Source organism: Mesorhizobium sp. M0048, assembly GCF_040323405.1.
GTDB lineage: Bacteria > Pseudomonadota > Alphaproteobacteria > Rhizobiales > Rhizobiaceae > Mesorhizobium.
This window is the reverse complement of record NZ_JAMYUV010000004.1, coordinates 170251-225828: the sequence shown is the minus strand read 5'-3', so window position 1 is coordinate 225828 and position 55578 is coordinate 170251. Positions and strand designations below refer to the sequence as shown.

The window sequence follows — 55578 nt, the reverse complement described above, 5'->3', positions numbered from 1 at the left end:
GGCATGTCTCCTGCCATGGCGGCCATGCAGGTCTCGACCGCCTGTTTCCATTTGGGGCCAAGCTTGGTCCACTGGAGCTGCTCGGCGGCGCCCTCGTCGTGGCTGAACCCCATAGCGGAGCCCAGGTCGATCCGCCTTGACGTACACCGGAGAGTTGAACCAGTGAAGAGCCATGAGGGGAAGCTAATAGAGGTCGGGAATGTTTGGCAGAAATTTCCGAGCGGGGGATTGGATAACTGGCTCGCGCGAAGCCCCCCGTGCCCCCCGGGCGCCACGTGCTGTTTCGGAATTGCTGGCGAGTTGGGTCATTGGGCCTTGCTCTTCGCCGCTGGTTTGGCGGGCATCGCACCTTCGATGGCTCCAAGCAGCATCTTTCCTATCGCATTAATCGTGCCCATAGATTTGGCCTTCGAAGGAACGCCTTTTCTGTCTAGGGACTTCATCAGCTTGTCGACATCAGCGTGATCGAAATCGATCACAACGTCGCTGTGCGCAAAACAGTTTCTAATCTTTCTGAGCCTGTGTAGCTGCGCCGCCGCACTCGGCTCGACCAGTCCAAGCGCGTGCGCAAGATGAATGCGCGAACTGAAAGTCGCAAGTCCACCCGTTCCTTTGAACAATGCGTCCTTGTTGGTTTTGTTCAGCCCGCTCATGTTCGCTGCCAGCAAGTCGAGCAACTTTTTGTCCAACATGCCACACAGCACAAGAACCTTCCCTGCCGATCCTGCCTTGAGATGCTCGGCAAAACTCAACGCAAATTTCTCACGCTGCTCCTCAGTCAGTCCATCAAAGAAGTTTTTGGCCGTCTTTGCCATGATAATCCCCCACGCCCTTCGTTGAGACTACCAGAGGGACTGCGCGCCTCCTAGCCATCCCATTTGGCCTTCGATGGAGACCGGCCTCATGGAAGATTTGGCCGCGCCTCCTTGACAGTCACAACGAACGTTGACGTTAGACAATGCTTCGGCCACCACCTTGTCAGGCACAACGCTTGAGCTGGACAAAGCCGTGAAACAGTACGTCATCTACACCCGCGTTTTGACGGACTGGCTTTGCGTTTCGTCCGTGCTTATGAAGCAGCTCGCTCACCAGCTGGTTGCAATTGCCGTTGGCGCAACTTTCTGATGTGAATGACCCGACCACTAGCTATGAAGGCGATTTCCGCGCCTTCGCGCGGACCGGCCGCCTGGAAGAAGGTGACCTTGCTTTCCGGCTCGATCATGATGATTTCGCGCAGATCAGTACCGGCGATCATAGCTTCGCGCACGAAGTGGGTCGCGCTCTCCTCCACGACGTCGCAACGGGTGCAGAGGCCTGCGGGCAGGAACAGGCGGGCGTCGCGCGCCTTGAGTTCCAGGCCCTGCCATATCTGCGCACGGGTCAGCTTGGTCTCGCCTCGGGGATTCACCGGAACGGTAGCGGTCGAGTAAATCGTGATATGTCTCCTGGACAGAACGTCGGTGATGGGCCTCAGCCGGCAATTGCGGCCGCATAGTCGCGATAGGAGCGCAACGGTCGGCCCAGCAGCGCGGTCAGCCGATCGACATCGCCGGCATCGGGGACCATGCCGTCCGTGAGGAAGCGCTCGGCCATCAGGCGCATGTCGAGCGCCATCCAGCTCGGCATGAACTGCCGCAGGTTCTGCTCGAAGCCGGCGGTGTCGTCGCCGGGATACGCGATATGTCGACCGAGGACGTCCGTCCAGATGGCTGCGACGTCCGTGCCAGTCAGCGTGTCGGGGCCGACCAGGTTGATGCGGTCGAACGGCAGCGGCGCCGCGGCCTGCTCGCGGCGGATGAGTTCGATCGCGGCGATCTCGCCGATGTCCCGCGCGTCGATCATGGCGATGCCCTTGGCTCCGATCGGCATCGGATAGATGCCGTAGCCGATCACCACGTCCTTGATCGTGATGTCGTTGTCCATGAAGTAGGCGGGCCGCAGGATGGTGGCGTTGAGCTCCATCTGCTCGATCATCCGCTCGACGCCGAACTTGCCCGCGAAATGCGGCACGTTGACGTAGAGATCGCTGTGGATCACCGACAGGTAGACGATCCGCTCGAGGCCGGCCTCGCGAGCAACGGCCAGCGCTACCAGCGCCTGGGTGTATTCGTCGGCCACCACCGCGTTCAGCAGGAAAAGGGTGGAGACGCCGGAGAACGCCTTGCGCAGGGAATCGACATCGAGCAGGTCGCCCTGCACGACATCTACGCCAGTGGGGAAATTGGCCTTCGAGGGATCGCGAACCAAAGCGCGCACATCGGCGCCACGCTTCACGAGCTGTTCGACTACGTTGCGGCCGACATTGCCGGTCGCGCCGGTAACGAGAATGGTCATGGGATTACTCCTGAGTTGAGCCGGATGGCGTCCCACAAAATTAGTGATCCACGTTTGTGTCGGTAGGCATTATATCTGAACACGCCGTCCCACAGGTGGAACACATGGATCTACTTGCCCTTGCTGATTTCAATCTGGTCGCCCGCCACGGGGGCTTCGGTAAGGCCGCCCGCGCTGCCGGGCGCCCGAAAGCCACCTTGTCCCGACGCGTGGCGGAGCTGGAGGCGAGTCTGGATCTACGGCTGTTTGAGCGTGGCGCGCGCGCGTTAAAGCTGACGGAAGAAGGACGCGCGCTTTTCGAGCGCGCGGGCCGGTTGCTTTCCGAGCTCGAAGAGACGACGGCGGCGATCGCCTCAGGCGGCGAAAGGCCGCGCGGCCGGTTGCGGATCAGCGCCCCATTGCTGTTCGCACAGACCGCCATGGGGAAGATCGCCGCCGGCTTCGCCCTGAAATACCCGGAGGTCAGGCTCGAGGTCACGACCGAAGACCGCGTCGTCGACATGATCGAAGAGGGATTTGACCTGGTGATCCGGGTCAATCCGGATCCGGATGAGAGCCTCGTTGGGCGAGCCTTTCTGCGTGATCGGCTGGTGGTCGTGGCAAGTCCTGACCTCGCCCAGCCGGCCGAAGGCCTGGCAACCCCGGCCGTCATGCGTTCGACAGACCGCAGGGCTTGGGACGTGAAGACGCCCACTGGCCGGTTAACAATCGCGATCGAGCCCGTCCTTGCGTTGTCGTCGCTCATCATGGTCCGGGATGCCGTGCGAGCGGGCGTCGGCGCGGGACGCCTTCCGGTGTCGCTAGTGAGCCATGATCTGGCGGACGGAACGCTGGTACTTTTGGGGGATGTCGAGGGACCCGACATCGCCCTGTGGACACTCTATCCCTCTCGGCGACTGCTGAGCGCGCGCGTCTCCGCATTCCTCGACCATCTGAAACGCGCCTTTCCCATGGGGACACCTGACGAGCTGGCCGCCTATATCGGCAAATGACTCCCAGGAAACTGGCTAACCAAGCTGATGCGTTACTCCATAAATCTCTCAGCGTTACTTCACATCCGAATTACGAAATTACGGTGACAGTGCACTTTTTGCGACGGCATTCAGGGCCTTTCCGCCGCAAATCTCGAATGCGCGTTTTTTAGCCTTCCCTGACCGGCAGCGCCTTTTCCCCGGAATCGACCGCCCTATTTCGCCTCGACAGGTGGGTGGCTGCTTGCTGGACGAGTCCTTGCGGCGAGTACGGCATGTGCTTCGAGGTACCCCACATGAACTTCCACGATCGGCACCTATTGAAGTTGCGGGTGAACGGAGAGGATCACAGCCTTTCCGATCTCGATACCCGCGTCACGCTGCTCGACCTGCTGCGCGAGCGGCTTCATCTGACCGGAACGAAAAAGGGATGCAATTTCGGCGAGTGCGGCGCCTGCACCGTGCATCTCGACGGGCGGCGTGTGAATGCCTGCATGATACTTGCCGTGTCCGCCGAGGGACGCGAGGTTACGACCATCGAAGGGCTGGCAGACGGCGATGCGCTTCATCCCGTGCAGCAGGCGTTCATCGATCATGATGGTTTTCAGTGCGGATTCTGCACGCCCGGCCAGGTGATGTCGGCGGCGGCGCTGATCGAGGAGGGACATACCGGCTCCGATGCCGAGATCCGCGAATGGATGAGCGGTAATCTGTGCCGCTGCTCGGCCTATCCGCAAATCGTCGAGGCGGTGCGCGCAGCCGCCGGGAGGGCGAGCCAATGACCCCATTCGTCTATGCACGCGCCGACAGCCTGGGCGACACGATCGCAGCCGGTGCCGCGCCGGACAGCGCCTTTCTCGCCGGCGGCACCGAATTGCTCAACTGGCTGCGCCTTGGCATTGCCGAGCCGACCCGGATCATCGACATCTCCCGCCTCGACGGGCTGGATCAGGTCGAACCACTGCCCGGCGGCGGCTTGACGATCGGCGCGCTGATGCATCTCAACGATGTCGCGCTGCATGCGTTGGTCGCGCGCGACTATCCGGTGTTGAGCCAGGCGATCCTCAACGCCGCATCGCCGCAGCTGAGAAACCTGGCAACGATAGGCGGCAATCTTCTGCAGAAGACGCGCTGTGCCTATTTTCGTGCCGAAGAGCAGTTGCCATGCAACAAGCGTCAGCTCGGCTCCGGCTGTTCGGCATTGCATGGCATCAACGACAATCACGCGATATTCGGCTGGACCGAGGATTGCGTCGCCACCCAGCCATCCGACCCGGCCGTGGCGCTGGCAGCACTTGATGCGGTCATCGTCACCGCGCACCGCAGCGGCGGCCGGCGCATTCCGGCAGCGGAATTCCACCTGCTTCCCGACACGCGGCCCGAGGCAGACAATGTGTTGCAGCAAGGCGAACTGATCACGGCAATCGAGCTGCCGGCGCCGGCGCCGCGATCTGCTTACCTCAAGGTGCGCGAGCGCGAATCCTACGAATACGCCATCGTCTCTGCCGCCGCTGTGCTGGAGATGGACGGCCAAACCATCCGTCGGGCGGCCCTGGCGCTGGGGTCCGTGGCGCTGCGACCGTGGCGGCTGAGCGCCGCCGAGGAGCAGCTCGCCGGTGCCGAAATCGGCGATCGCGAGGCGTTGAGCACCGCTATCGAGCAATCCTTCGCCCAAGCGCGTCCCTTGTCGCAGAACGCCTACAAGATCGAACTGGCCAAGACCGCCGCTTTGCGGGCGATCGAAAGAGCAGCGAGGATGCCGTCATGATGATCAGCCAGCCTGTTGCCCGCCCTGACGGCGGCGTCAAGGTCACCGGCCGCGCCCGCTATGCGGCCGACTATTTCGCCCCCGACCTGCTCTATGCGGTACTCGTGACCGCGCCCGTTCCGGCCGGCCGCGTGACGTCGATCATGGTCGACGACGCGCTCGCCGAGAAGGGCGTCGTGCGTGTGCTCACGCATGAGGACATGCCCAAATTCGGCCGGTTCGCATCGCCGAGGGCCGAGCCCGATACGCAGATGCAGCAGGCCGAAGGCCCACCGGCAGCGCAGAGCTTCATGCCCATGCAGGGCGACGAGATACGTCACGAGGGTCAGCCGCTTGCCATTGTGTTGGGCGAGACGCTGGAGGCGGCGGAGGCCGGTGCCCGCCACGTCGCATTGCGCTTCGAGTTCGCCGAGCCGGAATTGCCGGCACTGCCGGAGTGGACCGCCATCGACAAGGCTGCGGTCGTGCCGAGGGAGAGCGGCTTCCTGTTCCTGGAGCCGACATTTACCAAGGGCGACGTCGACCGCGGGCTTAGCGACGCAGCCGCCATGGTCGAAGCCGTCTACCTGCAGCCGTCGCGCCACCACAACGCCATGGAGCCCTCGGCGACGCTCGCTGAGTGGAACGACGGAGAGCTGACGCTGCACGACGCCACGCAACACGTCTATGGTGTCCGCCAGGTGCTTGCCGCCCGTTTGAATGTTCCCGCCGGGAAGGTCCGCGTGATTTCCCGCCATACCGGCGGCGGCTTCGGCGGCAAGGGTTGGATCTGGCCGCATCAGGTGCTGGCCGCCGCCGCGGCGCGCATCATGCAGCGCCCGGTCAGGCTGGCGCTGAGCCGCGCCAATGCCTATTCCTGCCTCGGCTACCAGCCGCGCATGGCACAGAAGATCGTGCTGGCAGCGGACAGGTCGGGCAAGCTGACCGCCGTGCAACAGGACGTGGTCAACCTGACCACCGTGAGCGACGATTTCGTCGAGTTCGCCACCGAAGCCTCGAAGGGTCTTTATGCCACGCCGGCCATGCGTCTCAGCCAGCGTGTCGAGCGCGCGAACGTCGCCATGCCGACGGCGCTGCGCGCGCCGGTCGAGGGTCCGGGTACCTGGGCCCTCGAAAGCGCGATGGACGAGCTCGCCCACCGCCTCGGCATCGATCCGCTCGACCTGCGTCTGATCAACCATGCGGACACGGATCCGGCCACCGGCCAGCCCTGGTCATCGAAGAAGCTGCGCGAGGCTTATGAGGAAGGCGCCCGCCTGTTCGGCTGGCGCGAGCGCCCGCGCAAGCCGCAACGCGATGGCGATTGGCTGATCGGCTACGGCATGGCGACCTGTACCATGGGCTGTTTCCGCCACCCGACGCCTGCAGCCGAGGTCAGGCTGCACAGGGACGGCAGAGTGCTCATCCGCACCGGCACCCAGGACATAGGGACCGGAACACTCACCATCTTTCCGCAGATCGCGGCCGATGTGCTGGGCCTGCCGATGGAGAAGATCGAGTTGGAAATGGGCGATACAGAGCTGCCGGAGGCGGGACCGACCTATGGCTCGTCATCGACCATGGGGGTGGGCGCGGCGGTGCTTGCCGCCGCCGAAGATGCGCGTTCGCAGCTTGCCCGTCTTGCCAATCTGCTGCCGGACGAGGTGGAGATGCAGGACGGCAAGATTCGGCGCAAAGGCGCTGCCGGCGGTCAGACGATCGCCGACGTTATGAGGCATACCGACATCGGCGAGATCATCGGCTCCGGCTCGTTCGATCCGGCGCAGCATGGCAAAGGCCTCGCCATGCGCACTTTCGGCGCGATTTTCATGGAGGTCGGCGTCGATCCGGGGCTCGGCCTGCTCAGGCTTCGTCGCGCCGTCGGCAGCTACAGCGCCGGCCGCATCGTCAATCCCCGCACCGCCCGCAGCCAGATGACGGGCGGCATCATCTGGGGCTGGGGCATGGCGGCGATGGAGCAGAGCAGGCACGAACCAGTGCTTGGGCGGTTCCTGTCGAAGAACCTTTCCGGGGTCGCCATTCCGGTCAATGCCGACATTCCCGGCGACATCATAATCCACTTCGTCGACGAGGTGGATGAGCATGCCAGCCCGATCGGCGGCAAGGGCATCGGCGAGCTCGGCGCCACCGGCGTTGCCGCTGCGGTGGCCAATGCCGTCTTCGACGCCACAGGCAAGCGGATCCGGGAGTTGCCGATCACGCCGGAAAAACTGCTGTAGAAGGACCGGCCCGCGCAAGCGTCTGCTCGACGAGGTTGAGGTAATAGCGCATCACCGTCGGCACGATCTCGTCGTTGAAGACGTAGCGGTCGCCATGCAGGCCTTCGCCCGGGCCGACCTCGCCGGCACCGATCCACGCATAACAGCCGCCGGCGTCGCGGATCATGAAAGCGAAATCCTCGCAGCCGAGACTGGGGCTGAACTCGGTCAAGACATTCTCCCGGCCGACGACGGAGGCCGCCGCCTCGACGGCGCGGGTCGTCGCGTCCGCCGTGTTGATCAGCGGCGGATGGCCCTTCCTGTAGTCGAGCCTGGCGTTGAGCGAATACGCGGCGGCAATGCCTTGTGCGATCTCCCCGATCAGCATCTCGCAGTGATCGGAAAGGCCGGGCTCGAAGAAGCGGCAGGTGCCTTGCAGCCAGACCTTGCCCGGCACGATGTTGCCGACATTGCCGCCATGGATCTGCGTGAGGCTGACGACAAGCGCGCTTTGCGGGTCGACCGAGCGGCTGACGATGCGCTGGACGGCTTGCACAAAGGCGCCGGCGGCCAGGATCGGGTCGTCGCCGAGCTGCGGCATCGCGGCATGCGCGCCAAGACCCTCGAAGATCAGTTCGAAATTATCCACGGCCGCCATTTGCGCACCAGCGCGGGCGGCGACCGTTCCCAGCCTGACGCCCGGCCAGTTGTGGACCGCATAGACCGCCTCGACCGGAAAGCGCTTGAACAAGCCGTCCTCGATCATGCGCATGCTGCCGCACTCGTTTTCCTCGGCCGGCTGAAAGATGAAAGTGACGGTGCCGTCGAAGGTGCGCGATTGACTGAGCAGTTTGGCGGCGCCGAGCAGCATGGCGGTGTGGCCGTCATGGCCGCAGGCGTGCATTACTCCTTCTTTCCTTGAGGCATAGGCCAAGCCGGTTTTCTCCAGCACCGGAAGCGCGTCGAGCTCGGCGCGAAGGCCGATGGCGCGTGCGCCGCCACCGCTGCGCAGGACACCGACGACGCCGGTGCCGCCGATCCCTTCATGCACCTCGTCGACGCCGAAGGAGCGCAGCTTCTCTGCAACGAAACGCGCCGTTTCGTATTCATTGAATCCGAGCTCCGGATTGGCATGGATATGGTGCCGCCAGCCTACGACCTCTGGTGTCAGGGCGGCGATGGGGTCATTATGCAGCATGATGCCTCCTTCACGCCGGCAAGGCGGCGCGCTTTGATCCTGCCAGCCATAGAAGGCCCGACGAAAAGCGTCTTGAACCGGATTGACCATGGCAAAGACAATCGAAGCGGCAGAGACCGGGAAATACTGGCGCCATCCGTGCTTCCCCGACCTGGGCCTGTTCAAGGCGCGCTTCACCCAGCACCGCTACGACCTGCACACGCACCCGACCTATGTGATCGCCCTGATCACCGCCGGCTGCGAGCGCATTCGCATCGGCCGTCAAAGCGTTCTCGCTCCGGCGGGCGCCATTGCCGTCGTCAATCCTGAAGAGTGGCATGACGGCGAACGCGGGGCGGATGAAGGCTGGGCCTACCGGACATTTTATCCTTCGGTGCCGATGATGACCGCGCTTACCCGCGAACTCGGCCGCGACGGCGCTCCGGCGTTTTCGCGCGCGACGATCGAAGACAGCAGTCTCGCCGCAGCATTGACGGCAGCGCACCAGGGCTCGACATCCCCGGACACAATGACGGCAGAGACGTCCCTGCTCGTGGCGCTTAGACAACTGATCGTTCGGCATGGCGACTCGAGCGGACCGGCCGAAGAGATCGAAAGCTGCGGATCGCAGCGAAGATTTTCGCTGTACCGCGATCTTGTCGAAAGCGAGCTTGGCTCGCAGCTCGACCTCAAGCGGCTTGCCGGCGCGGCTGGCGTGACCCGGTTCCAGGTCATCCGCGATTTCAACAAGGCAATTGGCCTGACGCCGGCGGCCTATATCCGCGACCGGCGATTGCGCCGGGCGAGCGCGCTGATCGAACAGGGATTTGGCCTCGCCGACGCCGCTATTACGGCGGATTTCGCCGACCAGAGCCATTTTTCCCGTACATTCCGGGCCATGCATGGTATGACGCCGGGCATGTTCAGAAGAGCGGGATAAGGCGCTCCTGAACAGACAACCTTGCGCCTCAAAGCTTGCTGCGCAATGCTGACGCAGTTCGGGGGGAATCATGCGAAAAATCTTGGCACCGACGCTGCTGCTCACGGCTGCACTGTTTGCAAACAGCGCCCAGGCGCTGGATGCCAGCGGGACGCCGGTTGTCGTAACCCCGCTTGCCTCTCGCACCGAGACCGCGTCCGGCCAGCCGATCACGCTGCCCCAGAAGAACGTCCAGGTCCTGGTCTCGGCCTATCAGATCGCGCCGGGCGCGACCTTGCCGGTCCACAAGCATCCGTTTCCGCGCTATGCCTATGTCGAGGCTGGCACGCTTCAGGTCACCAACGTCGAGACCGGCAAGAGCAACACCTATCAAACAGGTGATTTCATCATCGAGATGATCGGGCAATGGCATCAGGCGACCAATGTCGGCGCCGATCCGGTCAAGCTGCTGGTCATCGACCAGGTCGAAGAAGGCACCAAGAACACCGTGTTGCGCCAGTAGCTGCCACGTCTGAAAATGGCGTCCGGGGGCGGATCCAGCACAGCGCGCAACAGACGTCAGAACGCGAACCCCTCCGGCAAATTGTGATTCCAATAGCCTTCCTCGACAAGTTCACTTATGCGCCAGCCCTCGGACGTGCGTACGACGCGGTCTCGATACCAAAGCCCCTGGAAGAAGACCTGCCTTTTGCCTTCGCCGAGGTCGACCACCATCGGGCATGAACAATGCACGCGCGCGCTGGCCTCATCCCCTCGGAGGTCCAGAAGGATTGTCGAAATGGCGTGTTGCGAGATCAATATCTTCGAAAGGGCGCCTTTCATGTAAGCAACATGCTCATCCACACCGCTCCTGATTCCACCTGTTACAGTGTCGTCAAGCACGGCATCGAGTGTGAATATTTTGCGATAGGCGTCCCAGTCGCGATCGTCCACAGCGTAGCAATAGCGAACAAGCAGCTGTTCGATCTCGAGCCGATCCGAAACCTCTTGCAATGAAAGGGTCATGTCCCGTCTCCGCGGTTGGCGGCACTAATGCCGCATGCGCCAAGCCTGCCCCGACATTTCGATCAATATTCACGTTGCCGATGCTCCGAGCAACCTCGCCGCGCGACTGGGCATGCGCAAACCCGAACACTCATTTGGCCTCCGCCTTTACCCGGTCGGCCGCAGCGGCCAGAACGGCGCGATCCCCCTCTTCGTACAAGCGGCGGATGGAGATTGCCTTGACGCGCCAGCCTTCCGGCGTCCGCACCAGCCAGTGGAGATAGCTGCCACCGACCGTCCAGAACCGCCCGTGATCCAGTGGGCTGCGCGGACATGGCTGCGTGCAACCGCGTCATTGCCCGCGCCTTCGACAATGATGTTGGTGATGAGGTGCTGGGTGGCGTCGAAACGCGGCAGCAGTCCTTGCCACTGGGCGATCAGCGCGTCGCGGCCGCTGGTCGCGGCTTCGCCGCCGAAGAGGCTGGTATAGTCGGTCGTGACGGACAGCACTTAGTTGGCGGCATGGTGCGACCCTAGCTGCCGCTTGCTGATAGCTCGGGCAAGTCCGGATCTGGTGCTCGGCATACGGCACGATGAATGGCCCGGTTTGGCCTTTGCGGACATCAACGCGGATACAAGAAAGCCGTCTTAGGTCTCCGACGCCATTTCTTTTGCCAATTCGCCGATCATCGAACGCAACCACCTGTGGGCTGGGTCGTGGCGGTAGCGAATGTGCCAAGCCATCTGCACTGGAAAAGTGCCGAGGTCGACGGGCGGCGGTAGTATCTTCAGGCGCGGATCCCTCTCAAGGCTGCGGCAGATCAGTCTCGGCAGCGTTGCGCAGTAATCCGTGACGGCAAGCATCTCTGGCACGGCCAGGAAGTGCGTGACAGAAAGGGCAATCTCTCGCTTGAGGTTTTGTTGCTCCAATGCCTGGAAGAGGCCCGCCCGCAGCCGGCCCGGCGGGAGCACGTTCACGTGCTTGAGCCTTTCATACTGTTCTCGGGAAATATGGTCTCGAACGTCGGGATGATCCTTGCGCACCGCGCAGGCGAGCCCATCGTCCATAAGATGCTGGACGACAAGATTGCCCGGCGGATCGACGATCCGGCCAATCACCATGGCCGTGGTACCGGAAATGACGCCGGTCTCGGCGAGATCGTTGCCAAATGCTGTCATGCGGAGCTTGATACCAGGCGCCAGCTCACGCGTCCTCGCGACGAGGGCCGGCATCAACACAAGCTCCACGTAACTGTTGGGGGCAAGCGTGAACAGCCGTTCGGCCTTTGCTGGCTGAAATTCCTGCTGGTTCAAATGAGATCGTCCAGTTGCGCCAGCGCTGCTTCGATCGTCGGAGCGATCTCCTCAGCCAATTGCGTCGGCTTTATGCCATACCTTTCCCGGATGAATAGCGGATCCCGGAGGGTGTCGCGCAGGCGGTTCAACGAATTGGACAGCGCCGGCTGGGTGATGCCCAGTCGCGCTGCTGCCCGTGTCACGCTCCGCTCTTCCATCAGGGCGAGGAAAACCGGGAGCAGGTTCAGATCGTATCTCATCGAGATATAATCTGACATGAATATATAAAATAAATGAAATAAATTTCTGAAATACATGGGCAGGTGCCATTATCCGTGCATCGACAGGCCGACGCGGCCGATCGAGCTCCAAATCAACCAACTACGACGCCTCATTGGCGCGGCATCACCTGAGAAAAGGATCCGACAATGAAAGTCCTGATGGTACTCACCTCCCACGACACTCTCGGTAACACCGGCAAGAAGACCGGCTTCTGGCTCGAGGAACTGGCAGCCCCCTACTACGTCTTCAAGGACGCTGGCGCCGAGATCACCCTCGCCTCGCCGAAGGGCGGCCAGCCGCCTCTCGATCCGAAAAGCGACGAGCCTATGTTCCAGACCGACCTTACACGGCGCTTCAGTGCTGACGATGTTGCCAAGGCGCAGCTCGCAGAAACCGTGCGCCTGGACAGTGTCGACCAGAAGGACTTCGACACGGTCTTCTACCCCGGCGGCCACGGCCCGTTGTGGGATTTGGCCGAAGATCCGAATTCGATCAAGCTGATCGGATCCTTCATCGCGGCCGGCAAGCCGATCGCCCTCGTTTGCCACGCACCGGGCGTTCTGCATCGCGTGACCAGTCCCGACGGCACGCCGTTTGTGCAGGGACGCTACGTCACCGGCTTCACCAATAGCGAGGAGGAGACCGTAGGTCTCACGAATGTCGTGCCGTTCTTGGTCGAGGACGAGCTGATCAGCCTCGGCGCGGTTTTCTCCAAGGTCAAGGACTGGGGCGTCCACACAGTCGTCGATGGCCAGCTTATCACGGGTCAGAACCCAGCATCATCGAGCGAGGCAGCTGAGGCGCTGCTAGGCGCTTTGAGCCAGAGGAAGAGCAAGACCGCCTGAGCGGTCTGGAACAACCGTGATCTGCCGACGGCTCGCGTCGGCGGATCAACTTCAGAACCCGCTACAGTCTCAAGCCGATCCGAAACGTCTTGCAGTGAAAGGGTCATGTCTCGTGTCCGCGGTTGGCGGCACTAATGCCGCATGCGCCAAGCCTGCCCCGACATTTTCGATCAATATTCACGTTGCCGATGCTCCGAGCAACCTCGCCGCGTGGCTGGGCATGCGCAAACCCGAACACTCATTTGGCCTCCGCCTTTACCCGGTCGGCCGCAGCGGCCAGAACGGCGCGATCCCCCTCTTCGTACAAGCGGCGGATGGAGATTGCCTTGACGCGCCAGCCTTCCGGCCCCCGCACCAGCCGGTGGAGATAGCGGCCGCCGACCGTCCAGAAACGCCCGCCGATCCAGTGGGTTGCGCGGACATGGCTGCGCGCAACCGCGTCATTGCCTGCGCCTTCGACAATGATGTTGGTGATGAGGTGCTGGGTGGCGTCGAAGCCTGGAAGCAGTCCTTGCCACTGCGCGATCAGCGCGTCTCGGCCGCTGGTCGCGGCTGCGCCGCCGAAGAGGCTGGTATAGTCGGTCGTGACGCGGGCCGCGAAATAGGATTTGACCCGGTTCCAATCACGCAGATCGGCATACAGCCCGATCCCCGCCACTGCCTCGGCGATGGCCATCCTGTCTTCAACCATCAGCGCAGCTCCCGAGGCGCTCGAAACGGACGCCGAGACGGCGGAAATCATCGCGGCGGAAACCGCCGCGGCCAGGATATGCCGGCGGGTGACGACGCTCATTGTCCCGCCTCCCCCGCACTGCCCAGTGTCGCGCGGAAGTGCGCGGCGACGGCGTCGCTCGCCGCCTTCACCGGCGCGGCGCGATCGTAGAAATCGAATTGGGTGACGTTGTCGAGCCACAGCTCCTGCCTGGAACTGGTCAGCCGCGCGTAGAACTTGTGCGCACCCTGCGGAATGGCAGCCGCCTCGCTATGCACCATCAGAAAGGGCTGGTGCAGGCGCGGGGCAGCCTGGATGGCGTCGAACCTCAGCCAGCCGCGCCAGAAGGCCGGATCGGCCTCGTTACGCCAGGCCGGGATCATGCCGCGATCGGGTTCGGTGTAATAAGGCACCTTGAACATGATCGCGCGATCGTCGCTCAAGCTGGCGGCCGGCAGCAACGCCTGTCTGCCGGTGCGGCGATACGCGGCCTCTGCCGCATCGCTCGCGGCCTCAAGCCTGGCGACGCCTTCCTTGCCGCCATAGGTCTGCTCGACCACTTCGGCATCCTGCAACCAGGGCGCGACGAGAGCGACCGACTTGATCGCGGTATCTTCGGCGGCGGCAGTGACCATGTAGCCGGAGCTGGCGCAAATGCCGAGGCCGCCGATGCGGTCCTGATCGGTCTCGGGCCGGGTCGCGAGATAGGCGACCGCCGCTTCTATGTCGGCGATCTTGGCCTTAGGATCCTCGTACTGGCGGCGTATGCCGCCGCTTTCGCCCCAACCGCGAAAATCGAAGGTCAGGGCGACGAACCCGCGATCCGCCATCTCGCGGGCGTAGCGGGCCGGCATCTGTTCCTTCACCGTCATCCAGGCGCCGGTCACGACCAGCGCGGGCCGAGGTTTTGCCGCGTCCAGATCCTCCGGCAGATAGAGTTCGCCGACGATCTGCTCACCGTGCGAGGAGAATGTGACGCGCTCGACGCGCGGTGCGGCGGCGGCATTGGACGCGGCGAGCGCTACGGCGGTTGCTGCAGCAAATGTCAGGGCTTTAAACATTGCAAGTCTCCTTTAGCTTGGAGTGAGAACCGCGGCGTTGCGAAAAAGACCGCCGTCTCAGCGCTCGCCAGCAAGTCGGCCGGGCAATGGCTTCAGCAGGTAATGCGCCCAGTAGAAGGCGTCCGACTGGTACATGTCGGTCAAAAAATTCTGTGCCTCGGTGATCTTGCCGTCCTTGATGCGGAACATCAGGGCGTAGAGCTGGTCGATCTCGGGACCCGAGCCGACATTCGACCAGCCGCGATGGACATCGACGACAAGGTCGCCTTGCGCCTGGAAGAAGATCGGCTCGGCCTTGAATTTGCCGTCGGCCAAGCCGCGGAAGAAGGCGACCACCTCGTCCGGCCCGCGCTTGTCGCCGGCAAGCGGATGATGGCCGGGAATGCGCCACACGATGTCGGGTGCGAGGAAGGGCCGGACGGCCTCGGGATTCCCGGTCGCATAAGCGGCGTAGTAGTCCTTGACGAGTTGGATGTTGCTGTCTTCCAGCGGGCCGCCATTCGCCGGGGCGGCAGACACCGCCAGAAGAGCGGCGGCGGCGAGCGAAGCAAGCCTGGTCATCGGTCCTGTTTCCTTCCCTGTTCGAGCCGTTCCCAACACCGAGGCCCGTTCGTCGGATTCAACATGACGCCTTTTGTTCACCGGAAAAACCAGTAGAATTCGACAGGGCTATTTGGAAAATCCTTACAATGCGCCTCGACCAGTTCAGCGGCATCGTCGCTTTCGTAAAAGTTTCGGAGGCCAAAAGCTTCACCCGCGCCGCCGCCGAGCTCGGCGTCGCTCCGGCCTCGTTGAGCGAGGCGGTCAAGGGGCTCGAGGAGCGTCTGGGGGTGCGGCTGCTCAATCGGACGACTCGCAGCGTTGGCTTGACCGAAGCTGGCGCTCAATACCTCGACCACGTGCGCCCGGCAGCCGAAGATATCCAGGCGGCTGGTGCGGCACTGCGCGAAGCTCGCGACCGTCCCGCCGGCACGCTGCGCCTCAGCCTGCCCTGGATCGCCGCCCCGCTGCTGATCGAGCCACTGATGCGGCCGTTCATGGATGCTTATCCCGAAGTGCGGCTTAGTCTGATTTTCGACGACAGCTTCGTAGACATCGCCGCCGAGGGCTTCGACGCCGGTCTGCGCATCGGCGAGCTTCTCGACAAAGACATGATCGGCGCGCGTCTGGGCGGGCCCTTGCAGATGGTCGTGGTGGGCAGCCCGGACTATCTGGCGCGCAATGGTACGCCGAAGCGGCCGGCCGACCTCGCCGCCCATCGCTGCATCGCATTCGCCCTCACCCGCGCGATTTCGCCATGGGAGTTCATCGTGGAGGGACGCGAAGTCGCATTCACGCCGGACGCATATCTGGTCGCGAACACGCTTCCGCTGTGCATTACCGCCGCCGCGCAAGGGCTTGGCCTCGCCTTCGCGGTCGAGGGCCTCGCCGCGCCGCTTCTTGCCTCAGGCGCGCTGGTCAAGGTGCTGGAGCCTTTCTGTCCCGCTTACGAGCCGCTCCACCTCTATTATCCCAGCCGCCGCCTCGTACCGCCGAAGCTGCGGGCCTTCATCGACTTCGTGCGCGCGAACGCTCACAAGCTGCGTATCTGATGTGACCTTTCGAGAACCCGGCCCCGTTCAGCCCCAGGCGCCGATCATCTGCCTGGTAGTTGCGTTGAGCCGGTTGAATGCGTTGATCAGGGCAATCTGGATGACCAGGGCGGCAAGGGCCTTTTCGGCACCGGATCCGGCCGGTCAGCCAACCGGGTTGCCGCCTCGGTCAGCGCCAGTGCGGCGCGCTCGGCGTCGGTGAAGTAAGGTGTTTCCCGCCAGGCGGACACGGTGAAGACGCGCTCGTCCTTTTCACCGGCCTTCTTCAATTCTGGCGCATGCATATCGATACAGACGCTGCATCCGTTGATCTGGCTGGCGCGCAAATGGACGAGCTTGCGCGTCACATAGGACAGATCGGCCGTTTCCGTCGACTTGTCCAGCGCGAGCAGCGCCTGCCGGGCCCGGGGAATGAGCATCACATCCGGGGTCTCGACATCCTTGGCTCTGTCAGTTCGCCGGCCGCCGCGTTGCGGCGAGCGCAGGGATCTTCAGCTTTGCGAGGCAGTCACCTGCTCAAGCCGCTCGAGAATGCGCGGCCAGCCGCTTCCCATTCCGACGTACCCGCGCTCGTCCTCGGCCCGGAACCCGGAATGCTCCATGCGCACCCGGGTCGCCGTACCTTCGGGCGTCAATGACCATGTCACGACGGTCTTCAGACCGCTGTCGGATTCGGTGCCGTCGCCCCAGCTGTAGGCGAGTAGGCGCGGCGGCTCGATCTTCAGCACCTCGCAGTTCGTCACGCCGGACCAGCCCGGTACAGGCGTCGCGCGAAAGGTGAAGCGATGGCCTTGCACAGGCGCAAAGTCGTTCTTCATCAGCCATTCGGCAACCAGATGCGGCACGGTCAGTGCGCGCCATATCTTTTCAGCCGCGTGCGGTATGAGACGCTCGACGACAATGGATTTGGTTTCGACTGTAGTTGCTCCAGTCATAACTTCGGACCCGTTGTTTGGGGTTTGGCTGGTCTGTTCACCAACGCGCTCTCCACGAGAACCAATAACCCAGCAGCTATCGTTTACGCATAACTCTGAAGTTATGAATGTGTCAAGCGGCGGAATGGCAGGCGCAAGCACATTGAGCCAACAGTTCCGGCTTTCATCGCACTAGGCCCGATGCTACCGCTGGCCAGCTGAAATCATGAATGGATCCCCCATGCCCGAGACCGAACGCCCTCGCCTGCCGCTGATCGAGATCTGCGTCGAAGGCATAGACGGCCTGCTGGCCGCGCAAGCCGCTGGCGCCGACCGTGTCGAGCTCTGTGCCAGCCTGATCGAAGGCGGCATCACACCGAGCTTCGGCACGGTGCGCACGGCGCTCGAGCTGGCGACGATCCCGTTCCACGTCATCGTGCGGCCGCGCGGCGGTGATTTTCTCTATAGCGAAGCCGAATATCGTTCGATGCTCGCCGATGTCCACGCGCTTGCCGACACCGACGTCGCCGGTGTCGTTATCGGCTGCCTTAATGCCGACGGCACGATCGATGAACAGCGCATGAGCGAACTGGTGCAGGCGGCGGGGCGATTGAACGTCACCTGCCACCGCGCCTTCGACATGACGCGCGACCCGACAGAGGCGCTGGAGACACTGATCCGCTGCAAGGTCGGCCGCGTGCTGACCAGCGGCCAGCGCGACACGGCGCTCGAGGGCGCTGACCTGCTCGCCGATCTTGTCAGGCAGGCCGGCGACCGCATCATCATCCTCGGCTGCGGCGGGCTTGACCCAGAGAACATCGGCAAGGTGCGGAGGAAAACCGGGTTGAGCGAAATGCATTTCGCCGCGCTCAAGGAGGTGCCGAGTGCTATGCGTTACCGCAACCCAAGGGTCGGCATGGGCGGCACCGATCTCGACCGCGAATACCGCAACACCGGGACCGACGAGGCGATGGTGGCGGCGACCATCGCCGCCGTCCGGACATGATCCCGGAAGACAGAAAAAACATGATCGAAACGCGTTTGCCGATCGAGCGGGTTTCGCCGCGTGATGAGCCGGCCGTCCTCGCGCTCAACAACGAGCACGCCGCCGAATTGTCGTGGCTCGAACCCGAGCGCCTTTCCTTCCTGCTCGGCGAAGCGTTTTACGCGCGCCGTATCGGTTCGCTCGAAGCCTTCATCATGACCTTCGACCAGGACGCCAGCTACGATAGCCCGAACTTCCTGTGGTTTCGCGATCGTTACCCGCGGTTCGTCTATGTCGATCGCGTCGTGGTCGCCGCTGCAGCGCGCGGGCGCGGCCATGCCCGCCGGCTGTATGAGGATCTGTTCGAGCAGGCGTCACGCGCCAGCCAGGCGATCGTCACCTGCGAAGTCAATGCCGAGCCGCCCAATCCGGCTTCGGACGCCTTCCATGCCGCACTCGGCTTTGCGGAAGTGGGCGACGCGGTAATCCACGGTGGCAGGAAAGCCGTGCGGTATTATGCAAGGCGGATCGCCGGCTAAAACGGCGGGCGCCGTTCGCCCTACCAATTGCGGTTCAGCCAGGAGCGGGCCGGCCTTTCGATGATGTAGTAGCTGCACAGCGCGCAAGCGAACGCCGCCGCCAGCATCAGCCACGGCGAACTGCCTTGTATGTCGACGAATTGATAAAAGGGCTGCTGCCACAGATAGAGCGAATACGACCACAGCCCCAGCATCGTCATTGGCAGGGACGACAGAAACCTGGTCAGGTAGCGGCTGCTGAAGTCGAGCAAATTGACGGCGAGCGCCAGCAGCGGCACCGCGACCAGATAGTGAATGGGGGTTGGCACGGCAGCCATGAAAAGGAGCACAGCCACGACTGTGGCCGCCAGGGCAACATGCGGCCCCTTGAGCAGCGCCGGCAGCCTGTCGTCGGCCTTGAGCAGGCATAACACCGTCGACAGCAGGATCGAGGCGATGTGCACGTCAGTGCGCCAATAGGTGCCCTCGTAGCCTATTGCGAGCACCCAGTAGGAGATGGCGCCGTTCGCCATGGCCAGCAGCGACAAAGCGCCGAGCAGCATGATGACGCGGGACCGTCCCCGGACGACGACGCTGATCAGAGCCAGAATGATATACGCATGCTCTTCGACGCAGAGCGACCAGATATGGTCGAGCGCGCCGGCGCGGGTAACGAGAACTCCGGCGTAATTGTAGGTGAACGTCAGCGCCGTCAGCGCCGCCTTCCACTTGAAGGCGATGAACGTGCCGGACAAGGCGATCATCGCGACGACGACGAAAACCAGCAGTGCCGGATAGATGCGGGAGAACCGGCGCTTGAAGAATTTCTTCAGCGGATAGTATTCGACGAACAGGATCTCGGCCATCAGCCGGCCGCTGAGCACGAAGAAGAATTCGACGCCCAGGACGCCGAGATTGATGCCGGGGACGGGGAAGAAATGGCCGATCAGCACCAGCGCGATCGACAGGCCGCGCCAGCCGTCGAGATAGGCAAGCCTCGCCCTTGACGATGTGTCGGCGACAGGCCTGGCCACGACAAGACGCGTCGCGGAGATGTCCGTCATGCCGGTCCCCTCTGCAAAAGGCGGGCTCAAGGCCGCATTCTCAGCTATATTGCAGTGCACTACAACTTTGTGCAAGTGCGAGATAACGACACGCCCGACGGGACGCACACCTTCCGTCCGTCAGCGGCTGCGCTGACGCCGTCAAACGGTAGAAACTTCAAATCCATCATGTTGGCTCATTGCCAAAGCGCCGCTTCAAGACAACAATGACCTCGACGCCGGCGCGCCAGACGCGCACAAAAAAAAGCGTCGGAGGAAATGGAGGAGGAAGCCGCTGGCCAAGTCACGGACGCGCTATGCATGCGGCCTCTCGGTGCTCACCACCGACGAATCCGACGCGGATGCGTTCGCCCGGGCGGTGGCAGCGGAAGCAGTGGCCATTGACGCCGGGTTTGCCCTCCTGTTTTTCTCGCAGAGACTCATAGAGGCCGTCGCCCTGTCGGAAGCGCTGAAGACCCACGCGCCGGCGCTCCACTATGCCGGTTGCTCGACGGCCGGTGAGATAACGCCCAAAGGGCTGGAGGAAGGCCAGATCCTGGCTATGCTGCTTCCCTCCGCATCGTTTTCGGCAGCCAGCACCATGGTCGAAAATCTGTCCTCATCGGGCATGGACGGGATTACCGGCGAAGTCGAGGCGCTGAGGCGGTCATTACGCGAGCGCTTCGGGCACGAGCGAGCCGACACCACTTTCGCGCTCTGCTTGATCGACGGCCTGTCTTATGCCGAAGAAGCGGTGACCTCCGCCATCCATTGGGGGCTCGACGATATTCCATTAATCGGCGGTTCGGCTGGCGATGATTTGAAATTCGAGACAACGCGGCTGATCTCGAACGGCAAAGTGACCTCCGACAGCGCCATCATCGTGCTGATCACCACGGAAATTCCTTTCCACGTGTTCAAGACCGACAATTTCGTTCCCACCGACGAGAAGCTGGTGGTGACGGCATCCGATCCCGACCACCGCATCGTGCGCGAATTCAACGCCACCATTGCCGCCGAGGAATATGCCGCCTCGGTCGGCGTCGTCGCGCAGATGCTGACGCCACTGAGTTTTGCCTCGCACCCGGTGGTGGTGAAAGTCGGCGGCGAATTTTACTGCCGTTCAATCCAGAAGATGCACGCGGACGGCTCGCTGTCGTTCTTCTGCGCCATCGACGATGGTGTCGTGCTTGCCGTCGCCCAGCCTAAGGACATGGTCGAGGCGACCCGCGCCGCTCTCAGCGACGTCAGTGAAAGGCTTGGCGGCATCGACCTGATCCTCGGTTTCGACTGCGTGCTGCGCCGGCTCGACGCGCGCAATCGGCAGGTCTATCGCGAGATTTCGGAACTCTACAAGGTCAACAACGTCCTCGGCTTCGGCACCTATGGCGAACAGTACCGTTCGATGCATCTGAACCAGACCTTCACCGGCATCGCCTTCGGTGAACGCAATGCGGCCGAAGCGGCGGAGTAGGAAATCCGGCATGCCGCTCAGGAACATCGACGACCTGGAAAGGCTGAAGAAGATCAACGCCGCGCTGATCAGCCGCGTCGAGCGCTCCATGGACCAGCAAGGCAATGCCTTTTCGCTGTTCCAGACCGCCATTTCGCTTGAGAGCCGGGTGCGCAGCCGCACCGAAGAGCTGCATTCGACCTTGCGCCGGCTGGAGCAGTCGAACATCGACTTGAATGCAGCCAAGGAAAACGCCGAGCTGGCGAACCTGTCCAAGACCAGGTTCCTTGCGGCCGCCAGCCATGACGTGCTGCAGCCGCTGAACGCCGCGCATCTGTCGGTCTCGGCGCTTGCCGAAGTACAGACCAGCGAGGAAGGCAGAAACCTGGTCCGCCAGGTCGAGCGATCGCTGGAGACGATGGAGGACCTGCTCCGCACCTTGCTCGACATTTCCAAGCTCGATGCCGGCGTCGTGCAGCCCGACATCACCGATGTCAGCCTGGAGACGCTGTTTTCGTCTCTGCGCTCGGATTTTCAGCCGGTCGCGGAGATGAAGGGGCTGACGCTGAAGTTCCGGCCGGTCGATGCGCTCGTTCGTTCAGACCGAACCTTGCTGCGCCGCATCCTGCAGAACATCCTGTCCAATGCACTGCGCTATACCCGCTCGGGCGGCGTGTTGGTCGGCACCAGGCATCGCGGCGACACGATCCGCATCGACGTCGCCGATACCGGCTGCGGCATCCCCGACGACCAGCGCGAGGCGGTGTTCGAGGAATTCCATCGGGGCGTGATCCCCACGGATGCCGGGCTTGCCGCCGGCGGGCTGGGGTTGGGGCTGGCCATCGTGCGCCGCATCGCCGCGGCACTCGGCCATCCCGTCACGTTTTCGTCGAAGGTCGGACATGGCACGATTTTCCATATCGACGTTCCGGTCGGGATCGGCGACACGGCCGATCCAATCGCCGGCACCGTCGACATGGAGCGGCCGCGCGGGTACGGTCTGTTCGGCACAAGGGTGCTGCTGGTCGAGAACGACATCGAGGTGCTGCAGGCGATGACCTCCCTGCTCGAGCGCTGGCAATGCCTGGTACGTCCCGCCACCTCGACCGGTGACGCGCTCGACCTGCTTGGCGATACCGACTGGTTGCCAGATATTGTCATAGCCGACCAGCATCTCGACGGCGGCGACCTCGGCACCACCACAATCGCCGAGGTCCGTGATTATCTCGGCCGCGCCGTGCCGGCGCTGATCGTCACCGCCGACGGTTCGGAGACCGTCGCCAACGCCGCCCGCGCCGCTGGCATCGAGCTGATGCGCAAGCCGCTGAAGCCCGCGCAGCTCCGGGCGCTGCTGGCGCATCTGCTGGCTTGATCCCATCTGAGGGCATGGGCGAACTGCTTCAGGCAGTACCAAATTTTGAAAAGGCCAAGGATGCATTGGAGAATAGAAGAAAACGCCCGAGACTACTGTATTCTCGTCGACGACGGAAATACAAATGGATCCCAGGCTTTCCTCGAGATGGAGGAGGCTGGGCCTGTCGACAAAAGTAAGTTGCTTTTTCGCTTTGATGACGAGCGGCCGCTGCCTATCTCGGATTTCGTACCAAGCTCTCATCCAGGCGTCTTGTTTGCAAAGCGCGAGATATTCGAGGCGTTTGGTCCGATTGTTTCGAGAAGCAAGCACCTCTTTTATACGTCCAAGACGGATAGGGGCGACTTGAAAATATATGTACCCATGGAGGAGATAAAAGGGTTCGACTTTTCCGAGTCTATTTTCGAAACATTTGAAGACGGAGACATATACCGCATTGATCAGCTAAGGCTCGTTGATGGTTTCTCGACCGAGTTTGATATTTTTCGCCTGAATGACAACTTCGGGACGAGATTCCATATAATTGTTTCTGATAAATTCAAGTACATGTATGAGTCGCATGGAATGACGGGGCTGCGGTTTTCTGCGACATGAGCCGCTGAAGCCGGCGCGACTGCGCGGCGTGCTGGCGCATGTGCTGGCTTGACGTCTCAGAGGCGGTAGCTTTGCGCAAGGGATCAGGTGTTCCATGTATACAATGGACACGACGAACGCTCGTTATTGGATTTTCGCATATTGGTCCTTGTTCACTTTGAGGGTTTGTAGGCAGTGCAAGAATTCCAGTTGCGATACGATCATGGTCTGTGGCTCTTGGAGACGAGCAAGGGCTCCTACCCTCTCAGCGAGGTGAGAGATTTTTTCCGCTTTTTCATCCTCTTAGACGAACCGTTTGAGCGAGCGTCCAATATCATCGCTCGATCGCTAATTGGAGGCAGCGGCCAGCAGTTTCCTCTTTGGAAAATTGTGGCGGCGGCGTTTTTGTCGACGTCCGAAATCAATGCTCAGAAGGCTCTGGTTGGCTGCCGTCACTCTCGAGCGAGGATCGACAATAATTACAGCCGTATTTGTCATCAATGTCATCGTCCGATCGGCCAACCAGAAGACGCGCCACCTCCGTGCGATCAAAACCCCGCCGGATCGCGAAACAGCTCGGCATTGTCCAGCTTCGAGACCTCGATCACCGCCTGAGTGCGGCTGTAGACGTTGAGCTTGCGCAGGATTTCCGAGACATGCGCCTTGACCGTGGTCTCGCCGACCTGCAGCTCGTAGGCGATCTGTTTGTTGAGCAGGCCCTGGCGCAGCATCTGCAGCACCTTGAGCTGCTGCGGCGTCAGCGTGGCCAGGCGCTGTACCATCTCGGCGCGGTCGGTGCTGTCGGCGTCGGGCGGCCGGCCCTCATAGGTCTGGGGAACATAGATCGCACCTTCCATCACCGAGCGGATGGCCGCGGCAAGATCGCTCTTGCGTGCCGATTTCGGGATGAAGCCGGCCGCGCCGTAGGACAGCGCCTCGGAAATGATCTTCGGCTCCTCATAGCCGGAGACGATGACGACCGGCAGGCGCGGATAACGCGTCCTGAGCTGCAGCAGCCCGTCAAAGCCATGCACGTCGGGCATACTGAGATCGAGCAATGCGAGGTCGAACGGCTTGGCATCCGTCAGAAGCTCGAGCGCCTCGGCAATCGAGCGCGCTTCCACCGTGTCGACCTCCGGATAGGCCATCTGCACTGCGCTGTGCAGGGCCTCGCGAAACAGCGGATGGTCGTCGATGATGAGGAACCGGGCGCGATCGTTGACTGCGGTCATTAGCTTCACTTCGGTTCGGTCTGGTCTGGTCTAGAATAGTCCGGCAACCATGGCCAGCTTATTGCCAAATAGTACATTGCCATCTTGGCTGGCTAAAGCAGAATGGACCGACGATTTCCGCGGCACCGTGCGGCAGGCCTGCTCCTCCGCCATCCAATGCCTTGCCCGTTTGCCCAAATCGGCCGAATGTGCCGGCGACAGATCCACTGAACAGAGACAGTGCATGACCGGCTTCGTCCTTCCCCTGCCCGCAACCCCGTCGGTGGCCGTCGCCGGCTCGCCGGAGCGTTTTGCGGTGCGCCGCATATTCTGCGTCGGCCGCAACTATGCCACCCATGCCCGCGAGTTCGGCAATGACGAGCGCGACCCGCCCTTCTTCTTCACCAAACCGGGCGACGCAGTGGTCGACGCGGTAGTCCGTTCGGGCGCCACGATCCCCTACCCGCCGCTGACCCAAAACCTGCATCACGAAATCGAGCTGGTCGTCGCGATCGGCAAGACCGGCTTTCGCATCCCGCGCCAGCGGGCGCTGAACCATGTCTGGGGTTACGGCGTCGGCGTCGACCTGACCCGCCGCGACCTTCAGGACGAGGCGAAAAAGGCGGCACGACCGTGGGACTGGTCGAAAGCCTTCGACCGTTCAGCGCCCTGCGGCCCGCTGGTCCCGGCGCAACAATCCGGTCATCCCGAGAAGGGCCGCATCTGGCTCGCGGTCGACGGCGAGATCAGGCAGGACGGCGACCTTGCCGAACTGATCTGGCCGGTTCCCGACATCGTCTCGATTTGCAGCGAGGCGGTAGAACTTAGGCCCGGCGACCTGATCTTCACCGGCACGCCGGCCGGCGTCGGCGCCGTTGGGCCGGGCGAAAAGATCACCGGCGGCGTCGACGGCATCGGCGAAATCGAACTGACCATCGGCCAACCGAGCCCGTGACACAATGAGCGATATCGTCCTTCACAACTACTACCGTTCCTCGACCTCTTACCGGGTGCGGATCGCGCTGGAGATGAAGGGCTTGGCCTACGAGTACGTGCCGCATCATTTGCGCCACGGCGAGCATCTGGATCCCGCCTACCTCGCGGTCAATCCGCAAGGGCTGGTGCCGGCGCTGGTCCTCAGCGATGGCACGCTGCTGACGCAATCGCTGGCGATCATCGAATATCTTGACGAGACCACCCCTGAGCCACCGCTGCTGCCCAAGGATGCGTCTGGCCGCGCCCGCGTCAGGATGCTGGCGCAGATGATCGCATGCGACATCCATCCGGTGAACAATCTGCGCGTGCTGACCTCGTTGCGCACGCTGTTCGGCGCCGGCGACCAGGATGTCGTCAACTGGTTCCGGCACTGGGTCAACGAAGGCTTCCAGCCGCTTGAAAAGATTCTGGCTTCCTCGCCCGAGACCAAGACATTCTGCCATGGCGACACGCCGGGGCTGGCCGATATCTGCCTGGTCGCACAGGTCACCAGCAATGCCCGCTTCGGCGTCGACATGACGCCCTACCCGACGATCTCGCGCATCAATGCCGCCTGCATGGCGCTGCCGGGGTTCCAGAAGGCCGCGCCGGAGAACCAGATCGATGCCGAATAGAGAAGCCAAAGATCCAGATGAAGCGAAAACGCTCGCCGACATCGAAGAATATGGCTGCCACATTCTGTATGTGCTGGAAGAAGGCGAGCATCCGCCTTTCAGCTACTCGGTTGGGATAGAGCACAATTTCAATGCTCCTGAACTGGTCGTTGTCGGGCTGAAGCCAGAGCTTTCCCAGTCTGTCATCAACCAATACTGCAGACGGGTGTGCAACGGCGAGATTTTCCGCATCGGGCAGCGATCGTCTGGTTTCATAGGCGGCTTCGACTGTCAGTTCGGCTCGGTCCATGTTGAGCACTACCCTGAACATTTCGGTTGGGACATCTGGTTCTACGACGGCCTGGGCTTCAGGGTTATGCAGCTTATCTATCCTACGACCGAAGGCATCTGGCCGTGGGATACTGAAGCGAGCGAGTGGTTTCGAAAGCGGCAACCGCTTCTCGACACGCCGCCGGCATCAAGCTAACTCCGAACAACCGCCTGACGAATGCGCCCTTGGTGAATTGAAACTTATGAAACCCTTAACATGAAAGCCGTCGTCTTCGAAAAATTCGGCGAGGCGCCGACGATTCAGACCGTGCCGGATCCGACGCCTTCGCCGGAAGGCGTCGTCATCAAGGTGGAGGCGACTGGCCTCTGCCGCAGCGATTGGCATGGCTGGATGGGCCACGACGACGGCATCCGGCTGCCGCATGTGCCGGGCCACGAACTGGCCGGCGTCGTGGTCTCCGCAGGCAACCAGGTGACCCGCTGGAAGGGCGGCGAGCGCGTCACCGTGCCGTTTGCCGTCGGCTGCGGCCGCTGCTTCGAATGCACGTCGGGCAACCACCAGGTCTGCGAGCACCAGTTCCAGCCCGGCTTCACCGCCTGGGGGTCGTTCGCCGAATATGTCGCCATCGACCATGCCGATACCAATCTCGTACGCTTGCCCGACGAGATGGAATTCGCCACCGCCGCCAGCCTCGGCTGCCGCTTCGTCACCTCGTTCCGCGCCATCGTCGATCAGGGCCGCGTGGCTCCCGGCGAATGGGTGGCCGTACATGGCTGCGGCGGCGTCGGCCTGTCGGCGATCATGATCGCCAGCGCCATGGGCGCCAATGTCGTCGCCATCGACCTCACCGACGAGAAGCTGGACTTTGCCAAAAAGATCGGCGCGGTGGCGACGATCAACGCGGCAAAGACGCCCAACGTGGTCAAGGCGGTCAAGCAGATCACCAATGGCGGCGCGCATATGTCGATGGACGCGCTCGGCCACCCCAGTACTTCGTTCAATTCGATCGCGAACCTGCGCCGCCGCGGGCGCCACGTGCAGGTCGGCCTGATGCTCGGCGACCATGCCAGGCCGCAGATTCCGATGGACAAGGTGATCGCATTCGAGCTCGAAATCCGCGGCAGCCACGGCATGCAGGCGTTTCGCTACCAGGCGATGATGGAGATGATCCGCACCGGCAAGCTCAAACCCGAACTCCTGGTCGGCAAGAAGATCAGCCTCGAGGAAGCGCCGGCCGCTTTGATGGCGATGGGCGGCTTCGAAGGCATCGGCATCGGCGTGGTGACCAGATTCTAGATCACGCCCCGACTCTGGATCAACGAAACGACGCGCAGACCTCCCGCACGCAGGCTCGCAGCCAGCGCTGCGCCGGATCGCCATCGAGCCGCGGATGCCAGAGCATCGAAATGGTGACCTCCTCGATATCGACCGGCAACGGGAAGCTGTACATGCCTGCGCGCGCGCCCAGCGTGTGCCGTTCGGGGACGCTGGCGATCAGATCGGAGGCGCGCGCCATGGCGAGCGTGGCCGAGAAGCTGGAAACCATGCACGCAACCGTCCGCTGGAGACCCAGCAGTTTCAAGGCCTCGTCGATCGGGCCCTTTTCGCGGCCACGCCGCGACACGCTGATGTGGCGACCGGCCGCATAACGTTCCGGGCTCACCGGGCCCTCGCTCAGTTTATGTCCCGTTCGCACCACACCGATGAAGCGGTCGCGAAACAGCGCCTGAATGCGCATTTCAGGGCTCGTCTCACTGGCAACCCCGATTTCGAGATCAATCGCCGCGTCGCGCAACGACATGTCGCTCTTGTCGGATTTCGGCGCAAAACGCAGCCGCACGCCGGGCGCATCCGCTTCGACACGGGTCACAAGACGCGGTGCGAACTCCTCGACAAAACTTTCGTTGGCGCGCAGCGTGAAGACCTTGTCGAGAGCGGAGAGGTCGAGGGGCCTGGCCGGACGCAGCAGCGCTTCCGCATCCTGCACGACGCGGCCCACTTGCTGCTGCAATTCGAGGGCGCGCGGTGTCGCAACCAGGCCACGGCCAGCCCGAACCAGCAATGGGTCGCCTGTCGCCTGGCGCAACCGCGCCAACGTCCGGCTCATCGCCGAGGGACTGAGGCGCAGCCGCCCGGCCGCGCGCGCCACACTGCCCTCGGTCAGCAGCACATCGAGGGCGACAAGCAGATTGAGATCTGGCGACGACATGGAACGACCATAGCACAGCTCGGCGTGATGTGGCGTTTTATGCATGAATAAGATGCAAATACTGCGCCTTCCGCCACATCATGCGAGGGAATAGTCTCCGACAGCTCCGATTTGGGGCTGACGGCAAAGGAGTTCACCTTGGCATCGACCGCTGAAAAGACCTGGGACAAAGTTGCCCCGGTGAGCGCACGCTCGACCCGATGGGCATTGGCAAGCCTGTCGCTTTCAACGCTGCTGTCGTCGCTCGCCACCAGCATCGCCAGCGTCGGGCTGCCATCGCTGATGCAAGCGTTCGGCGCATCGTTCCAGCTCGTGCAATGGGTCGTCCTTGCCTATCTGCTCGCCATCACCACCTTGATCGTCAGCGCCGGGCGGCTCGCCGATATATTCGGCCGCCGCCCGCTATTGCTCGGCGGCATTGCCCTGTTCACCTTCGCATCCGTGCTCTGCGGGCTTGCCCCGACGCTCTGGCTGCTGATCGCCACACGGGCGGCACAGGGGCTCGGCGCGGCTGTCATGATGGCTCTGACGCTGGCCTTTGTCGCGGACACGGTCCCCCGGGGAAAAACCGGCAGCGCCATGGGCCTGCTCGGCGCCATGTCGGCGATCGGCACCACGCTTGGCCCCTCGCTTGGCGGATTGCTGATCGCCGGCCTCGGCTGGCGCGCGATCTTCCTCATCAATCTGCCGTTGGGGGCGCTGGCCTTCGCGCTCGCCTGGCGCGTCCTGCCGGCCGGAAAAAAGACGCCAGATCGGCGCGGTTTCGACGGGATCGGCACGGCCTTACTTGCTCTGACGCTGGCCGCCTATGCGCTCGCCATGACGCTTGGGCGCGGCAGTTTTGGTTTCCTCAATGCCGGTTTGCTGATTGCCGCCGCCGTGGCTGGCCTGCTGTTCGTCATTGCGCAGACAAGGACCGAGAACCCTTTGATTCAACCTGCGAGGTTCCGCGATCAGGCGTTGAACGCAAGCCTCGCCATGAACCTGATCGTCGCCACCGTCATGATGGCGACGCTGGTGGTCGCGCCGTTCTATCTGTCGCGTGCGCTCGGACTGGACGCAGCCATGGTCGGGCTGGTTCTGTCGACCGGCCCTCTGGTTACCGCACTGGCGGCGCTGCCGGCCGGACGCCTGGTCGATCGTTTCGGGGCGCACCGGATCACGATCGTCGGCCTGTTCGATCTCGCTATTGGTACTTTTGCTCTGTCGCGGGCGGAATTCGGTATTGCCGGCTATATCGTGCCGATCATCATCGTCTGCACCGGCTACAGCCTGTTTCAGACCTCCAACAATTCAGCCGTGATGACCGGCGTGGCACCCGACCAGCGCGGCGTCGTCTCCGGCCTTCTCAATCTGTCGCGCAATCTCGGCCTGATCACCGGTGCGTCGGTGATGGGCGCGGTGTTTGCCTTCGCATCGGCTGCCGGAAGCGAAGGAACTGGCTTGGCCATATTAGCACCTGCGGCAGCCGCACGAGGGATGCAGGTCACTTTCCAGGTGGCGACGGCCCTGGTAGTGGCGGCGCTGATCCTTTCGACTATTTCTGGTCGCCGCGGCCAGCGCGCTTAGCTGAGCCGCCGGCGACGAACTCCAGCATCAGTTCAGCAGCCTTGAGCGCATGCGTCTCCAGGAGGAAATGTCCTGCGTCGAAGACGTGAGCCTCCATCCGGGGAAGATCCACAAGCCAGGATTGAACCTCTGCAATGTCGAAGAAGGCATCGTGGCGACCCCAAAGAAGCATCGCTCGGGGCTGATGCTTCGCCAGATAATCAGCCACCTCCCCGAACCGGTCGACATATCGGCCGTAGTCGGCAATGAGCGCCTTCTGCAGATCAAGTCGTCCCGGCAGGCACATGACCCGCCAGTCTTCAATCCAACCACCTGGATCGATCTGCGCCGCGATCTCGCCGGGCAGGCCGGCGACATACTGGTCGCGGGTTCCCTCGAGGGTCAGATGGGCGGTGGCGGCCTGCTCATTCGCCGCATTCGGCGCAGCCCAGAAGTCCAATGTGTCTGCCCATTGCGGACCAAAACCGGAGCGGTGGGCATTGGCATTCTGGATAACGAGGCCTTCGACGAGTTCCGGCGCGCGCATGGCGAGATGAAGCGCTACCGGGGTTCCGAAATCATGCAGATAAAGAAACCTGCGGCCAACGTTGAGACGCGAGAGCAGCTCTTCAATCGCGCCGGCCAGCATGTCGAACGATGGCTCGGGCGGCAGATCGGACGCGCCGAAGCCCGGCAGGTCAGGCGCCACGACATAGGCGCTGCCGGAGAGCGGCGCGATCACGTCGCGAAACGTCCGCGAAGAGCTAGGAAAGCCGTGCAGCAGCACGAGCGCGGGCTTGGAAGCGTCACCAGCCGTCCGGACGGCCACCTCGCCGCCGGAGGACAAAACTATCTTCTGGACCCCAGGCACCAAAATCATCCCTTTTTCCGCCACGCCGACGTGAGGCCACCTCGCGCCTTGTGCCACTCTGGCCGACTCGGCACCTCGAGACGTCATTCCGCCAGGTCGGCAGCTCTTGGTATCAATTGGACGCGATTGTATCGAGTCAAGAGTGTGCTGGCGCACCTATTTTGCATATCTCTTGGCACCGACGACGCAAAGCACGACGGCGGCGGTGACGGCGATCATGGCGGGACTGACCTGCTCATGCAGCAGCGCTGCCGCCAGCCCAAGGCCGAAGAAAGGCTGCAGCAGTTGCAACTGCCCGACCGCGGCGATGCCGCCTTGCGCCAGGCCGCGATACCAGAACACGAAACCGATCAGCATGCTGAACAGCGAAACATAGGCCAAGCCTATCCATGCGCCCCTGCCGGCACTTTCGAGCGACGGCGGCATGGTGATGAACGTCAGCGCCAGCATGACCGGCAGCGACAGCACCAGCGCCCACGAAATCACCTGCCAACCGCCGAGTTTGCGCGACAGCGCCGCTCCCTCCGCATAGCCCAATCCGCACACGATGATGGCGGCCAGCATCAGGATGTCGCCGAGCGGCGAGACCGACAGGCCTTGCGTGACTGCAAAACCGGCAACAAGGGCGCTGCCGAGGCAGGAGAACAGCCAGAACGCCGGCTTCGGGCGATCGCCGCCTCGAACCACGCCGAAGATCGCGGTCGCCAACGGCAACAGGCCGACGAAAATGATGGAGTGAGCCGACGTGATGTGCTTGAGCGCCAGCGCCGTCAGCAGGGGAAAGCCGACCACGACGCCAAGCGCCACGATCGCCAGCGGGAACAGATCTCGCCGCTCCGGGCGCTTCTGGCGAAAGAGAAGCAGCAGCCCCAGGCCGAGGATGCCCGCCGAAGCCGCACGGGCGACCGTTACGAACACCGGATCGAAATCCATCACCGCCACGCGCGTCGCCGGCAGCGAACCGCTGAAGATCAGCACGCCGATGAACCCGTTGACCCAGCCACTTGCCGCCCAACTGCTCGCCGCCCAGCTACTCGCCGCCTTGTCCATAGATGCCCCGCTGATTTCGCCCTCTATCGGGCCGTGCGTATGGCTCCGCCAGAGACAATCAGGTACAGTTTGACAAAACTGTCATGGTGGGGCGAGCAGTACGGATGGACGAGCAGACGACAACAGATGAAGGCAGCCGGACGCTTGTCGAAAGCGTCATGGCGACGATCAGGCACAGGATCGCCTCGCGCGGCCTGACACCGGGAATGCGGCTGCCTTCGATCCGGGCTTTCGCCAAGGCCATGCAGGTTTCCAAATCCACCGTGGTCGAAGCCTATGAACGTCTTGCGGCGGAAGGCATGATCCGCTCGCGGCCAGGCTCGGGCTTCTATGCCGCCGGACCGCTGGCTCCGCTGTCGCTGGCCGAGATCGGCCCCAGGCTTGACCGTGCTGTCGACCCGCTCTGGGTCTCGCGCCAATCGCTGGAAGCCGGCGACGGCGTCCTGAAACCGGGTTGCGGCTGGTTGCCGGCGTCATGGATGCCCGAGGCCGGATTGCGTCGCGCGCTGCGGACGATGGCCCGCGCCGACGACGCAGCGCTGACCGATTACGGCACGCCGCTCGGGTTGCCGGCGTTGCGACACCTGCTGGCGCGGCGCATGGCCGAGCACGGCATCGAAGCGTCCCCGGAACAGATCATGCTGACGGCATCGGGCACTCAGGCGATCGACCTGCTGTGCCGGTTCCTGCTCGAACCGGGTGACACGGTGTTGGTTGACGATCCCTGCTATTTCAACTTCCATGCCCTGTTGCGCGCCCATCAGGCCAAGGTGATCAGCGTCCCCTACACGCGCTCGGGGCCGGACATCGAACTGTTCGCGCAGGCGCTGAACGAGCACCGGCCGCGCCTCTACATCACCAATTCGGCGCTCCATAATCCGACCGGCGCGATATTGTCCCCGGTCGTTGCCCATCGGGTGCTGAAGCTCGCCGATCAGTCGGGGCTGACGATCATCGAGGACGATATCTTCGCCGATTTCGAACACACGCCCGCCCCCAGGCTGGCGGCCTTCGACGGCCTCAGCCGGGTCATCCATATCGGAAGCTTTTCCAAGACGCTGTCGGCATCGGTGCGCTGCGGCTTCATCGCCGCTCCTCGCGACTGGATGGAAGGTTTGACCGATCTCAAGATTGCCACATCCTTTGGCAGCGGGCGACTTGCATCCGAACTGGTGCTGACGCTGCTGAAGGACGGCCTCTATCGCAAGCACGTCGATCTGCTGCGCGCGCGGCTCTCGCGCGCCATGGAAGAAACCGGCACTCGGCTCAGAGCAATCGGCATCGTGCCGTGGATAGATCAGCCGGCCGGCATGTTTTTATGGTGCAGGCTGCCGGAGGAAATAGATGCCGCGGACGTCGCCCGTCACGCTTTGTCGGCCAACGTCGTGCTTGCGCCCGGCAATGCGTTCAGCCTGTCCCTTTCGGCCAGCCGTTACATGCGCTTCAACGTCGCCCAATCGGGCGACGACCGGATTTTCAGGGCGCTTGAAGAGGCGATGTCGCGTTGATTGCGCTGCCGGAAGCCTGCTGGCCTGAGGCTGTGCCCTCAGGCCCCTGCCCGCTTGCGGCGTGCATAAAGCATGACGAGCGTCTCGGCGGTCAGCGCCGGCTTTTGCTCGCCTTCGATCTCGACTGTATTGGCGGCCTTCATCAAATACTGCCCCGGACCTTTGTCTTCCATCGACAACAGCGTGGTGCGCAGCCTGATTCGCGAGCCGACCCTGACCGGCGCCACGAAACGCACTTTGTCGAAACCGTAATTGAACGCGGCCTGCGTGTTTTCGGGCACGATGCCCATCTCGAGCGCCAGCGCGCCGATGATCGACAGGGTCAGATAGCCATGCGCGATCGTCGTTCGGAACGGGCTTTGCCGCTTCGCCCGTTCGGGATCGACATGGATCCATTGATGATCGCCAGTGCATTGGGCAAACTGGTCGATGCGGTGCTGATCGACCAACGTCCAGTCCGAAACGCCCAACTCCTGCCCGGCCATCGCCCTGAGTTGCTCGAAGGTCGGCGGCGTCCTCGGCCGTATCTGCGTCATTCCTGCTTTCCCGATCGCTTGCCTGTTCCGGACCACGACCGGCCCCCCGTGTCAATTCGCCAGTGCGATTCCAGCCCGTAATCTTCGGCCGCGAACCGCCGGTCTTCGCTGCCGGCAAGCGTGCTGCCGGGGAACAGCTTACCCCTTATGATGGCCGGCGCGGATCTCCTCCATCGCCTCCTTGATGCGGCTGCGCAGGATTTCGATCGATTCGGTGCCGGACGCCCTCGCCAGTTCGGCCATCTCGCCGGCATTCTTCAGCACGGTCTCGAAGGATTTCCTGGCGAACGCCGCCTGCTTCTGCATCATTTCCTGCGGAGTGCCGGGCGCTCGGTAGTTTTGTGCCATGTCGGTGATTTCGCGCAGTGTGTCCTGCAGCATCTCGCGTTGCCTTGACAACAGCGCCGACGCTCCGGCGGCACTCGCCCGGGCCGACTTCTCCAGCGCTTCCAGATTCCTGGCGTGGTGGGCGAGGATCGCCTCGACGTCGACATTCGGCAGCTTCAGGTCGCGGCCGAACTTGCCGAACATGTCGATGAAGGACTCAGACTCCGGTCGTTTTGCCATGCTGGTTCTCTCCCCCTGTTGCCGTGAACGCCGCCACTGCACCGAAGATAGTGCAGCGAAGCTCAGCGGTCCATTCGGACGAGTCAGCCGACGAGAAACAGCCGTTCGGCGATGTAGAGCACGAGCCCGGCGAGGCCACCGATGATCATGCCGTTGAAGCGGATATATTGCAGGTCCTTGCCGATGTTCATTTCTATAAGCCTTGTCAGTTGCGCGAGGTCCCAGCGCTTGACCTGGTCGGCGATGAACTTCGACACGCCGCTTTTCTGGCTTTCGACGAAGGAGGCCAGCGCCACGATGAAGCCCTGGTTCATGTCGGCCCTGATCTGCGCGTCGTCGGCAAGATGGCGGCCGACCTCGACGAACATGGTGGCGAGATGGTCGCGGATCATCGAATTCGGCGCCTTGGCGTCCTGTTCGATGAACAGCCGCAGGCTGTCCCACATATCGCCGGCCAACGCGCTGAGCTCCGGCCGGGCAAGGAAATCGCGCTTCAGCTTTTCGGCGCGCCTGGCATATTGTTTGGATGTCCTCAACCGCTCGACGAAGGTTTCGACGAAAAGGTCGAATTCGGCTCGCATCGGGTGGTGCGGATCGGCCCGCACCTCATCGAGCAGCGAGCCGGCCGACGCAACGATCTTCTTCAACAGATAGGCGTCGGCGCGAAACAGGTTGAACAGCGACGGCAGTTCCTCGCGGATCTTCTCGCGCATCGTCGCCAGCGCCTGCTCGTCGCTCAGGAAGCGGCCGACCACCTTGGTGAACTCGTCGAATAATTTCTGGTGGCGGCGATCGTCGGTCAGCGCCGACAGCAGCTCGGCGGCAAGCGGCGCCAGCGGTACCTTCTCGATCTGCTCCAGCATGCGGCTGGTGACGAATCCGCGCAGCCCGGATTGCTCGACCGCTGCCAGCGTCTGCGGCACCAGCCGGCCAACGAAACGCGACAAATCGGCGGCGCGGTTCGGGTCGGCCAGCCAGTCCGCGACCAGCGCCGAAAAGTCCACCTCGGCGAGCTTTTCGCGCACCGGTTCCGGCGCCAGGAAATTGACCTCGATGAAGCGGCCGAGATTGTCGGCGATGCGGTTCTGGTTTTCCGGGATGATGGCCGTATGCGGGATTGGCAGGCCAAGCGGCCGCCGAAACAGCGCCACCACCGCATACCAGTCGGCCAGCCCGCCGATCGTCGCCGCCTCGGCGAAAGCGGCGACGAAGCCCAGCCACGCATGCCGGCTCTCGAGCGATTTCGCCACCGCAAAGACCAGCACGCAAAACGCAAGTGCTGCGGCGGCAACGAACTTGGTGCGCCTGAGCGCCGAAAGCTTGGCATCGGCATCGAACCGGGCGGACGCGACAGATGCAAATGCCGGGGCTGGTCGAGACATGATGGGCCGCTCCTGATCGTGTATGCGAACTTATCTAGTGCCGCCTGCCCCGGAAAGCGCGCCGCTGGTTTCAGCGCGCGCAATCGTGCACGCAAACTTGAGGCCGAAATTCATCTATTATGCAGCGCCAGTCTGGAATTGTTCCAAACTATAGGCCATATTGACGCCAACCACTGCTATGTGAGGACACGATGCGGCTTACCCGTCAGACAAACTACGCCATGCGCATTCTGATGTATTGCGCCGCCAACACCGAACGGTTGAGCCGCATCCCCGAGATCGCCGCCGCCTATTCGGTATCGGAACTTTTCCTGTTCAAGATCCTGCAGCCGCTGGTCGAGCACGGGCTGATCGAAACGGTGCGCGGCAGGAATGGCGGCGTCAGGCTCGGCCGTGCGGCCGAATCAATCAGCCTGTTCGATGTCGTGCGGGTGACTGAGGAAAGCTTTGCCATGGCCGAGTGCTTCGAGAACGATGCCGCCGAATGCCCGCTGGTCGACAGCTGCGCCTTGAATTCGGCATTGCGCGAAGCGCTCAACGCCTTCTTCGCGGTACTGTCGCGCTACACGATCGCCGATCTGGTGGCGGCGCGCCCGAATGTGCGGCACCTGCTCGGCATCGACATGCTGGTGCAAAGGGCGCCGGCCGCTTGAGTTCTCTGATTGCCTAAGCCGCCGATTGCGGCAGTACGAACGGCATGTTTGCCGCCGGCAACACGCCGACCTTCAGCCGGCAATCGAAGACCTTTTCGATCAGCTCGTCGCTGAGCACCTGTTGCGGCGAACCTTTAGCGGCAAGCCTGCCGTGATGCATGACCAAAATCCGGTCGGCATACATCGCCGTCAAATTGAGGTCGTGCAGGATGGCGACCACGCCGCCGCCGCGTCTGGCGAAATCGCGAGCGATGTCCATGATGATTAGCTGGTGCTTGATGTCGAGGCTGGACACCGGCTCGTCGAGGAACAGATAGCGCGGCTTGCCGTCGAGCACCGGCGCCCAGACCTGGCACAGAACGCGGGCAAGCTGCACGCGCTGCTGTTCGCCGCCGGATAGCTCCTGGTAGAAGCGGCCGGCAAAACCCTCGAGGTCGACGCGAGCCAGCGCCCGTTCGGGCAGGCGCTGGTCCTCGCCGGGCAAGGCGCCGGAGCGCCCGCCGACCAGGCCTAGCCTGACGATCTCGCGCACGGTGAACGGGAAGGACAGCGTCGTCGCCTGCGGCAGCACTGCACGGACCGTCGCCGCCTCGACCGGCTTCATCGCCGATAGATTGCGGCCGTTGACGGTGACCTCTCCCGAATAGCCAAGATCGCCGGACATTGCTCTGAGGAAGGTCGTCTTGCCCGAACCGTTGGGGCCGACAATGGCCGCGATTTCGCCCGGCCGCGCCTCGAAATCGACATTGGCGACAATGCGCTTGCCGCCGATCGCCACCGAGACATCGCGCGCTTCGATCATAAAAACCCTCTTAGAGACTGTTTCGAAATTCGCTCTGGCGAGTCATATCGTGGTGGTTTCGAGAACCGGAGCGGAGCGGACATTTGGGTCCGTGAGCACCGGAAGCGCAGAAAAACGCCATCAGATGGCCGCCAGAGTAGAGTTTCCAAACAGTCTCTCACAGGTCGATGACGCCGCGCTTACGCAGCAGTATCCACAGGAAGAACGGTGCGCCGGCGACCGCGGTGACGATGCCGATCGGCAATTCGGCCGGGGCGACGATGGTGCGGGCGACGGCGTCGGCCAAAAGCAGCAGCGCCGCACCAAGCAGTGCCGATGCAGGCAGCAGATAGCGGTTGTCCGGGCCAATCAGCAAACGCAGCAAATGCGGTACGACGATACCGACGAAGCCGATGCCGCCGCTGACCGCGACGGAGGCGCCGACCGCTGCCGAGACGCCGATGATGGCGGTGTATTTCAGCCGCTGCACCGGGATGCCGAGATGGCCGGCGGTGGCCTCGCCAAGCGCCAGCGCGTTGAGGCCGCGCGCCAGGAACGGCATTGCCGCCAGCGCCAGCACGATGACCGGCCCGACCGAGCCGATCTTCTGCCAGGTTGCGCCGCCCAGCGAACCGAGCTGCCAGAAGGTCAGGTCGCGCAATTGCCGGTCGTCGGCCATGAAGATCAGGATGCCGGTCAGCGCCATGGCAAGCGCCGCCAGCGCGATGCCGGCGAGCAGCATGGTGGCGACCGAGGTCCGGCCTTGTCGTGTCGCGACCCGATAGAGCAGCAATGTCGTCGCCAGCCCGCCGCAGAACGCAGCCAGCGGCAGAGCCAGCGTGCCGAGCGCCGAAGTTAGCGGCGCCAGCATGGTCGAACCAAGCACGATGACGGCGACCGCACCGAGGCTCGATCCAGCCGAAACGCCGATCAGGCCGGGGTCGGCCAGCGGATTGCGGAACAACCCCTGCATGACGGCACCGGAGACGGCAAGCGATGCACCGATCAGCACGCCCAGAATGATGCGCGGCAGACGGATGTCATGGATGATCAGGCGGTCGCGGGCGCTCAACGCCGCGTCGCCGGGCAACGCGCCGAACAGCCAGTTGTGCATGACACCGATGGCCGAGGCATCGGACGCGCCGGAGGTCAGCGACAACAGCACGGCGATAACCAGCCCGACGCAGAGTAGCACGATGACGAGGCAGGCACGCCGCGAACGGTCACCTGCCGTCGCCATGATGCCCGTCGCACCGGCGATCGAATGATCGGCCATCGCGCTCAATCCGCGACCTGGCTGCCATAGAGCGAGACGGCGAGATCATGGATGGCGTCGGCCGTGCGCGGGCCGAAGCCGAGCAGATAGCCGCCGTCCATGCGGATCAGCTTGCGGGCGGCACCCGCCGGCGTCGAAGCCACGGCAGGGTTCGAAAACAATTCGTCATCCGCGGTGGCCGGCCCGGCATTGTTCATCATCAGGATCACGTCGGGCCTGGCGGTGATGACTGCCTCGTCCGACAATTGCTTGTAGCCGGCAAAGCCATCGATGGCGTTGATGCCGCCCGACAGCTTGATGATGCCGTCGGCGGCGGTGTCGCTGCCGGCGGCAAGCAGCCTGCCGCCCTGGATCGACAGCACGAACAGGATGCGCTTGCGCTCCTTGATCGAGGCGGTCTGCTTTTCAGCTGCCTTCAGCTTGGCGTCTGTCTGGGCCGCCAGCGCATCGGCCTTGGCCTCGGTGCCGAGCGCCTTGCCGACGATGTGGATCTTTTCGAGAATGCCTTGATTATCATAGCGCTCGGGCACCTCGATGAACGGTATGCTTGATTTCTTCAAGACGTCGACGGCTTCCTTCGGTCCGCTGCCGTGCAGGGCCAATATGCCCGACGGATTGACCGACAGCACACCCTCCGGCGAAAGCTGGCGCATGTAGCCGACATCAGGCAGCTTGAGCGCCGCCTCGGGGTAACGGCTGGTCGAATCGCGGGCAACCAGCCGATCCTGCTCGCCGAGCGCGTAGACGATCTCGGTGATCGAGCCACCAATAGCCACGATCCTCGAGCGACCGGCGAAAGTCGCGATGCCCTCGGCGGCTTGAGCCGTCATCAGCGTGGCGAATGCCAAGAAAACGGCGGCCGCAGGACCAAGCGCCGGCCTGGAGACCGATGCCAGCCTGGAGACAAGAACCATCGTCGTTTTTCCTCAGGCTGCGGTCGGGCTTGGGATACGCGGCAGGTTTTCGGCCAGAAAGCGCCAGTCTTCGCGCTCGCTTTCGCCTTCGTGCCGCTTCCCGAAGAACTGGATGATCATCTTGCCGTCGGCGCCATAGACTTCCAGCGACGTGACATGGCCGTCCTTGGTCGGCTTGCGCACGGCCCAGACCTCATCGATGTGGTCGGTCCGCAGGTGCAGATGGAAGGTCTCGTCGAGCACGTTGAGCCATGGTCCCATCGGCTTGATCGAGGCGACGGGGCCGGAATGGATCTGGATGCAGCCGCGATTGCCGACAAAGCACATGATCGGAATGGCGCCGGCAGCGGCGTGGTTGAACATGGCGTTCACTACATCCTTGTCCACCAGCCAGGCGTAGTCCTGGCCGACCATGCGCACCGCCTGTCGGCGGTTGATCTTCAGTGTCTTCAGCATGCGAAGAACTGGTGCACGTCGGTCAACTGGCTCCAGCGGTTGCGCAGATCGTCGACGCTCGCCGAATTGTCCGCAGTCTCGGTCTCGTCAGCCGTGCCCGCTGAAATCGCCACCGTCGGCTCCTGGTTCGGCGATTCCAGCCCGGCCACCAGTTTCTGATAGGCGTAGAGGTTGGAGGCTGGCCTGAGATGCACCTTGTGTACCGCCTCGCCTGCGGTGTCGAAGAACTGCAGGCTGCGGCGGATGTCGGCGCCATCGCGCTTTTCCACGGCAAAGCCGTGCGCCCAGACTTTCGGGAAGATGCGCAGGTCGATGTTTTCGCCGAGCACCATGGCATTGTGATTGCCGGTGACGACCTTGTCGTAGACGCCAATCTTCTCGTGCACCGCGCTTTCGTTGCGGGTCAGCGCCATCACCTCACCGACAGCTTCGAGGCCAGTCAAGAGGTCGTTGACACGCGGCTCGACGCGCACGACCCCGTCGCCGCAATGCGCGGCGACCAGTTCGGCCTCCGAAATCCTCAGCTGGGCGGCGAGCTCACGCTCGCGCATCTTCGGATTGTCTGCCCGTGCCCGCCGGATCTCGTGCGGGGCGGGTTTTACGCGCTGGTCCATTTCTACCACCTACTTGTTGAGGATGAGCTTGCCCTGCCGGGTGATCTTCAGCCGATACAGCGCACCATGATGCTCGATGCCGATCTCGTGCTCACCCTGGAACAGCGTGTTGCTGGACAGCGTTCTCACGGCCGATTGGACCCGGTCGAAACGGATGGAATTTTCGTCGGAACGGCGGACGCGATAGCGAAAGTCGCTGGGATTGTGCGTGTTCATTGGTTCGATCCCTTTCCTGTGCCGGGCATCTGGCTCGGCGCCTGCGTGAATGCCGATTCAATTCTTGACTTGAATGTCATGTTATCTAGCAGTGCAATACCGGAGTAAATTAGTCAACATTTAAGGCGCCGGACGCGATGAAAAATGCCAGCGAGCCCCAAGCCAGCCAGCATCGAACATGGATTCTTGGAGTTGCAGCATGGGGTTGGCGAATTGGGGACGGCCGGCGGGCAGCGGCCTGGCACACTGGTCGACGGCAAGAAAAATGGGTTCTATGGCAAGCAAAATGGCCGCGTTGCTGGCCGGCGCGGCGGCGATCCCGCTGCTCGCCACACCGGCCGGCGCCCAGCAGGCCGCCCAACCGGCAACCGGCCAGCAACGGACTGACCCGTCACAACAGCCCGAACAGGCAAAGCCGGCTCCGACGGGTACCACGCTGCTCGACAAGATCCTGATCCTCAGCCGCACCGGCGAGACGGCGATCGAATCGCTTGCGTCAGCCAGCCATGTCGACGAGGAACAGCTCGAGCGCCGCATGGCGACGACGCCCAACGAAATGCTGTTCGGTGTGCCGGGTGTCGCCGTCCAGGCCTACGCAAGGCGTGTCAGCTCCAGCATCAACATCCGCGGCCTGCAGGATTTCGGCCGCGTCTCCGTCATCGTCGACGGCGCCCGTCAGAATTTCCAGCGCTCGGATCATGGCACGCAATCGACCTTCTACATCGATCCCGAATTAATCAAATCCGTTGACGTGATCCGCGGCCCGGTCGCCAACACCTATGGCTCCGGGGCGATCGGCGGCGTCGTTTTTTTTGACACCAAGGATGCGCAGGATTTCCTCAGGTCGGACGAGACCTGGGCAGCAGCAGCGACCGGGCGCTACGAAACCAACGGCGAAGGCTGGACCACCAGCGCCAGCGGTGCCTATCGGATCAACGAGAATTGGGACGTGCTCGGCAACATCGTCTACCGCGATTATGACGACTACAGGCATGGCGGCGGCGACACTGTAGCGGGCACCGGCTTCGATGTCTTGAGCGGGCTGCTCAAGACGACCATCCGCCCCAGCGACAACAGCGAGCTGAAGCTCGGCTGGATCGGCTCGAACGACCGATGGACCGAAACCAGCGGCAGTGCGCCGGTGAACGACGCCGACCTGAAGGCGAATACCTTCACGGCCCGCTACAACATCACCGACGAAGACAAGAGCTGGCTCGATCTCCACATCAACGCGTCTTACAACAAGACCAAGCTCGATCTGACGACCCTTGTCGCGCAAAACCGGTTTGATCCGGTCACCGGTCTTCCGATCATCCTGCCAGCGGGTTCGATGTCGACATTCGATATCGGAACTTCCGGCATCGACATCTGGAACACGTCGAGATTCGAGACCGTTGGAATCGCGCATGAGCTGTCCTATGGCGGCGACTGGGTCGGCGACGATGTCGAGACAGGCGGCGCGGCGGGCGGCGACAGTTTCTACACGCCTTCGGGCGATAGAAACGTCTCCGGCGCTTACGTTCAGGACAAGCTCACCTGGCACTGGCTCGAGGTCATCGCCGGGCTGCGTTACGACAGCTACAAGCTCGACAGCGATGTCGGCGAAACCTCTGGCAACCGGCTGTCGCCACGCATCACAGTGGGCGTTTCGCCCTTCGAAACCGCCGGCCTTTCCGGCCTGCAATTCTACGGCACCTATGCGGAAGGCTACCGTTCTCCGTCGCTGTCGGAGACGCTGATCAGCGGCAATCATCCGTCAGGCGTCAGCTTCCCGTTTCTCCCCAATCCGAATTTGAAGCCTGAAATCGGCAAGACGGTGGAGTTTGGCGTCAATTACAGCACCAATGGCGTCATCGAGGCTGATGACGCGCTGCGGCTGAAGGCGGCCTATTTCAACAACAACGTCGATGACTACATCGACGGCGTGACGTTGTCGCCGTTCGACCCGACCAGCGGCTGCCCATTCGGTCCGGACATCCCGATCTGCTTCCAGTACCAGAATTTCGCCAAGGCCAGGATTCACGGCTTCGAGATGGAGGGCGTCTATGACGCAGCCTGGGGTTTTGCCGGGCTGTCGGCGTCGGTCACCGACGGCCACACCATCTCCTATGAAGGCGAACGGGCGGACCTTGTCACGGTCCCCTCCTCCCAGGTCACCGGGCAACTCGGGTTTCGCTTCCTCGAGGACAGGCTGACCATCGGCGGCGAGGTGCAATACAACGGCAAGCCGCAGGGCAACGCGGTGGCCAAGGACTATACGCTGGTCAATGCCTTCGCCAGCTACCAGGCGACCGACAATTTCAAGGTCGATTTTCGCGCCGACAATCTGTTCGACGTCAAATACGTCAACCCGCTGAACGCATCGACGACGAGCGTCGTCTACGAGCCCGGCGTCACCCTGAAGCTGGCGGCGACCATGAGGTTTGGAGGCTGACGACAATGACAGGCATGACGGCATCCCTTCGTCTGTTCGCCGCGGTGCTGGCAATATCGCTTGCGGCGGCTCCGGCATGGACACAGCAGCCAGCGCCGGCGCTGAACCTAGAACTGAACGGCGCGCAACCATCCGACAAGGGCTGCCGCCTGACCTTCGTGGTCACCAACAATCTCGGTGCCGATCTGTCCAAGGCGGCATTCGAGATCGCGCTGTTTAACGAAGTCGGTGTCGTCGATCGGCTGACCGTGCTCGATTTCAAGGAGCTGCCGGCAGGCAAGACCAAGGTGACGCGTTTCGACCTTGCCGGCACCGATTGCGGCAAGCTCAGCCGCGTGTTGATCAACAGCGCCACGGAATGCGCCGGCGCCGAGCCGAATGCCTGCATGCGCGGGCTGAACACGCAGACCAGGACCGGCATCGCCTTCGGGGTCTGAATTTTGGGACTGGAACCCGCCTTCGCACGAAACGCCGTGGCGTGGCCGCTAGCCGGTTTCCTGGCGCCGGAGCCGGACGATCCGGATTTCGCCATCCCGCGCGAGGCGCTGCGTGTTTCGCTGCGCGACAGACCGGAAGACAGTTATATCGTCGATGCCGACGGCAACTTGCCTACGGTGCCTGTGGAGCCAATGCGGCAGGCACGACAGAAGCAGCGGCGCCGCAACTGGACAGTGGCGATCGCCTGCTCTTGCGCACTCCACGCAGCCGTGGCGCTGGCTTTTCTCACGCTGCCGGACGACCGGCCAAGGATCGAAGGTGCCGACCAGCAAGGCGAAATGCTGCTCGGCGCCGACCCGCAGCAGGCAGCCGGCGATGCCGCAGACGACCCGGAAGTGGCCAACGTAACGATGGTGACCATGCTCGACGCCAAGCCCGTCGAAACGGTCGAGGCACAGGCGACCGCGGCGGAGGAGACGCTCCAGCCGGTCACTGACGCGGCCGAAGCTTCCGGAACAGAAGTGGTCGAGCCGGTCAGCGAGGCCGCCACGGAAGCTGCTGCGCCTGCCGATCGCACCGATCCCGCACCTGCCCAACCCGTCCACCCTGCCCGCCAGGACCCATCGCCCGACATTCTTACGACCCACAGGCTGGTGCCTGCCGACGACAATGCCGTGCCGCCGCCAGTCAGCGCAGCCGAAACGGCCGAGCCGGCCGAGACAAACGCGCCGGCACCAGCCGACCCGGCGCCAGCCGAAACAGTTCAGACGACCGAGACTGTCGGCGCGGCGGAAGAACCGAAGCCGGACAGGCCGAAGCCCAGGCAGGCCGAGCCGAAGAAGAAGGCAACCGCGCAGAAAAAGCCGGCCGGGAAAGCCGAACCAGATGAGCCTGAAAAGCCGATCGCGCGCGACAAGGCGAGCAAGGCACTTGCCAAGGCCGACACCAAGAAGGGAAAGACCGGTTCCGGCGGCCGCGACGAAACGGATGTCGCGCGCGGCGCGGCCGACGGCAAGAAGGACGGCAAGATCCTGACCGCCAGCAGGGGCGGCAAATCAGGCGTCGGCAATGCGACCGTCACCAACTATCCCGGCAAGATCAGGTCTAAGCTGGTGCGGGCGTTCAATTCGACACGCACGCGCGCCACCGGCACGGCTACCGTCGCCTTTACCGTCGCATCGAATGGCAGCGTCCGGTCGGCCAGGCTGACGGGCAGTTCGGGTGTTGCCGCGCTGGACAAAGCCGCACTCGACGCAGTCCGCCGGGCTTCTCCGTTTCCTCCCATTCCGGAAGGAGCCGGTCGCTCGGCTTGGCAGTTCGAGGTGCCGCTCGGTATCAGGTAACTATCGCTCTCAGCCACCAAAGCCGGCGCCGCCCCTCAACCCGCTGCCGGGACCTTCTCCCGTAAAGAACGGGAAGAAGGGGCGTGGACGCAACGCTGGGCGACCCCTCTCCCCGTTCTTCAGGGGAGAGAGTAAGGGTGAGGGGAAACCTGAAGCGATTTACACGGCCCGCGATACGCGAACCCTGGCGAAACCCTACGCAGCGGCCAGCAGGCTGGCATTGCCGCCCGCTGCCGTGGTGTCGACGCAGACGGCGCGCTCGTGCGCATAGGCGGCCGGATAATAGACTTCGCTGACCAGCGGCACGATCGGGCCGGCGCGCTCGGCGATGACCTTGCGCACGATGCGCGCGGCCTCGGGCGTGCCGGAAAAGGCCACGACATCGACCCGCAGCGAGCGCGCTTCGACCGGGTCCGGCCGGCCGTCGATCGCCGCCAGCGGCAGGCCCTTGCCGGTCAGCGCTGATAGCGCCGCCGGCGCGCCGGGCGCGACGGCGAGCACCGCGTTGCCGGCGGCCAGCGCCTGGATCGTCTGAGCAAGCAGCGTATCCGCGTCGGGACCGAGGCACAGCACGCGCCCGCGCGGCGACAGCGACAGCGTGTTGGCCTCGCCGGTCGGCCCGGGCAGGTCGACCTGGCCGAAATCGATGGCGGCGGCAGCGCCGATGGCCGCGGCACCCTTACCGCGTAGATGTTTCCTCAGGATGGCAACGCGATCCGGACGCGTCGACCAGCCGCCAAACGCCGGGTCCGGCAGATTGTCGGCGAGCTCGGTCGCCGTCACCTTGCGGCCTTCGGCAAGATGGGTGCCGGCCTCCGGCCCCTTGCGGAAGCGCCGGAGATAATGCGGGCCGCCAGCCTTCGGCCCGGTGCCGGAAAGCCCCTCGCCGCCAAACGGCTGCGCGCCGACGACGGCGCCGATCTGGTTGCGGTTGACGTAGATGTTGCCGGCATTGATGCCGTCGACGAAATGCTGGGCGCGGCCTTCGATGCGGGTGTGCAGGCCGAAGGTCAGGCCATAGCCCTTGCGGTTGATCGCCGCGATCACCGCATCGATCTCGTCGGCATCGAAGGTGGCGACATGCAGCACCGGCCCGAACACCTCGCGCTCCAGCTCCTCGATGCCCTTGACCCGAAAGACGTGCGGCGCAACGAAGCGGCCATCCTTCGGTGCTTCGAGTTTGGCGATCAGCCGGCCCTGCAGGCCCATTTTGGTGCAGTAGTCGCGGATCGACGCTTGCGCCTCGTCGTCGATGACCGGGCCGACATCGGTCGATACCCGCCAGGGGTCGCCGAGGCTGAGCGCTTCCATCGCGCCTTTCAGCATCTCCAGCATCTTCTTCTCGACGTCCTTCTGCACGTAGAGAATGCGCAATGCCGAGCAGCGCTGGCCGGCACTCTGGAAGGCGGAGGCCAGGATGTCGCGCACCGCCTGTTCGGGCAGCGCAGTGGAATCGACGATCATGGCGTTCAGGCCGCCGGTCTCGGCGATCAGCATGGCATCGGGCGCAGCGGTCTCGGCGAGTTGCTTTTCGATCAGCTTGGCGACCTCCGTCGAGCCGGTGAAGCAGACGCCGGCAATGCGCGGGTCAGCGGTCAGCGGGCCGCCGACCGAGGGGCCGTCGCCGGGCAGAAGCTGGATGACGCCTTCCGGCACGCCGGCCTCGCGCAGCAGCTGGACGGCGCGAAAAGCGATCAGCGGCGTCTGTTCGGCAGGCTTGGCGATAACGGAATTACCGGTGACGAGTGCTGCCGCAATCTGTCCGGTGAAGATGGCGAGCGGAAAATTCCACGGCGAGATGCAGGCGATGGCGCCGCGCGCCTCGGTTCCCGCCTCGGCATTTCCGGCCTCGGCCGCATAATAGCGCAGGAAATCGACCGCCTCGCGCACCTCGGCAACGCCGTCGGCGAGCGACTTGCCGGCCTCGCGGGCGGCGAGTGCAAAGAACTCGACGGCGTTCGCTTCGTAGAGATCGGCCGCCCGGTTGAGGATGGCGGCGCGCTCGGCAACCGGGCGTCTTGCCCACGCCGGTTGTGCCTCGACGGCGATGCGCACGGCGGTCTCGACCTGCTTGGCGCCGGCCTCGCTGACCGTGCCGACCACTTCCGAAGGTTTTGCCGGATTGACGACCGGACGCTGCTTGCCGTAGCCGGCAGCGCGGCTGACCGGCTTGGCGTGCCAGCGCTCCGGCCCGGCGAACTCGGCCCTCGCCTTGTCGATCGCAGCCAGCGTCAGCGTGTCGGTGATATCGAAACCCTTGGAGTTGCGCCGGCCGGGACCGAAGATCGCCGACGGCGGCACGATCGCCGGATTGGCGGCGGGGCCTTGTTTCTCCACCGTCTCGAGTGGGTCGCGGGCAATGTCCTCGGGCTCGACCTCCTCGTCGGTGAGCTGGTGGACAAAGGAGGAATTGGCGCCGTTCTCCAGCAGCCGGCGGACCAGATAGGCAAGCAGGTCGGAATGGGCGCCGACCGGCGCATAGATGCGGCAGCGCGTGCCTTCGGCTTTGCGCACCGTCTCGTGCAGAGCTTCGCCCATGCCGTGCAGCCGCTGGAATTCGAATGTATCGCGGTCCGTCGTCATCGACAGGATGGCGGCGACGGTGTGGGCGTTGTGGGTGGCGAATTGCGGATAGATGCGATCGGTCATCGCCAACAGCTTCTTCGCGCAAGCCAGGTAGGAGACGTCGGTGTTAGCCTTGCGGGTAAAGACCGGATAGCCGTCGAGCCCGAGCGTCTGCGCCCGCTTTATTTCGGTGTCCCAATAGGCGCCCTTGACCAGCCGCACCATGATGCTGCGGTCATATTTCCTCGCCAGTTCGTAGAGCCAGTCGATAACGAACGCGGCGCGTGGGCCATAGGCCTGCACGACGACGCCAAAACCGTTCCAGCCGGCAAGCTCCGGCTCGGCCAGCACCCGCTCGATGACGTCCAGCGACAAATCGAGGCGGTCGGCTTCCTCGGCGTCGATGTTGAGGCCCATGCGCGAGTGGCGCGCCGCCAGCGCCAGCGAGAACAGCCGCTCGGCCATGACGGGCAGCATCTTTTCCTTCTGCGTGACTTCATAGCGCGGATGCAGCGCCGACAGTTTGACCGAGATGCCGTGGTTCTGGCGGATGTCGGGGCCGTTGGCGCCGGCATCGAGCGACGAGATGGCGTCGGCATAGGCCTTGAGATAGCGCAAGGCATCGGCCTCGGTGCGGGCCGCCTCGCCCAGCATGTCGAACGAATAGAGATAGCCCTTCTGCGTCATCGGCCGGCCGCGCCTGACCGCCTCGGCAATGGTGCGGCCGAGCACGAACTGCTCGCCCATCTCGCGCATCGCCGCCGCCACCGCCTTGCGGATGACCGGCTCGCCCAACCGGCGCACCATGGCGCGCAGCGTGCCTTCGATGCCGCCCTCGCCTTCGTCGAGCACGCGGCCGGTCAGCATCAGCGCCCAGGTAGACGCGTTGATGAAGATCGAGCTCGAGCCGCCCGCATGCGCCGACCAGTCGTGCGGCGCGATCTTGTCGGCGATGAGATCGTCCATCGTCTCGGTGTCGGGCACCCGCAGCAGCGCCTCGGCCAGGCACATCAGCGCCACGCCCTCCTTGGTCGAGAGGCCGTAGGCGGACAGGAAGACTTCCATCAGCCGCGGATCGGACGAGCCGCGCACTGCCCGCACCAGATCGGCGGCGCGGGCCGAGATCGCCTTTCGGTCTTTCCCCGAAAGCCCCGTCGCCTCGGCCAGCCGCTTCACAGCCTCGTCTTCGTCAGGCAGGTAATTGGCACGGATCTGCTGGCGGATGGCATCGAGCGCTGGCATGACGGTCCTGTAGAGCAAGCATCAGGGAGCGGGCCGGCGGTCGCCGGACCGAATGGCGCAAAGCTAGCACAAAGCCCGATCGCAGTCGGTCCAAAGAAATCGACAGCGCAGGTCGATTGATCTATCATGGCGGCTGATGCCCGCCATTTTGACCAGAATTTCAATGACAGAAGACCAATTGGACCGCATTGACAGGAACATCCTGTCGGCGCTGGGCAGCAACGGCCGGCTTTCCATGTCGGAACTCGCGGCAAAAGTCGGCCTGTCGAAGACGCCGGTGCAGGCGCGGGTCAAGCGGCTGGAAAAGGATGGCTTTATCAGGGGCTACCAGGCGATCATCGATCGCGAGCGCATGGGCGAAGGTCATGTCGCCTTCGTGCAGGTGAAACTTTCCGACACCCGCTCGGCCGCGCTCGACGCCTTCAACCGCGCCGTGCAGGCGGTGCCGGAGATCGAGCAGTGCCACATGATGGCGTCGAGCTTCGACTATCTGCTGAAGGTCCGCACCACCGACATCGCCGCCTACCGCCGCGTGCTCGGCGAGCGCATCTCCGCCCTGCCGCACGTTGCCCAGACCTCGACGTTTGTCGCGATGGAGACAGTGAAGGATCGGTAGGAGAGCGCTGTTGCGGTAATGTTGGCGGAGTGAAGGACTTAGAAAGCCGATCGCTACAGAGCGGGCTGAGCCACCCTCACTCCGCCAGTGTCTTCAAAAACGCCACCAGCGCCGCGCGCTCGCGGTCCGAAAGCTGCAGCGGGTGGACCTCTGACACACCCTCGACACTTGCCGGCGCCTTCGAATAATGCGCCACCACCTCGTCCAGCGAGGAAAACTGCCCGGCATGCATGTAGGGCGGACGGGTGGCGGCACCGCGCAGCGACGGCGTCTTGTAGGCGCGGACGAGTTCCGGCCCGGTCTTGACCATGAAGCGCAGTTCGCGGCAGGCGCTGGCATCGCCGTCGCGAAAGGCGCCGAAACAGTTGAACGGATCGGCCTCGACCTGCGCCACCGCGTCGACGCGCCCGCGATCCGGCGGCAGGCCCGCGACCGGCGGCACGCCGGTGTTGTGGAAGCTGCCGTCGGTAAAACGCGGGCCATTGTGGCAGGTCACGCAATTGGCCTTGCCGATGAACAGCTTTAGGCCGAGGATTTCCTCCGGCGAAAAGGCGGCGTCGCCTTTCGGCTCGGCGCCCGCAGCCAGGTCGATGGCAAAGCGGTCGAAGCGTGTCTGCGGCGGCGCGATCGAGCTCTCGAAGGCGGCGATCGCCTTGCCGATGTTGGCAAAGACGCGGTTGACCTCCTCGGCTTGGCTGGCGGGCATGGCGTTCCAGGCCGCCTTCTCGGCATCGGTGCCGAGCGGGCCGGCATTGGCCGGTACGCCCGAAAGGTCCGGCAGCGGCCCGAAGATGCGCTCGTAGCGCTCGCCGAAGCGGGCCTTGATGTAATGCGCGAAGGCGGCGCGGCTGCCGGCCTGCTCCAGCGGATTTTCGAGCGGTGTCAGCGCTTGCGCCCACAGGCTGTCGCGCCGCCCGTCCCAGAAGAACCAGGGATCATGCACGACGCCGGCCAGCGGCATGGTACGACGGTTGGTGCGGCCGACGCCGACCGCTTGCGGCAGGTCGTCCTGGAACTGCCGGTCGATCTTGTGGCAGGTCGAGCACGATACCGTGCCGTCGCCGCTCATCCCGGTGTCGAAAAACAGCGTCGAGCCGAGTGCCGCGGCGGCCGGCACATCGGCGAAGCGATTGGTGGTATCGGGCTTCAGCGGCGGCAGCTTGGATAGCGCCAGCGAGGCGATGGTCTGCTTTTCGGCATCGGAAAACTCCGGTCTGCCGCAGCCGGCAAGTACGGCCACCACCGCCAACGCGAGAAGACTGGGAAACCGGCTCATCAGTGGCTCACAGCACCACATTGAAGACGACAGTGTCCGAACCGGCCGCAGCGGAAATGGCAAAATGCAATTGCCACCACCCGCTCATCGTGAATTTCACGCCGTCGATGCGATAGCGCCCCGCGCCGAGGTAATCGGTCGCCTGCGGGCTGGTCGGCAGACCGTGCTTGTGCTGCGGCATGCCGCCGGAAATCGTTATCGCAGCACCTTCCACCGGCGCACCCTCGACGGTTTTGAGCGTCAGCAGCCAGGATTCCAGTTCGCCCTGCCGGATGACGCCTTTCTCGGGCTCGAAAGTCGCCGCGAACAGCTTGTTCGCCGTCGTCTTGGAACGGCCGACATCCGAGCTTGGTTGCGGCGCATGCGGCGCCGTCAGATAGACGATTGCCAGCACGCCGGCGAGCAAGGCAGCCAGGCCGAGGCCCCCAAGAAGATAACGCCATAACGATGCCAAACCCATTCCTGTTCTGCGGATAACGTTTCGCTGGGCAGATCGCGTCCCACGCCCCTGTGGGAAATCGCGCCCAGTGTAAGAATCCGCCGTCGCCAAGCATGGCGCTGCCGGCTGCAAAAAGCTACAGCACCGCAATTGCAGGACGGAGGAGTGCTTCATGGCAGGAAACGGCATCGCCTCGATCGGCGAGTGCATGCTCGAGCTTTCGGGCCAGGCCGGGCCGAACTGGCGCATGGGCTTTGCCGGCGATACGTTCAACACTTTGTGGGCGCTGCATGCCTTGAGCGGCGAGCGGCCGGCGACCTATGTGTCGGCCTTCGGCGACGACCCGTTCTCACGCGACCAGATCAAGTTCCTGGCCGAGAACGGCATCGGCATCGGCGCCAGCCCGGTGATAGCGGGCGCCCGCCCCGGCCTCTATGCGATCACGCTGACCGGCGCCGAACGTTCTTTCACCTATTGGCGGGCCGATGCGGCCGCAAGGCAGTTGGCTTCGGACCCAGCCGCTTTGCAGAAAAGCCTTGAAAATCAGGCGCTTGTCTATTTTTCCGGAATCACTTTGGCAATCCTCGACGAGGCTCCACGCAAGGTACTGCTGACGGCCGTGGCCACGGCGCGCGCGGCCGGCTCGCTGATTGCCTTCGATCCCAATTACCGGCCGCGGCTGTGGCGCCGGCGCGAGGACGCGCAGGCCGCGATCCTCGAGGCACTCGCCGTCGCCGACATCGCGCTCCCGACCTTTCCCGACGAGCAGATGCTGTTTGGTGATACGACACCGCAGAAAACAGCCGAACGGCTGCGAAAGCTGGCCGGCGAAGTCGTCGTCAAGAACGGTGAGGAACCGGCGCTGATCGCGCAAAACGGAACCTTGCAATCGGTTCCGGCGGTGCATGTCGCCGCGCCGGTCGACACCACCGGCGCCGGCGACTCCTTCAACGGCGCCTACCTCGCAGCCCGCCTTGCCGGCCATGCCCCGGCAGAGGCGGTGCTGCGCGCCCATCGCGTCGCCGCCGCCGTCGTGCAGGTGCGCGGCGCCCTGGCGCCGTTCGAGACGCTCAAGGCTGCGTTCGAGGCAACTGCTATCTGACCTTGATGACGACCTTGCCCTTGGCGCGTCCTGTTTCGACATAGGCCAAGGCGTCATTGGTCGCTTCGAATGGAAAGACCCGATCCACAACCGGGCGGATCGCGCCGGCTTCGATGAGAGCGGTGATTTTGCTCAGCTGATCGCCCTGCGCCCACATGAAAAGGAACGAAAACTGCACACCACGGCGCTTGGCTTTGGCCCGAATTCCGCGACTCAGGAAGCGCAGCACCAGCCTCAGCATCAAGTTCAGTCCCTTTTCCCTGGCAAATTCGGCATCCAGTGGACCGGAGATGGAGATGAGCTTGCCACCCGGTTTCAGCACGCTCAGGGATTCTTCCAGTGTCTTGGCGTCCTGGCTGTTCAAGACGACATCGTAGCCCGACAGAACTTTCTCGAAGTCGTCTTTCCTGTAGTCGACGACGACATCGGGGCCGAGACTTTTGACCAGATCGGCACTCGCCGCGCTCGCGGTTGTCGCAACGGTCGCGCCGAGGTGCTTGGCCAACTGAATAGCAAATGTCCCGACGCCGCCGGAACCAGCCTGAATGAAGACCTTCTGCCCCTTCTTCAGGTTTGCCCGTTCGATTAGCGTCTGCCAGGCGGTGAGACCGACCAGGGGAATCGACGCCGCCTCTTCCATACTGAGATTCTCGGGCTTCAAGGCTACGTCGGCCTCATTCACGGCAATGAATTCGGCGAATGTCCAATCCGGCCGTCGCGCGGCCGCGCATAGACCTCGTCGCCGGCCTTGAACTTGCTGACTTTCGATCCCACGCGGATAACCTTCCCAGCCACGTCGTGGCCCAGGATGAAGGGCCGGCGATAGGGCAGGATGAGCTTGAATTCTCCGGTTTTGACCTTGGAATCGAGCAGGTTCACCCCTGCGGCATGGACCTCGACCAAGACATCGCTGTCCTGGAGCTCCGGCTCCGGCATTTCGGCCAGCCGCAGGGTGCCCTTTTTATTATACTTATCGACAACGAATGCCTTCATGGCAGTTACTTTCTAAGAATGTCTGTTGCTGTTCGGGACGAAACAAGCCGAACGTTTTCAGCTGCATGGCCGCCCTGCGGCAAGGCCTCAGCCTCGAGGAAGGACAGCGCCTTCGGGACAAAATCGGCGTAGTTCTGAAATACCCCGCCATGCCCGGCATCCGGGTAGATGACCAGATGCGCCCCAGGGATACGCCCGGCGAGATCGTAGGTATTGCTGCTCGGCACCATCCTGTCCTGGTCGCCATTCGCAACCAAAGTGGGAATGCGGATGGTGCTCAGGTCTCGTGGCGCCTGGAGTCCGTAGGCCTTGATCGCCTTGAGTTGCGCGCCGAACGCGCTCAGCGATATCGCCTTGTCCCGGTTGTTCCGGCGCTCCTTCAGCCGTTCCAGAAATGCGTTTGCGGCGCGGCGCCCATTCGGCGTTCTTGTGAAGAAGAGATAGTACTTCGGATCCCGAAAAGTCAGCGCGCCCTTGATCATGTCCACGATCGTCAGCGGCGTCACCTTGTCGATGCCTTGCCCACCGGCCGGCCCCGTGCCAGCCAGGATGAGTTTGCGCACAAGCTTGGGCTCGGTCAGCACAATCTCTTGCGCCACGAAGCCGCCGAGTGAAAAGCCGAAGAGATCGACTTCTTCGAACCCCAGCGCCCGGACAAAGGCGATTGCATCCCGCGCCATGCCGGAAATGGTCGACGGAGTTTTGCCACCCGAAGCACCGATGCCGCGATTGTCGAAGGCAATTACCCGCCGGGTCGCAGCGAGGCCATCGACGATGCGCGGATCAAAATTGTCCAGCTGAGCAGCCAGATGGTTGAGCAGGATCACCGGCACGCCCGCCCTGGGCCCGAGTTCCCTGTAAGCAAAGGCTGTGCCGCCGACATCGATCGAGAGCGTTGGCGCGTCCTGGAACAACGCCGGTGAACGCGGCGACCGATTGGATCTATGTGTCATGCTTGGCGCCTCCGTTTCGTAGGGCCTGGCCAAATGTGTCGTAGTTGCTAGTCGCATGTGCGTGAAATCCTCTGGCTCGCCGTTGTTCAGACCGGCAGTCGGAACTGTTTGCGCAGGCTCTTGTCGAAAATCCCCGCGGGGGCAAAGCGGCGCAGCAGGCTGACCTGGCGCGCTGCGTTGCCAGCGGTATAGCGCCGTCGCGGGCGGGCATCGGTCGCTGCCTTGACAACCACATCCGCCACCACTTCCGGCCGATCGGCTTTGGGCATCACATCGCCCAGCAGCGCCTTGAGCCCGGCTCGAGCCCGATCGTATTCCTTCAACAGCGAATCCGGCTCGATGCCGTTCTGGTCGAAGACGGTGCGGACGAATGCCGGCTCGATGACGGAAACGCGGACGTTGAAGGCGCGCACCTCGTGGTCGAGCGATTCCGAATAGCCTTCGAGCGCGTGCTTGACCGCCGAGTAATGAGCTGAGTATGGCGCGGGTACCAGTCCCAGAATGGAGCCGATATTGATGATGCGCCCTTCGCCGCGCCGCCGCATCGACGGCAACACCGCATTGGTCATTCGCATGACGCCGAACAGATTGACGTCGAACAGGGCTTGTACCTGGGCGACCGAGGATTCCTCGGCGCCTCCTAGCAGACCGACACCGGCATTGTTGACCAGGAGGTCGATCCGGCCGGTCTGCGCGAGCACGGTGGCAACGAGCGCATTGACGGCCGCATCATCGGTCACGTCGCATGCCAGCATGGTCACTCCGCCCGGACCATTACTGGTCTTGCGGCGACTTGTCCCGAAGACAGTGAAACCCGCCCGCGCCAAGGCCTCGGCGCTGGCGCGGCCGATGCCGGAGGAGGCTCCGGTCACGATTGCGGTTTTTTCAGAATTCCCATTCATTTTTGATATTCCAGGTTCGAGAGGTCTAGCTTATTTCCACAAATTGAATTATGGTCGTAATATCAGATTATGAGCATAATGCAATAGCAGGACAGGAAAGAAAGACCATGCGCTACGAAAAGGGCCGAAAAGACGCGTCACGCAGCCGGATCATGGAGGTCGCCGCCGAACGTTTTCGATCTGACGGCATCGCGGCGTCCGGGCTGGCAACCATCATGAGCGACGCCGGGCTGACGAACGGCGCCTTCTATCCGCACTTCCAGTCGAAGGCGGAGCTCGTCCGTGAAAGCGTGGCGGCGGCCTTGGACGCGCAGTCGCATGAAGTGCAGGAAGCATTGGCCGCCGGCGGTCCGGAAATGGCCATAGAGACGTATCTATCGGCCGAGCACCGGGACAATCCTGGAAAGGGTTGCGCTTCGGCCGCGTTGTTGCCGGAAATCGCGCGGCAGCCGCCTGAAACGCGAGCCCTCTATGCCGAGCGCGCTCAATCCCTGGTGCGCCAGATAGCTGAAGCTCTGCCGCAGACGAACGATCCCGAGGGCGCTGCGTTGGGCATGTTTGCAACGCTCATCGGCGCGCTTCAA

At 63.3% G+C, this 55578-nt stretch carries 53 protein-coding genes and 5 pseudogenes (2 of these 58 cut by a window edge); 26 read left to right on the top strand and 32 right to left on the bottom strand.

The features are described from left to right. The 4 genes and pseudogenes from NKJ84_RS06625 to NKJ84_RS06610 form a co-directional block, all read right to left on the bottom strand. Positions 1–113, bottom strand: partial view of a DUF982 domain-containing protein gene (locus tag NKJ84_RS06625; protein WP_352505826.1) — the 5' portion only. 88 nt of this gene lie to the left of the window's left edge; the window shows 113 of its 201 coding nt (coding positions 1–113); it begins with the start codon at positions 111–113; its stop codon lies beyond the left edge, outside the window. A gap of 192 nt (positions 114–305) precedes the next feature. After that, positions 306–815, bottom strand: coding sequence for a hypothetical protein (locus NKJ84_RS06620; protein WP_352505825.1), 510 nt, complete (start codon positions 813–815; stop codon positions 306–308). A gap of 341 nt (positions 816–1156) precedes the next feature. After that, positions 1157–1438: pseudogene (locus NKJ84_RS06615) on the bottom strand (AtaL-like protein); the annotation flags it as partial. A 32-nt stretch (positions 1439–1470) separates the two neighbouring features. Continuing rightward, positions 1471–2334, bottom strand: coding sequence for an SDR family oxidoreductase (locus NKJ84_RS06610; RefSeq protein WP_352505824.1), 864 nt, complete (start codon positions 2332–2334; stop codon positions 1471–1473). A gap of 104 nt (positions 2335–2438) precedes the next feature. On the opposite strand from NKJ84_RS06610, the gene NKJ84_RS06605 reads away from it, so the two are divergent. From NKJ84_RS06605 to NKJ84_RS06590, 4 genes are all read left to right on the top strand, one after another. Next, positions 2439–3326, top strand: coding sequence for a LysR family transcriptional regulator (locus NKJ84_RS06605; RefSeq protein ID WP_352477699.1), 888 nt, complete (start codon positions 2439–2441; stop codon positions 3324–3326). 275 nt (positions 3327–3601) lie between these two features. Then, a complete protein-coding gene (locus NKJ84_RS06600) occupies positions 3602–4087 on the top strand; it encodes a (2Fe-2S)-binding protein (RefSeq protein ID WP_352505823.1) in 486 nt (161 codons plus the stop codon). Beyond that, the gene (locus tag NKJ84_RS06595; RefSeq protein WP_352505822.1) at positions 4084–5073 is read left to right on the top strand and encodes an FAD binding domain-containing protein; all 990 of its coding nucleotides are present in this window, start codon (positions 4084–4086) and stop codon (positions 5071–5073) included. Before NKJ84_RS06600 ends, NKJ84_RS06595 begins: the two co-directional genes overlap by 4 nt. Further along, positions 5070–7292 (top strand): xanthine dehydrogenase family protein molybdopterin-binding subunit, encoded by a 2223-nt coding sequence (locus tag NKJ84_RS06590; protein WP_352505821.1) that lies wholly within the window; start codon positions 5070–5072, stop codon positions 7290–7292. The genes NKJ84_RS06595 and NKJ84_RS06590 overlap by 4 nt, the downstream gene beginning before the upstream one ends. Here NKJ84_RS06590 and NKJ84_RS06585 read toward each other — a convergent pair. Continuing rightward, complete coding sequence (locus NKJ84_RS06585; protein ID WP_352505820.1) at positions 7270–8469, bottom strand: amidohydrolase; 1200 nt, start codon at positions 8467–8469, stop codon at positions 7270–7272. The two genes, NKJ84_RS06590 and NKJ84_RS06585, sit on opposite strands and share 23 nt — an antisense overlap. 88 nt (positions 8470–8557) lie before the next feature. On the opposite strand from NKJ84_RS06585, the gene NKJ84_RS06580 reads away from it, so the two are divergent. After that, positions 8558–9388: a helix-turn-helix transcriptional regulator gene (locus tag NKJ84_RS06580; RefSeq protein ID WP_352505819.1), complete on the top strand. Its 831-nt coding sequence runs from the start codon at positions 8558–8560 to the stop codon at positions 9386–9388. A 70-nt stretch (positions 9389–9458) separates the two neighbouring features. Continuing rightward, on the top strand, positions 9459–9890 hold the full coding sequence (locus tag NKJ84_RS06575; RefSeq protein ID WP_352477692.1) for a cupin domain-containing protein: 432 nt from the start codon (positions 9459–9461) through the stop codon (positions 9888–9890). Between the two features lie 56 nt (positions 9891–9946). Here NKJ84_RS06575 and NKJ84_RS06570 read toward each other — a convergent pair whose 3' ends face one another. The 3 genes and pseudogenes from NKJ84_RS06570 to NKJ84_RS06560 form a co-directional block, all read right to left on the bottom strand. Continuing rightward, positions 9947–10393 (bottom strand): nuclear transport factor 2 family protein, encoded by a 447-nt coding sequence (locus NKJ84_RS06570; protein WP_352505818.1) that lies wholly within the window; start codon positions 10391–10393, stop codon positions 9947–9949. A 147-nt stretch (positions 10394–10540) separates the two neighbouring features. Next, entirely contained in the window at positions 10541–10882 is a 342-nt protein-coding gene (locus tag NKJ84_RS06565; RefSeq protein ID WP_352505816.1) for a nuclear transport factor 2 family protein, read from the bottom strand. Between the two features lie 138 nt (positions 10883–11020). Next, positions 11021–11928, bottom strand: a pseudogene (locus tag NKJ84_RS06560) (LysR family transcriptional regulator). Between the two features lie 168 nt (positions 11929–12096). On the opposite strand from NKJ84_RS06560, the gene NKJ84_RS06555 reads away from it, so the two are divergent. Continuing rightward, positions 12097–12795 carry a type 1 glutamine amidotransferase domain-containing protein gene (locus NKJ84_RS06555; RefSeq protein ID WP_254818257.1) on the top strand — a complete coding sequence of 233 codons (699 nt, stop codon included), beginning with the start codon at positions 12097–12099 and terminating at the stop codon, positions 12793–12795. Between the two features lie 238 nt (positions 12796–13033). On the opposite strand, the gene NKJ84_RS06550 is transcribed toward NKJ84_RS06555, so the two are convergent. From NKJ84_RS06550 to NKJ84_RS06540, 3 genes are read right to left on the bottom strand one after another with little or no spacing between them, the layout of a single operon-like run. Further along, on the bottom strand, positions 13034–13588 hold the full coding sequence (locus tag NKJ84_RS06550) for a nuclear transport factor 2 family protein (RefSeq protein WP_352505815.1): 555 nt from the start codon (positions 13586–13588) through the stop codon (positions 13034–13036). After that, positions 13585–14568, bottom strand: a complete 984-nt coding sequence (locus NKJ84_RS06545; RefSeq protein WP_352505814.1) for an alpha/beta hydrolase — start codon at positions 14566–14568, stop codon at positions 13585–13587. The genes NKJ84_RS06550 and NKJ84_RS06545 overlap by 4 nt, the downstream gene beginning before the upstream one ends. Before the next feature lie 57 nt (positions 14569–14625). Further along, positions 14626–15129, bottom strand: coding sequence for a nuclear transport factor 2 family protein (locus tag NKJ84_RS06540; protein ID WP_352505813.1), 504 nt, complete (start codon positions 15127–15129; stop codon positions 14626–14628). A gap of 128 nt (positions 15130–15257) precedes the next feature. On the opposite strand from NKJ84_RS06540, the gene NKJ84_RS06535 reads away from it, so the two are divergent. Next, a complete protein-coding gene (locus NKJ84_RS06535; RefSeq protein WP_352505812.1) occupies positions 15258–16160 on the top strand; it encodes a LysR family transcriptional regulator in 903 nt (300 codons plus the stop codon). A gap of 27 nt (positions 16161–16187) precedes the next feature. Here the strand turns inward: NKJ84_RS06535 and NKJ84_RS06530 are convergent. Together NKJ84_RS06530 and NKJ84_RS06525 are read right to left on the bottom strand one after the other, a co-directional pair. Then, a pseudogene (locus NKJ84_RS06530) lies at positions 16188–16579 on the bottom strand (carboxymuconolactone decarboxylase family protein). Positions 16580–16651: 72 nt separating this feature from the next. Then, positions 16652–17095: an SRPBCC family protein gene (locus NKJ84_RS06525; RefSeq protein WP_254818252.1), complete on the bottom strand. Its 444-nt coding sequence runs from the start codon at positions 17093–17095 to the stop codon at positions 16652–16654. A 220-nt stretch (positions 17096–17315) separates the two neighbouring features. On the opposite strand from NKJ84_RS06525, the gene NKJ84_RS06520 reads away from it, so the two are divergent. Continuing rightward, positions 17316–18080 carry a copper homeostasis protein CutC gene (locus NKJ84_RS06520; protein ID WP_352505811.1) on the top strand — a complete coding sequence of 255 codons (765 nt, stop codon included), beginning with the start codon at positions 17316–17318 and terminating at the stop codon, positions 18078–18080. 20 nt (positions 18081–18100) lie between these two features. Next, on the top strand, positions 18101–18598 hold the full coding sequence (locus NKJ84_RS06515) for a GNAT family N-acetyltransferase (RefSeq protein ID WP_352505810.1): 498 nt from the start codon (positions 18101–18103) through the stop codon (positions 18596–18598). A gap of 20 nt (positions 18599–18618) precedes the next feature. On the opposite strand, the gene NKJ84_RS06510 is transcribed toward NKJ84_RS06515, so the two are convergent. Beyond that, positions 18619–19641: an acyltransferase family protein gene (locus NKJ84_RS06510; protein ID WP_352505809.1), complete on the bottom strand. Its 1023-nt coding sequence runs from the start codon at positions 19639–19641 to the stop codon at positions 18619–18621. A 313-nt stretch (positions 19642–19954) separates the two neighbouring features. Here NKJ84_RS06510 and NKJ84_RS06505 point away from each other — a divergent pair, with 313 nt between their 5' ends. Genes NKJ84_RS06505 through NKJ84_RS06495 form a run of 3 tightly spaced genes read left to right on the top strand, consistent with a single transcriptional unit; the run spans position 19955 to position 23039 of the window. Next, the gene (locus NKJ84_RS06505) at positions 19955–21094 is read left to right on the top strand and encodes an FIST N-terminal domain-containing protein (RefSeq protein WP_352505808.1); all 1140 of its coding nucleotides are present in this window, start codon (positions 19955–19957) and stop codon (positions 21092–21094) included. Between the two features lie 10 nt (positions 21095–21104). Further along, positions 21105–22445: an ATP-binding response regulator gene (locus NKJ84_RS06500; protein WP_352505807.1), complete on the top strand. Its 1341-nt coding sequence runs from the start codon at positions 21105–21107 to the stop codon at positions 22443–22445. Positions 22446–22505: 60 nt separating this feature from the next. Continuing rightward, positions 22506–23039, top strand: a complete 534-nt coding sequence (locus NKJ84_RS06495; RefSeq protein WP_352505806.1) for a hypothetical protein — start codon at positions 22506–22508, stop codon at positions 23037–23039. Positions 23040–23566: 527 nt separating this feature from the next. Here NKJ84_RS06495 and NKJ84_RS06490 read toward each other — a convergent pair. Next, positions 23567–24250: a response regulator gene (locus tag NKJ84_RS06490; protein ID WP_254818245.1), complete on the bottom strand. Its 684-nt coding sequence runs from the start codon at positions 24248–24250 to the stop codon at positions 23567–23569. A gap of 223 nt (positions 24251–24473) precedes the next feature. Between NKJ84_RS06490 and NKJ84_RS06485 the strand changes: the two genes are divergently transcribed. Genes NKJ84_RS06485 through NKJ84_RS06470 form a run of 4 tightly spaced genes read left to right on the top strand, consistent with a single transcriptional unit; the run spans position 24474 to position 27406 of the window. Continuing rightward, the gene (locus NKJ84_RS06485; RefSeq protein ID WP_352505805.1) at positions 24474–25184 is read left to right on the top strand and encodes a fumarylacetoacetate hydrolase family protein; all 711 of its coding nucleotides are present in this window, start codon (positions 24474–24476) and stop codon (positions 25182–25184) included. Between the two features lie 4 nt (positions 25185–25188). Next, positions 25189–25839: a maleylacetoacetate isomerase gene (maiA, locus tag NKJ84_RS06480; protein ID WP_352505804.1), complete on the top strand. Its 651-nt coding sequence runs from the start codon at positions 25189–25191 to the stop codon at positions 25837–25839. Then, positions 25829–26305, top strand: coding sequence for a DUF4262 domain-containing protein (locus NKJ84_RS06475; RefSeq protein WP_352505803.1), 477 nt, complete (start codon positions 25829–25831; stop codon positions 26303–26305). Before maiA ends, NKJ84_RS06475 begins: the two co-directional genes overlap by 11 nt. Before the next feature lie 60 nt (positions 26306–26365). Further along, the gene (locus tag NKJ84_RS06470) at positions 26366–27406 is read left to right on the top strand and encodes a zinc-dependent alcohol dehydrogenase family protein (RefSeq protein WP_352505802.1); all 1041 of its coding nucleotides are present in this window, start codon (positions 26366–26368) and stop codon (positions 27404–27406) included. A 19-nt stretch (positions 27407–27425) separates the two neighbouring features. Here NKJ84_RS06470 and NKJ84_RS06465 read toward each other — a convergent pair whose 3' ends face one another. Beyond that, complete coding sequence (locus NKJ84_RS06465; protein ID WP_352505868.1) at positions 27426–28319, bottom strand: LysR family transcriptional regulator; 894 nt, start codon at positions 28317–28319, stop codon at positions 27426–27428. Between the two features lie 138 nt (positions 28320–28457). Between NKJ84_RS06465 and NKJ84_RS06460 the strand changes: the two genes are divergently transcribed. Then, a complete protein-coding gene (locus NKJ84_RS06460; RefSeq protein ID WP_502904011.1) occupies positions 28458–29888 on the top strand; it encodes an MFS transporter in 1431 nt (476 codons plus the stop codon). Here NKJ84_RS06460 and NKJ84_RS06455 read toward each other — a convergent pair. Beyond that, positions 29857–30738 (bottom strand): alpha/beta fold hydrolase, encoded by an 882-nt coding sequence (locus NKJ84_RS06455; protein ID WP_352505801.1) that lies wholly within the window; start codon positions 30736–30738, stop codon positions 29857–29859. The genes NKJ84_RS06460 and NKJ84_RS06455 overlap by 32 nt on opposite strands. A 156-nt stretch (positions 30739–30894) precedes the next feature. Continuing rightward, positions 30895–31788 (bottom strand): DMT family transporter, encoded by an 894-nt coding sequence (locus tag NKJ84_RS06450; RefSeq protein WP_352505800.1) that lies wholly within the window; start codon positions 31786–31788, stop codon positions 30895–30897. 104 nt (positions 31789–31892) lie between these two features. On the opposite strand from NKJ84_RS06450, the gene NKJ84_RS06445 reads away from it, so the two are divergent. Then, positions 31893–33296, top strand: coding sequence for an aminotransferase-like domain-containing protein (locus tag NKJ84_RS06445; protein ID WP_352505799.1), 1404 nt, complete (start codon positions 31893–31895; stop codon positions 33294–33296). A 38-nt stretch (positions 33297–33334) separates the two neighbouring features. Here NKJ84_RS06445 and NKJ84_RS06440 read toward each other — a convergent pair whose 3' ends face one another. The 3 genes from NKJ84_RS06440 to NKJ84_RS06430 all read right to left on the bottom strand — a co-directional run bounded on the left by NKJ84_RS06440 (position 33335) and on the right by NKJ84_RS06430 (position 35781). Continuing rightward, the gene (locus tag NKJ84_RS06440) at positions 33335–33832 is read right to left on the bottom strand and encodes a MaoC family dehydratase (protein ID WP_352505798.1); all 498 of its coding nucleotides are present in this window, start codon (positions 33830–33832) and stop codon (positions 33335–33337) included. Between the two features lie 138 nt (positions 33833–33970). Further along, positions 33971–34399, bottom strand: coding sequence for a phasin family protein (locus NKJ84_RS06435; protein WP_352505797.1), 429 nt, complete (start codon positions 34397–34399; stop codon positions 33971–33973). Positions 34400–34482: 83 nt separating this feature from the next. Next, entirely contained in the window at positions 34483–35781 is a 1299-nt protein-coding gene (locus NKJ84_RS06430) for a DUF445 domain-containing protein (RefSeq protein ID WP_352477666.1), read from the bottom strand. 191 nt (positions 35782–35972) lie between these two features. Between NKJ84_RS06430 and rirA the strand changes: the two genes are divergently transcribed. Continuing rightward, positions 35973–36434 carry an iron-responsive transcriptional regulator RirA gene (gene rirA, locus NKJ84_RS06425; protein ID WP_352477664.1) on the top strand — a complete coding sequence of 154 codons (462 nt, stop codon included), beginning with the start codon at positions 35973–35975 and terminating at the stop codon, positions 36432–36434. Between the two features lie 13 nt (positions 36435–36447). Here the strand turns inward: rirA and NKJ84_RS06420 are convergent, their stop codons facing one another. The 5 genes and pseudogenes from NKJ84_RS06420 to hemP all read right to left on the bottom strand — a co-directional run bounded on the left by NKJ84_RS06420 (position 36448) and on the right by hemP (position 40691). Continuing rightward, entirely contained in the window at positions 36448–37236 is a 789-nt protein-coding gene (locus NKJ84_RS06420; protein ID WP_352505796.1) for a heme ABC transporter ATP-binding protein, read from the bottom strand. Positions 37237–37393: 157 nt separating this feature from the next. After that, a complete protein-coding gene (locus NKJ84_RS06415) occupies positions 37394–38491 on the bottom strand; it encodes a FecCD family ABC transporter permease (protein ID WP_352505795.1) in 1098 nt (365 codons plus the stop codon). Positions 38492–38496: 5 nt separating this feature from the next. Beyond that, on the bottom strand, positions 38497–39405 hold the full coding sequence (locus NKJ84_RS06410) for a heme/hemin ABC transporter substrate-binding protein (RefSeq protein ID WP_352505794.1): 909 nt from the start codon (positions 39403–39405) through the stop codon (positions 38497–38499). 12 nt (positions 39406–39417) lie between these two features. Beyond that, positions 39418–40475, bottom strand: a pseudogene (locus NKJ84_RS06405) (hemin-degrading factor). A 9-nt stretch (positions 40476–40484) separates the two neighbouring features. After that, positions 40485–40691, bottom strand: a complete 207-nt coding sequence (hemP, locus tag NKJ84_RS06400; RefSeq protein ID WP_352477658.1) for a hemin uptake protein HemP — start codon at positions 40689–40691, stop codon at positions 40485–40487. A gap of 286 nt (positions 40692–40977) precedes the next feature. On the opposite strand from hemP, the gene NKJ84_RS06395 reads away from it, so the two are divergent. From NKJ84_RS06395 to NKJ84_RS06385, 3 genes are read left to right on the top strand one after another with little or no spacing between them, the layout of a single operon-like run. After that, complete coding sequence (locus NKJ84_RS06395) at positions 40978–43125, top strand: TonB-dependent hemoglobin/transferrin/lactoferrin family receptor (protein ID WP_352505793.1); 2148 nt, start codon at positions 40978–40980, stop codon at positions 43123–43125. A gap of 5 nt (positions 43126–43130) precedes the next feature. Then, positions 43131–43562 (top strand): hypothetical protein, encoded by a 432-nt coding sequence (locus NKJ84_RS06390; protein ID WP_352505792.1) that lies wholly within the window; start codon positions 43131–43133, stop codon positions 43560–43562. 3 nt (positions 43563–43565) lie between these two features. Then, positions 43566–44906, top strand: a complete 1341-nt coding sequence (locus NKJ84_RS06385) for an energy transducer TonB family protein (RefSeq protein WP_352505791.1) — start codon at positions 43566–43568, stop codon at positions 44904–44906. Positions 44907–45101: 195 nt separating this feature from the next. Here the strand turns inward: NKJ84_RS06385 and putA are convergent, their stop codons facing one another. After that, the gene (gene putA, locus NKJ84_RS06380; protein ID WP_352505790.1) at positions 45102–48713 is read right to left on the bottom strand and encodes a bifunctional proline dehydrogenase/L-glutamate gamma-semialdehyde dehydrogenase PutA; all 3612 of its coding nucleotides are present in this window, start codon (positions 48711–48713) and stop codon (positions 45102–45104) included. Between the two features lie 163 nt (positions 48714–48876). Here putA and NKJ84_RS06375 point away from each other — a divergent pair, with 163 nt between their 5' ends. Continuing rightward, positions 48877–49329 (top strand): Lrp/AsnC family transcriptional regulator, encoded by a 453-nt coding sequence (locus tag NKJ84_RS06375; RefSeq protein WP_023676441.1) that lies wholly within the window; start codon positions 48877–48879, stop codon positions 49327–49329. Between the two features lie 76 nt (positions 49330–49405). Here the strand turns inward: NKJ84_RS06375 and NKJ84_RS06370 are convergent, their stop codons facing one another. Beyond that, entirely contained in the window at positions 49406–50605 is a 1200-nt protein-coding gene (locus NKJ84_RS06370) for a cytochrome-c peroxidase (RefSeq protein WP_352505789.1), read from the bottom strand. Positions 50606–50612: 7 nt separating this feature from the next. Continuing rightward, positions 50613–51059 (bottom strand): FixH family protein, encoded by a 447-nt coding sequence (locus NKJ84_RS06365; RefSeq protein WP_352451991.1) that lies wholly within the window; start codon positions 51057–51059, stop codon positions 50613–50615. A gap of 157 nt (positions 51060–51216) precedes the next feature. Here NKJ84_RS06365 and NKJ84_RS06360 point away from each other — a divergent pair, with 157 nt between their 5' ends. Continuing rightward, complete coding sequence (locus tag NKJ84_RS06360) at positions 51217–52146, top strand: sugar kinase (RefSeq protein WP_352505788.1); 930 nt, start codon at positions 51217–51219, stop codon at positions 52144–52146. Here NKJ84_RS06360 and NKJ84_RS06355 read toward each other — a convergent pair. From NKJ84_RS06355 to NKJ84_RS06345, 3 genes and pseudogenes are all read right to left on the bottom strand, one after another. Further along, positions 52139–53139, bottom strand: a pseudogene (locus NKJ84_RS06355) (NADP-dependent oxidoreductase). The gene NKJ84_RS06360 and the pseudogene NKJ84_RS06355 overlap by 8 nt on opposite strands. A gap of 5 nt (positions 53140–53144) precedes the next feature. Continuing rightward, a complete protein-coding gene (locus tag NKJ84_RS06350) occupies positions 53145–54092 on the bottom strand; it encodes an alpha/beta fold hydrolase (protein ID WP_352505787.1) in 948 nt (315 codons plus the stop codon). Between the two features lie 86 nt (positions 54093–54178). Continuing rightward, the gene (locus NKJ84_RS06345; RefSeq protein WP_352451958.1) at positions 54179–54994 is read right to left on the bottom strand and encodes an oxidoreductase; all 816 of its coding nucleotides are present in this window, start codon (positions 54992–54994) and stop codon (positions 54179–54181) included. Between the two features lie 107 nt (positions 54995–55101). On the opposite strand from NKJ84_RS06345, the gene NKJ84_RS06340 reads away from it, so the two are divergent. Next, a protein-coding gene (locus NKJ84_RS06340; protein WP_352451959.1) for a TetR/AcrR family transcriptional regulator crosses the window boundary here: on the top strand, positions 55102–55578 show its 5' portion. 108 nt of this gene lie beyond the right edge of the window; 477 of the gene's 585 nt are visible here — the first part of the coding sequence; it begins with the start codon at positions 55102–55104; its stop codon lies beyond the right edge, outside the window.

Bases quoted from the DNA above. Each gene is read 5' to 3' on its own strand.
- NKJ84_RS06470 (WP_352505802.1), top strand. From the start codon at position 26,366: ATGAAAGCCGTCGTCTTCGAAAAATTCGGCGAGGCGCCGACGATTCAG.
- NKJ84_RS06465 (WP_352505868.1), bottom strand. From the start codon at position 28,319: ATGTCGTCGCCAGATCTCAATCTGCTTGTCGCCCTCGATGTGCTGCTG.
- maiA (WP_352505804.1), top strand. From the start codon at position 25,189: ATGAGCGATATCGTCCTTCACAACTACTACCGTTCCTCGACCTCTTAC.
- NKJ84_RS06495 (WP_352505806.1), top strand. From the start codon at position 22,506: ATGCATTGGAGAATAGAAGAAAACGCCCGAGACTACTGTATTCTCGTC.
- NKJ84_RS06360 (WP_352505788.1), top strand. From the start codon at position 51,217: ATGGCAGGAAACGGCATCGCCTCGATCGGCGAGTGCATGCTCGAGCTT.
- NKJ84_RS06600 (WP_352505823.1), top strand. From the start codon at position 3,602: ATGAACTTCCACGATCGGCACCTATTGAAGTTGCGGGTGAACGGAGAG.
- NKJ84_RS06525 (WP_254818252.1), bottom strand. From the start codon at position 17,095: ATGACTGGAGCAACTACAGTCGAAACCAAATCCATTGTCGTCGAGCGT.
- NKJ84_RS06375 (WP_023676441.1), top strand. From the start codon at position 48,877: ATGACAGAAGACCAATTGGACCGCATTGACAGGAACATCCTGTCGGCG.
- NKJ84_RS06585 (WP_352505820.1), bottom strand. From the start codon at position 8,469: ATGCTGCATAATGACCCCATCGCCGCCCTGACACCAGAGGTCGTAGGC.
- NKJ84_RS06500 (WP_352505807.1), top strand. From the start codon at position 21,105: ATGCCGCTCAGGAACATCGACGACCTGGAAAGGCTGAAGAAGATCAAC.
- hemP (WP_352477658.1), bottom strand. From the start codon at position 40,691: ATGAACACGCACAATCCCAGCGACTTTCGCTATCGCGTCCGCCGTTCC.
- NKJ84_RS06580 (WP_352505819.1), top strand. From the start codon at position 8,558: ATGGCAAAGACAATCGAAGCGGCAGAGACCGGGAAATACTGGCGCCAT.
- NKJ84_RS06570 (WP_352505818.1), bottom strand. From the start codon at position 10,393: ATGACCCTTTCATTGCAAGAGGTTTCGGATCGGCTCGAGATCGAACAG.
- NKJ84_RS06415 (WP_352505795.1), bottom strand. From the start codon at position 38,491: ATGGCCGATCATTCGATCGCCGGTGCGACGGGCATCATGGCGACGGCA.
- NKJ84_RS06390 (WP_352505792.1), top strand. From the start codon at position 43,131: ATGACAGGCATGACGGCATCCCTTCGTCTGTTCGCCGCGGTGCTGGCA.
- NKJ84_RS06350 (WP_352505787.1), bottom strand. From the start codon at position 54,092: ATGACACATAGATCCAATCGGTCGCCGCGTTCACCGGCGTTGTTCCAG.
- NKJ84_RS06430 (WP_352477666.1), bottom strand. From the start codon at position 35,781: ATGTCTCGACCAGCCCCGGCATTTGCATCTGTCGCGTCCGCCCGGTTC.
- NKJ84_RS06345 (WP_352451958.1), bottom strand. From the start codon at position 54,994: ATGAATGGGAATTCTGAAAAAACCGCAATCGTGACCGGAGCCTCCTCC.
- NKJ84_RS06485 (WP_352505805.1), top strand. From the start codon at position 24,474: ATGACCGGCTTCGTCCTTCCCCTGCCCGCAACCCCGTCGGTGGCCGTC.
- NKJ84_RS06605 (WP_352477699.1), top strand. From the start codon at position 2,439: ATGGATCTACTTGCCCTTGCTGATTTCAATCTGGTCGCCCGCCACGGG.
- NKJ84_RS06450 (WP_352505800.1), bottom strand. From the start codon at position 31,788: ATGGACAAGGCGGCGAGTAGCTGGGCGGCGAGCAGTTGGGCGGCAAGT.
- NKJ84_RS06475 (WP_352505803.1), top strand. From the start codon at position 25,829: ATGCCGAATAGAGAAGCCAAAGATCCAGATGAAGCGAAAACGCTCGCC.
- NKJ84_RS06510 (WP_352505809.1), bottom strand. From the start codon at position 19,641: ATGACGGACATCTCCGCGACGCGTCTTGTCGTGGCCAGGCCTGTCGCC.
- NKJ84_RS06440 (WP_352505798.1), bottom strand. From the start codon at position 33,832: ATGACGCAGATACGGCCGAGGACGCCGCCGACCTTCGAGCAACTCAGG.
- NKJ84_RS06610 (WP_352505824.1), bottom strand. From the start codon at position 2,334: ATGACCATTCTCGTTACCGGCGCGACCGGCAATGTCGGCCGCAACGTA.
- NKJ84_RS06445 (WP_352505799.1), top strand. From the start codon at position 31,893: ATGGACGAGCAGACGACAACAGATGAAGGCAGCCGGACGCTTGTCGAA.
- NKJ84_RS06490 (WP_254818245.1), bottom strand. From the start codon at position 24,250: ATGACCGCAGTCAACGATCGCGCCCGGTTCCTCATCATCGACGACCAT.
- NKJ84_RS06590 (WP_352505821.1), top strand. From the start codon at position 5,070: ATGATGATCAGCCAGCCTGTTGCCCGCCCTGACGGCGGCGTCAAGGTC.
- NKJ84_RS06520 (WP_352505811.1), top strand. From the start codon at position 17,316: ATGCCCGAGACCGAACGCCCTCGCCTGCCGCTGATCGAGATCTGCGTC.
- rirA (WP_352477664.1), top strand. From the start codon at position 35,973: ATGCGGCTTACCCGTCAGACAAACTACGCCATGCGCATTCTGATGTAT.
- NKJ84_RS06620 (WP_352505825.1), bottom strand. From the start codon at position 815: ATGGCAAAGACGGCCAAAAACTTCTTTGATGGACTGACTGAGGAGCAG.
- NKJ84_RS06370 (WP_352505789.1), bottom strand. From the start codon at position 50,605: ATGAGCCGGTTTCCCAGTCTTCTCGCGTTGGCGGTGGTGGCCGTACTT.
- NKJ84_RS06435 (WP_352505797.1), bottom strand. From the start codon at position 34,399: ATGGCAAAACGACCGGAGTCTGAGTCCTTCATCGACATGTTCGGCAAG.
- NKJ84_RS06410 (WP_352505794.1), bottom strand. From the start codon at position 39,405: ATGGTTCTTGTCTCCAGGCTGGCATCGGTCTCCAGGCCGGCGCTTGGT.
- putA (WP_352505790.1), bottom strand. From the start codon at position 48,713: ATGCCAGCGCTCGATGCCATCCGCCAGCAGATCCGTGCCAATTACCTG.
- NKJ84_RS06550 (WP_352505815.1), bottom strand. From the start codon at position 13,588: ATGAGCGTCGTCACCCGCCGGCATATCCTGGCCGCGGCGGTTTCCGCC.
- NKJ84_RS06595 (WP_352505822.1), top strand. From the start codon at position 4,084: ATGACCCCATTCGTCTATGCACGCGCCGACAGCCTGGGCGACACGATC.
- NKJ84_RS06515 (WP_352505810.1), top strand. From the start codon at position 18,101: ATGATCGAAACGCGTTTGCCGATCGAGCGGGTTTCGCCGCGTGATGAG.
- NKJ84_RS06540 (WP_352505813.1), bottom strand. From the start codon at position 15,129: ATGACCAGGCTTGCTTCGCTCGCCGCCGCCGCTCTTCTGGCGGTGTCT.
- NKJ84_RS06395 (WP_352505793.1), top strand. From the start codon at position 40,978: ATGGCCGCGTTGCTGGCCGGCGCGGCGGCGATCCCGCTGCTCGCCACA.
- NKJ84_RS06545 (WP_352505814.1), bottom strand. From the start codon at position 14,568: ATGTTTAAAGCCCTGACATTTGCTGCAGCAACCGCCGTAGCGCTCGCC.
- NKJ84_RS06420 (WP_352505796.1), bottom strand. From the start codon at position 37,236: ATGATCGAAGCGCGCGATGTCTCGGTGGCGATCGGCGGCAAGCGCATT.
- NKJ84_RS06575 (WP_352477692.1), top strand. From the start codon at position 9,459: ATGCGAAAAATCTTGGCACCGACGCTGCTGCTCACGGCTGCACTGTTT.
- NKJ84_RS06555 (WP_254818257.1), top strand. From the start codon at position 12,097: ATGAAAGTCCTGATGGTACTCACCTCCCACGACACTCTCGGTAACACC.
- NKJ84_RS06535 (WP_352505812.1), top strand. From the start codon at position 15,258: ATGCGCCTCGACCAGTTCAGCGGCATCGTCGCTTTCGTAAAAGTTTCG.